51 protein-coding genes and 1 tRNA gene (2 of these 52 running past the window's edge) are annotated in these 57,671 nt (G+C 56.3%); 24 read left to right on the top strand and 28 right to left on the bottom strand.

Going from position 1 to position 57,671, the window contains the following annotated elements; genetic code table 11:
* A protein-coding gene (locus tag NC979_RS06965) for a response regulator (protein ID WP_190518792.1) crosses the window boundary here: on the bottom strand, positions 1–592 show its 5' portion. 194 nt of this gene lie to the left of the window's left edge; the window shows 592 of its 786 coding nt (coding positions 1–592); its start codon is at positions 590–592; its stop codon lies off the left edge, out of view.
* Between the two features lie 280 nt (positions 593–872).
* Here NC979_RS06965 and NC979_RS06960 point away from each other — a divergent pair, with 280 nt between their 5' ends.
* Entirely contained in the window at positions 873–2,150 is a 1,278-nt protein-coding gene (locus tag NC979_RS06960; RefSeq protein WP_242023990.1) for a PAS domain-containing sensor histidine kinase, read from the top strand.
* Positions 2,151–2,368: 218 nt separating this feature from the next.
* A complete protein-coding gene (locus NC979_RS06955) occupies positions 2,369–4,588 on the top strand; it encodes a family 10 glycosylhydrolase (RefSeq protein ID WP_347403930.1) in 2,220 nt (739 codons plus the stop codon).
* Between the two features lie 753 nt (positions 4,589–5,341).
* On the opposite strand, the gene NC979_RS06950 is transcribed toward NC979_RS06955, so the two are convergent.
* Positions 5,342–5,845 carry a helix-turn-helix domain-containing protein gene (locus NC979_RS06950; protein WP_190518790.1) on the bottom strand — a complete coding sequence of 168 codons (504 nt, stop codon included), beginning with the start codon at positions 5,843–5,845 and terminating at the stop codon, positions 5,342–5,344.
* A gap of 286 nt (positions 5,846–6,131) precedes the next feature.
* On the opposite strand from NC979_RS06950, the gene NC979_RS06945 reads away from it, so the two are divergent.
* From NC979_RS06945 to NC979_RS06935, 3 genes are all read left to right on the top strand, one after another.
* Complete coding sequence (locus NC979_RS06945; RefSeq protein ID WP_190518788.1) at positions 6,132–6,383, top strand: TIGR03643 family protein; 252 nt, start codon at positions 6,132–6,134, stop codon at positions 6,381–6,383.
* 4 nt (positions 6,384–6,387) lie between these two features.
* Complete coding sequence (locus NC979_RS06940; RefSeq protein ID WP_190519047.1) at positions 6,388–6,576, top strand: DUF8622 domain-containing protein; 189 nt, start codon at positions 6,388–6,390, stop codon at positions 6,574–6,576.
* Positions 6,577–6,755: 179 nt separating this feature from the next.
* Positions 6,756–7,547 (top strand): hypothetical protein, encoded by a 792-nt coding sequence (locus tag NC979_RS06935; RefSeq protein WP_242023989.1) that lies wholly within the window; start codon positions 6,756–6,758, stop codon positions 7,545–7,547.
* Positions 7,548–7,580: 33 nt separating this feature from the next.
* Here NC979_RS06935 and NC979_RS06930 read toward each other — a convergent pair whose 3' ends face one another.
* Positions 7,581–8,840: a glycosyltransferase family protein gene (locus tag NC979_RS06930; RefSeq protein WP_190518785.1), complete on the bottom strand. Its 1,260-nt coding sequence runs from the start codon at positions 8,838–8,840 to the stop codon at positions 7,581–7,583.
* 102 nt (positions 8,841–8,942) lie between these two features.
* The gene (locus NC979_RS06925) at positions 8,943–10,436 is read right to left on the bottom strand and encodes a glycosyl hydrolase family 57 (protein ID WP_190518783.1); all 1,494 of its coding nucleotides are present in this window, start codon (positions 10,434–10,436) and stop codon (positions 8,943–8,945) included.
* Positions 10,437–10,805: 369 nt separating this feature from the next.
* Here NC979_RS06925 and NC979_RS06920 point away from each other — a divergent pair, with 369 nt between their 5' ends.
* From NC979_RS06920 to NC979_RS06905, 4 genes are all read left to right on the top strand, one after another.
* Positions 10,806–11,474, top strand: coding sequence for a hypothetical protein (locus NC979_RS06920; RefSeq protein WP_190518781.1), 669 nt, complete (start codon positions 10,806–10,808; stop codon positions 11,472–11,474).
* Positions 11,475–11,826: 352 nt separating this feature from the next.
* Positions 11,827–13,248, top strand: coding sequence for an ammonium transporter (locus NC979_RS06915; protein ID WP_347403929.1), 1,422 nt, complete (start codon positions 11,827–11,829; stop codon positions 13,246–13,248).
* Positions 13,249–13,354: 106 nt separating this feature from the next.
* Complete coding sequence (locus NC979_RS06910; protein ID WP_190518772.1) at positions 13,355–14,461, top strand: sensor histidine kinase; 1,107 nt, start codon at positions 13,355–13,357, stop codon at positions 14,459–14,461.
* 21 nt (positions 14,462–14,482) lie between these two features.
* Positions 14,483–15,166: a response regulator transcription factor gene (locus tag NC979_RS06905; RefSeq protein ID WP_190518770.1), complete on the top strand. Its 684-nt coding sequence runs from the start codon at positions 14,483–14,485 to the stop codon at positions 15,164–15,166.
* Positions 15,167–15,284: 118 nt separating this feature from the next.
* Here NC979_RS06905 and NC979_RS25305 read toward each other — a convergent pair whose 3' ends face one another.
* The 4 genes from NC979_RS25305 to NC979_RS06890 form a co-directional block, all read right to left on the bottom strand.
* On the bottom strand, positions 15,285–15,443 hold the full coding sequence (locus NC979_RS25305; protein WP_242023988.1) for a hypothetical protein: 159 nt from the start codon (positions 15,441–15,443) through the stop codon (positions 15,285–15,287).
* 30 nt (positions 15,444–15,473) lie between these two features.
* Positions 15,474–16,493, bottom strand: a complete 1,020-nt coding sequence (locus NC979_RS06900) for an SLC13 family permease (RefSeq protein WP_242023987.1) — start codon at positions 16,491–16,493, stop codon at positions 15,474–15,476.
* A gap of 219 nt (positions 16,494–16,712) precedes the next feature.
* Positions 16,713–17,729, bottom strand: coding sequence for an endonuclease/exonuclease/phosphatase family protein (locus NC979_RS06895; protein ID WP_190518761.1), 1,017 nt, complete (start codon positions 17,727–17,729; stop codon positions 16,713–16,715).
* Between the two features lie 65 nt (positions 17,730–17,794).
* The gene (locus NC979_RS06890; protein ID WP_242023986.1) at positions 17,795–19,174 is read right to left on the bottom strand and encodes a mechanosensitive ion channel family protein; all 1,380 of its coding nucleotides are present in this window, start codon (positions 19,172–19,174) and stop codon (positions 17,795–17,797) included.
* A gap of 10 nt (positions 19,175–19,184) precedes the next feature.
* Between NC979_RS06890 and NC979_RS06885 the strand changes: the two genes are divergently transcribed.
* From NC979_RS06885 to NC979_RS06870, 4 genes are all read left to right on the top strand, one after another.
* Positions 19,185–20,105 (top strand): SDR family oxidoreductase, encoded by a 921-nt coding sequence (locus NC979_RS06885; protein ID WP_190518760.1) that lies wholly within the window; start codon positions 19,185–19,187, stop codon positions 20,103–20,105.
* Positions 20,106–20,147: 42 nt separating this feature from the next.
* Complete coding sequence (locus NC979_RS06880; protein ID WP_190518759.1) at positions 20,148–20,918, top strand: lysozyme; 771 nt, start codon at positions 20,148–20,150, stop codon at positions 20,916–20,918.
* 147 nt (positions 20,919–21,065) lie between these two features.
* On the top strand, positions 21,066–22,337 hold the full coding sequence (locus tag NC979_RS06875) for an efflux RND transporter periplasmic adaptor subunit (protein WP_190518758.1): 1,272 nt from the start codon (positions 21,066–21,068) through the stop codon (positions 22,335–22,337).
* A gap of 90 nt (positions 22,338–22,427) precedes the next feature.
* Positions 22,428–25,658: an efflux RND transporter permease subunit gene (locus tag NC979_RS06870; RefSeq protein WP_190518756.1), complete on the top strand. Its 3,231-nt coding sequence runs from the start codon at positions 22,428–22,430 to the stop codon at positions 25,656–25,658.
* A gap of 109 nt (positions 25,659–25,767) precedes the next feature.
* Here the strand turns inward: NC979_RS06870 and NC979_RS06865 are convergent, their stop codons facing one another.
* Positions 25,768–26,973 (bottom strand): DHH family phosphoesterase, encoded by a 1,206-nt coding sequence (locus NC979_RS06865; RefSeq protein WP_313887122.1) that lies wholly within the window; start codon positions 26,971–26,973, stop codon positions 25,768–25,770.
* A gap of 344 nt (positions 26,974–27,317) precedes the next feature.
* Positions 27,318–27,818: an HNH endonuclease gene (locus NC979_RS06860; protein WP_190518755.1), complete on the bottom strand. Its 501-nt coding sequence runs from the start codon at positions 27,816–27,818 to the stop codon at positions 27,318–27,320.
* Between the two features lie 182 nt (positions 27,819–28,000).
* Between NC979_RS06860 and alr the strand changes: the two genes are divergently transcribed.
* A complete protein-coding gene (gene alr / locus NC979_RS06855; RefSeq protein WP_190518754.1) occupies positions 28,001–29,200 on the top strand; it encodes an alanine racemase in 1,200 nt (399 codons plus the stop codon).
* Here alr and NC979_RS06850 read toward each other — a convergent pair.
* The 7 genes from NC979_RS06850 to rnhA form a co-directional block, all read right to left on the bottom strand.
* Positions 29,197–29,733: a peroxiredoxin family protein gene (locus NC979_RS06850; protein WP_190518753.1), complete on the bottom strand. Its 537-nt coding sequence runs from the start codon at positions 29,731–29,733 to the stop codon at positions 29,197–29,199. The two genes, alr and NC979_RS06850, sit on opposite strands and share 4 nt — an antisense overlap.
* A gap of 105 nt (positions 29,734–29,838) precedes the next feature.
* Complete coding sequence (locus NC979_RS06845) at positions 29,839–30,444, bottom strand: peroxiredoxin (protein WP_190519007.1); 606 nt, start codon at positions 30,442–30,444, stop codon at positions 29,839–29,841.
* A gap of 205 nt (positions 30,445–30,649) precedes the next feature.
* Positions 30,650–30,721 (bottom strand) — tRNA-Met (locus NC979_RS06840).
* Between the two features lie 179 nt (positions 30,722–30,900).
* A complete protein-coding gene (locus NC979_RS06835; protein WP_190518752.1) occupies positions 30,901–33,084 on the bottom strand; it encodes a peptidoglycan DD-metalloendopeptidase family protein in 2,184 nt (727 codons plus the stop codon).
* A gap of 792 nt (positions 33,085–33,876) precedes the next feature.
* A complete protein-coding gene (locus tag NC979_RS06830; RefSeq protein ID WP_190518747.1) occupies positions 33,877–34,380 on the bottom strand; it encodes a tRNA (cytidine(34)-2'-O)-methyltransferase in 504 nt (167 codons plus the stop codon).
* A gap of 239 nt (positions 34,381–34,619) precedes the next feature.
* Positions 34,620–35,771, bottom strand: coding sequence for a glutamate--cysteine ligase (gene gshA, locus NC979_RS06825; RefSeq protein ID WP_190518745.1), 1,152 nt, complete (start codon positions 35,769–35,771; stop codon positions 34,620–34,622).
* Positions 35,772–35,896: 125 nt separating this feature from the next.
* On the bottom strand, positions 35,897–36,391 hold the full coding sequence (gene rnhA, locus NC979_RS06820) for a ribonuclease HI (RefSeq protein WP_190518742.1): 495 nt from the start codon (positions 36,389–36,391) through the stop codon (positions 35,897–35,899).
* A 169-nt stretch (positions 36,392–36,560) separates the two neighbouring features.
* Here rnhA and NC979_RS06815 point away from each other — a divergent pair, with 169 nt between their 5' ends.
* Both NC979_RS06815 and NC979_RS06810 read left to right on the top strand, forming a co-directional pair.
* Positions 36,561–36,992 (top strand): hypothetical protein, encoded by a 432-nt coding sequence (locus tag NC979_RS06815; protein ID WP_190518740.1) that lies wholly within the window; start codon positions 36,561–36,563, stop codon positions 36,990–36,992.
* An 80-nt stretch (positions 36,993–37,072) separates the two neighbouring features.
* Entirely contained in the window at positions 37,073–39,034 is a 1,962-nt protein-coding gene (locus tag NC979_RS06810; RefSeq protein ID WP_190518738.1) for a DNA polymerase III subunit gamma/tau, read from the top strand.
* A gap of 68 nt (positions 39,035–39,102) precedes the next feature.
* Here NC979_RS06810 and NC979_RS06805 read toward each other — a convergent pair whose 3' ends face one another.
* The 6 genes from NC979_RS06805 to NC979_RS06780 form a co-directional block, all read right to left on the bottom strand.
* Positions 39,103–39,456 carry a phenylpyruvate tautomerase MIF-related protein gene (locus NC979_RS06805; protein WP_190518737.1) on the bottom strand — a complete coding sequence of 118 codons (354 nt, stop codon included), beginning with the start codon at positions 39,454–39,456 and terminating at the stop codon, positions 39,103–39,105.
* 141 nt (positions 39,457–39,597) lie between these two features.
* Entirely contained in the window at positions 39,598–40,080 is a 483-nt protein-coding gene (locus NC979_RS06800) for a flavin reductase (RefSeq protein WP_190518736.1), read from the bottom strand.
* Between the two features lie 122 nt (positions 40,081–40,202).
* A complete protein-coding gene (locus tag NC979_RS06795; RefSeq protein ID WP_190518735.1) occupies positions 40,203–40,838 on the bottom strand; it encodes a peroxiredoxin in 636 nt (211 codons plus the stop codon).
* A 265-nt stretch (positions 40,839–41,103) separates the two neighbouring features.
* Positions 41,104–41,421 carry a DUF6464 family protein gene (locus tag NC979_RS06790; protein WP_190518734.1) on the bottom strand — a complete coding sequence of 106 codons (318 nt, stop codon included), beginning with the start codon at positions 41,419–41,421 and terminating at the stop codon, positions 41,104–41,106.
* Between the two features lie 796 nt (positions 41,422–42,217).
* Positions 42,218–42,751: a DUF3122 domain-containing protein gene (locus NC979_RS06785; RefSeq protein WP_190518733.1), complete on the bottom strand. Its 534-nt coding sequence runs from the start codon at positions 42,749–42,751 to the stop codon at positions 42,218–42,220.
* A gap of 83 nt (positions 42,752–42,834) precedes the next feature.
* A complete protein-coding gene (locus NC979_RS06780) occupies positions 42,835–44,322 on the bottom strand; it encodes a tetratricopeptide repeat protein (protein WP_190518732.1) in 1,488 nt (495 codons plus the stop codon).
* Between the two features lie 212 nt (positions 44,323–44,534).
* Here NC979_RS06780 and NC979_RS06775 point away from each other — a divergent pair, with 212 nt between their 5' ends.
* From NC979_RS06775 to NC979_RS06755, 5 genes are all read left to right on the top strand, one after another.
* A complete protein-coding gene (locus tag NC979_RS06775; protein ID WP_190518730.1) occupies positions 44,535–44,873 on the top strand; it encodes a hypothetical protein in 339 nt (112 codons plus the stop codon).
* Positions 44,874–45,169: 296 nt separating this feature from the next.
* Entirely contained in the window at positions 45,170–45,400 is a 231-nt protein-coding gene (locus NC979_RS06770) for a DUF8624 family small hydrophobic protein (RefSeq protein WP_190518728.1), read from the top strand.
* A 713-nt stretch (positions 45,401–46,113) separates the two neighbouring features.
* Positions 46,114–46,701: a 3-isopropylmalate dehydratase small subunit gene (leuD, locus tag NC979_RS06765; RefSeq protein ID WP_190518725.1), complete on the top strand. Its 588-nt coding sequence runs from the start codon at positions 46,114–46,116 to the stop codon at positions 46,699–46,701.
* A gap of 109 nt (positions 46,702–46,810) precedes the next feature.
* Positions 46,811–48,439, top strand: coding sequence for a hypothetical protein (locus NC979_RS06760; RefSeq protein WP_190518722.1), 1,629 nt, complete (start codon positions 46,811–46,813; stop codon positions 48,437–48,439).
* A gap of 141 nt (positions 48,440–48,580) precedes the next feature.
* Positions 48,581–49,288: a GvpL/GvpF family gas vesicle protein gene (locus tag NC979_RS06755; protein ID WP_190518720.1), complete on the top strand. Its 708-nt coding sequence runs from the start codon at positions 48,581–48,583 to the stop codon at positions 49,286–49,288.
* Between the two features lie 39 nt (positions 49,289–49,327).
* Here the strand turns inward: NC979_RS06755 and NC979_RS06750 are convergent, their stop codons facing one another.
* From NC979_RS06750 to aspS, 3 genes are all read right to left on the bottom strand, one after another.
* Positions 49,328–50,749 carry an ammonium transporter gene (locus NC979_RS06750; RefSeq protein ID WP_431191028.1) on the bottom strand — a complete coding sequence of 474 codons (1,422 nt, stop codon included), beginning with the start codon at positions 50,747–50,749 and terminating at the stop codon, positions 49,328–49,330.
* A 357-nt stretch (positions 50,750–51,106) separates the two neighbouring features.
* The gene (locus NC979_RS06745) at positions 51,107–51,670 is read right to left on the bottom strand and encodes a Uma2 family endonuclease (RefSeq protein WP_190518716.1); all 564 of its coding nucleotides are present in this window, start codon (positions 51,668–51,670) and stop codon (positions 51,107–51,109) included.
* Between the two features lie 79 nt (positions 51,671–51,749).
* Positions 51,750–53,543, bottom strand: a complete 1,794-nt coding sequence (aspS, locus tag NC979_RS06740; RefSeq protein WP_190518714.1) for an aspartate--tRNA ligase — start codon at positions 53,541–53,543, stop codon at positions 51,750–51,752.
* A gap of 182 nt (positions 53,544–53,725) precedes the next feature.
* Here aspS and NC979_RS06735 point away from each other — a divergent pair, with 182 nt between their 5' ends.
* Both NC979_RS06735 and NC979_RS06730 read left to right on the top strand, forming a co-directional pair.
* The gene (locus NC979_RS06735; protein ID WP_190518712.1) at positions 53,726–54,499 is read left to right on the top strand and encodes an HAD family hydrolase; all 774 of its coding nucleotides are present in this window, start codon (positions 53,726–53,728) and stop codon (positions 54,497–54,499) included.
* A gap of 35 nt (positions 54,500–54,534) precedes the next feature.
* Complete coding sequence (locus NC979_RS06730) at positions 54,535–55,110, top strand: DUF1802 family protein (protein WP_190518709.1); 576 nt, start codon at positions 54,535–54,537, stop codon at positions 55,108–55,110.
* On the opposite strand, the gene NC979_RS06725 is transcribed toward NC979_RS06730, so the two are convergent.
* On the bottom strand, positions 55,064–56,506 hold the full coding sequence (locus NC979_RS06725; RefSeq protein WP_347403928.1) for a 1-acyl-sn-glycerol-3-phosphate acyltransferase: 1,443 nt from the start codon (positions 56,504–56,506) through the stop codon (positions 55,064–55,066). The two genes, NC979_RS06730 and NC979_RS06725, sit on opposite strands and share 47 nt — an antisense overlap.
* Before the next feature lie 410 nt (positions 56,507–56,916).
* Between NC979_RS06725 and NC979_RS06720 the strand changes: the two genes are divergently transcribed.
* Entirely contained in the window at positions 56,917–57,498 is a 582-nt protein-coding gene (locus tag NC979_RS06720) for an FHA domain-containing protein (protein WP_190518705.1), read from the top strand.
* Here NC979_RS06720 and dprA read toward each other — a convergent pair.
* On the bottom strand, positions 57,495–57,671 hold the end of the coding sequence (gene dprA / locus NC979_RS06715) for a DNA-processing protein DprA (protein ID WP_190518702.1). Its footprint extends 966 nt past the window's final position; only the last 177 of its 1,143 coding nucleotides appear in the window; its start codon lies off the right edge, out of view; it ends in the stop codon at positions 57,495–57,497. The genes NC979_RS06720 and dprA overlap by 4 nt on opposite strands.

Raw genomic sequence — 57,671 nt, 5'->3', positions numbered from 1 at the left:
CCGTGCGCCCAGTGTGTGACTGCACCAAATTGGTTAAATAGGCTGGGGAATAGCCTACATTCTGGGCCACATCGTTGAGGCTAATTGGTTTTTGGTAGTGGGCTTCAATAAAGCAAAAGACGTTGGCTAGCTTGGGTTCGACGGGAAAAATGTTGGTTGATAAGGAAACCTGAGATGGTTCTTGGGGATGGCTTCCTTCGTCGGCGTAAAGCTTTGAGAGTTGTTCCTGACGCTGTAGGCGGCTGTTGATGGCGGCCAAAAATTGCTCAACGGTGCAGGGTTTGGTTAAGTAGTCGTCAGCCCCTAGCTCCATACCTCGGCGCAGGTCGGCCATGGTCACTTTAGCAGTGAGAAAGATGAGGGGAATTAGCGCCGTCTGCCTTGTTTTACGCAGAGCAGAGAGCACTGAATAGCCATCCACATCAGGCATCATGATGTCGCACACGACCAGATCGGGGGTATGCTGCTGAGCCATCGCCACCCCAGTGGTGCCGTCGCTAGCCCCTACGGCACGGAACCCCTCAAACTCTAGGCATTTGAGAAAAAGATGGCGAGTTTGGGTTTCGTCTTCAATGATGAGAATAGTCTTCACAGTAATTCTCGTTTTGGGGTCGGTGGCGTTGCTATGGCGGTTCAAGTACTAAGTTTTTTCAGATTAATCAGATTAAATTGACTATTAAATTTGATGATCTAATCAATATAAAGACAGCCCAAACAGAACTCAGAAGCTGAGCTGTTATTCGGAAAATTCTAAATTTGTATCACGACGCTTGCCGCTACTATTGAGGGTAGTTAATTGCGCCATGTTTCTGTAGTAAACCTTAGGGGAACGTGCTGTTGTATAGGGTGATACTTTCTCCCTAGTCAGCGCGATGGCTTGGGTTTACTTGCCCCTAGAGTCGGCAAAATGTTTTGTTGCGATCGCTACCCAGATGACTCAAACCTACTGGTTACCCCCTAGAGAGACTGCTGCGCCCACCGCACCCCTGGGGCAGCTAGAGCACCTGCGCCGCCAGCACCAGCTAATTCTTAATGCTGTGGGCGAGGGCATCTACGGGCTGGATATGGCGGGCAACGTCACCTTTGTAAATCCTGCCGCTGCTGCCATGATTGGCTGGTCAACCGACGAGCTGATCGGCCAGTCAATGCATGCAGTGATGCACCATTCCCTGGCCGATGGTCGCCCCTACCAACGGGAGGCCTGCCCAATCTATGCGGCCTTTCAGGATGGCAGCGTGCGGCGGGTGACCAACGAGGTGTTTTGGCGCAAAGATGGCAGCAGCTTTCCGGTCGAATATATCAGCACCCCCATGCGTGATGAGGAGGGGCAGCTAATTGGCACGGTGGTGACCTTTCGTGACATTACTCAGCGGCGCTGGGCTGAGCAGATCTTGCAGCGGGCTAATGAGGAGCTAGAGCAAAAAGTGCAGGAGCGCACCGCTGAGCTGCAGAATGCCAACCAGCAGCTGCGGCAGCTGAGCGACATGCGATCGCGCTTTGTCTCCATGGTCTGCCACGAGTTTCGCAACCCGCTCAACAACATTGCGCTGACGGTATCATCGCTCAACCGCTACGACACCCAGCTGCGCCCCGACGAAAAAACCGACTACCTGCTCACCATCAACGCCAACGTTGAACGCATGACCCAGATGATCGACGACATTCTGGTGATCGGCAAGATCGAGGCCAAAGTGCTAGAGGTCAACCCCAAACCATTAGACCTGGTGGCTTTTTGTCAGGAGCTGCTGGCCGAGGGTGACTACCGACGGCCTCAGTGCCCGATTCAGTTTGGCTGCCGCAGTCGCCAGGTGTTTGCCTGTTTGGATGAGCGGCTGCTGCGATCGATCCTCAGCAATCTGCTGTCGAACGCGATTCGCTATACCCCAGGCGATCGCCACATTAAACTGAAGCTGGCCAAACAGCGGGGCCAGGTTATCCTCAAGGTGCAAGACGAGGGCATTGGCATTTCTGCGGGCGATCGCAGGCAGCTGTTTGAGCCCTTTCACCGGGGCCAAAACGTCAGCAACATTCCCGGTACGGGGCTGGGCCTGAGCATTGTGAAGCAGTTTGTGCAGCTCCAACAGGGCTCAATAAAGGTCACCAGCCGGGTGGGAGTGGGAACTACTTTCACAGTTAGCCTGCCAGCGTAGTGGGCTTACTTAAGAGGTGGCAGGAAGCCTGCGGCTGAGCGATCCGCGAAGCGTAAAGCCTACGGCATCCTAGAAACAGGAAGCGACTCGGAACGAGGATCGTTCCAGAGTCGCGTCTGGATCCGCTCTGCATGTGCTTTAGGGCGATCGCCCCTAGTGCAGCATCGAATCAGCTAGCCTGTGCCACAATTATCGCCGTGTGATGGAGAGCTGACATTGTGACACAGCAGTCAGGCAAGGGCCTTTTACTAGGCGCGGTGACCCGTTGGACGCGGTCTTTGACCATTGCAGGGTTAGTCGGGGTGGGCCTGCCCATGCTGCCGGTCTTGGCCGAGGCCCAGATTCCATCTGGGCAAAACCAGCCTGCTGGCACTGCTGCTCTCCCCGACAACCTAGAGCTATACCTCGAACTCACCGACGATTCCGAGGCAGAGAGCTTTCCCCTAGTTCCCACCGCCGAGCCAGCGCCCGCTCCCCGCCCTGGACGGCGTCCCACTCATGTGCCGTCGGCGCCGCCGCTGCCCCCCTCCCAGCGTCCTAGGGTGCTTCAGCCCGTTAATTCAGACAATGCCACAGTAGACTCGCCCAGCCCCACCTCGGGAGACCCCGCCGAACAGATTGCTCCGGCGGTGATTGAGCTGTCGCCCACCGGACGGCCCCCCAGCCCGGTAGTGTTCCTGGCCATGCAGCAGGAACTCAAGAATCTGATTGGCCGCTTTGAGAGCGCTCTGATTATGGCGAACTCGCTGGATGCGCCCACGGCGCTAACCCTACCCGATCGCTCACCCGTGCTCACCGCTGCCGCTGACCCAGTGAATGTGGCTGGGGGAAGCGGGGCCTATCTGCACCCTACCCTAGGCGAGGCCCAGCAGCTTTTAAACGATTGGGATGGACTGATGGCGGCGGGTAAACACAGCGAGGTGCGCGATCGCTGGCTGGCTACCCGCACTGCCTTGTGGGAGAACTTTCCCACCGAGCGCCCCATTAACCAGGGGGAGATTCGCGCCATGTGGCTCGATCGCGGCACCATTGTGCGGGCCAGATCGCCCCAGGGGCTCAGCGAAATCTTCGACAAACTGGCTGCTGCCGGCATCAACACCGTTTTCTTTGAAACCGTGAATGCGGGCTATACCATCTACCCCAGCCAAGTGGCCCCCGAGCAAAACCCCCTTACCCAAGGCTGGGATCCCCTCGCTGCCGCCGTGGATCTGGCCCACCAGCGGGGCATGACCCTACACGCCTGGGTATGGGTGTTTGCGGCGGGCAACCAGCGCCACAACCGCCTGCTCAACCAGCCCGCCGACTACCCCGGCCCGATCATCTCACGGCACCCCAACTGGGCCGCCTACGACAACAGCGGCAGCCTCATCCCCGGTGGGCAAGACAAGCCTTTCTTAGACCCCGCCAACCCCGAGGTGCGCAGCTACCTCACCCGGCTGATGACCGAAATCGTCACCAACTACGAGGTCGATGGCCTGCACCTCGACTACATTCGCTACCCCTTTCAAGATCCTGGGGCCAACCGCACCTACGGCTATGGCGAAGTCGCCCGCTGGCGCTTTCAGAGCATGACCGGCGTTGACCCCACCACTATCAATCCCCGACCCGACGATACCCTAGAACGCAACCAGCAGATTCAGCAGCAGGTGCTTTGGGAGCGCTGGAACGAGTTTCGCGTGCAGCAGGTGACCTCGTTTGTGCAATCCATCTCCAGCACCCTGCGGCGGCAGCACCCTGAGCTGGTCATGTCGGCGGCGGTGTTTGCTAACCCCGAGCACGAGCGGTTGCAGCGTATTCAGCAAGACTGGGGAGCTTGGGCCAGAGCCGATTACCTCGACTGGGTAGTGCTGATGAGCTACGCGGGCGACACCAGCCGCTTTGAGCGCATTGTCTCCCCCTGGTTGGTGAATGAATCCTTTGGCTCAGCCTTGGTGATTCCGGCGATTCGGCTGCTGAACCTGTCAAATGCCGCCACCCTCGACCAAATGCAGGCTAGCCGCGACCTACCCACCCCCGGCTATGCCCTATTTGCCGCCGCCGATCTAAATACTGAATTAAACGCTGTGCTGGCCCAAACCCAGAGCGGCAGCCCGCCTGGCCCCACCACTCCCTACGCCATGGCAGCTAGCCGTTATGCCGCCCTCCAGCGCGAGTGGAGTTGGCTGCTGGCCCACCAGCGCCTCTGGATGGATCGCAATGCTCTAGAACCTTGGATTAGCCAGGTCAACAATCTAGGCAGCGAGTTTGACGTCCTGGCCCAAGAGCCATCGCGGCGCAACCTAGAAACCGTGAAAGCCGAACTGGCTAGGGTGCGCGCCTCGGTGAACCAGGGGATGTCGGTGGATACAGCGAACGGTAGCTATAGGTTGCGATCGTGGCAGCATCGGCTGGCTGCGATCGAGCAGTTGCTAGAGCATGGAGAGAAAACTCAGCCATAGCAGTGAAATGCATTGGGTAAGCGCCATAGCTGGAGGGCTAGGTCATGGATATCAAACTTTGGCAGGAGAAGATCCTAGAAGTCTTAGAGGATGTATCTAACGAATAACGAAAAATTTTTAGAGGGAGTCTTGGTTGGGACAAAAAGTGTCTTCTCCACAAGAATTGTACTGTAATCTTCCTGACGACTTCATGATTCAAGATTTTTATTAAAGAAAAATGGTTTGCTGTCCGAGACTCAGGTGTTTTTAGAAAGAGAACTTATAAATAAGATACAAGCTTTTAAGAATAAAATATTTTTCTACCCTGGTTCTCAAAACATTTTAGACAATCAACAGTGGAAAGCAAATTCTCGACTTGCAATCTATCTCAATGAAGCTTTTCATAAGTGAGGGTAAGCTAGTACTTGCTTCCATCTGCTAGTTTTAAGATAATTCTAGACTGGCTCAGAAATTGGCTGATAGCGGTCCATCGCCAAACCATTTAGTGGCAATGTATGATTCGCCCACGTTGGAGGTGGATATAGTCCCGACCATCAGTCACCTCAGCAAGGCTCAAACTTTGCTGAATAACGACGTAGTTATTGACCACGTTGAGAGAATCAATAGCCATGATGCAGAAAACATTGGCCTCATCAGGCTATGACATTCAGATCAGCGGATGCACAAGCACCATACTGAAACTCCTAGTTCAGAACAATTAATCAGCTGCTAACTGCAACCCAATACTTGTCATAAACGGCAGGCAGCCAGTGATTAAAGACTTTGGGGATCTTCGGGTAGGGGTACGGTAAAATTGGCCTGTTTAGCTATCAACTCTAAAAACTTAGCAGTGCTGCGATCAGGGTCGTAGACCCCGTTTTCCCATTCGCTGACGGTTTGACGGCGTACACCCATCTGCTCAGCAAACTCCATCTGGGTAAGGCTCATATGCTTGCGCAGGGCACGAATAGCATCTTGCTGCCAAACGATTTTGCCGTCTTTTTGCTCAATGTTGTACTGGGACTCAAACTTGCGAAAGGTAACTGTTTTACTATCCACATCAATGGCGTAGACGTGGTAGCCCGCTCCTACCCAGGCTCCAGCTTGGAGAGCGGCGGGGGTATCGCGGTTACTCCACCAGTTTTTGCGCTCAACGGCTGAGTGGGGTAGCGGATTCCCAAGTAAGTCCTCAATGTCGGTAAAGGTCAGCAAAACTTCGGCCTTGCCAGAGGTCTTTAGGTGATTAAACAGAGGATAGTACTTGCTGCCGGGTTTCATAGGCGGGCGCGATCGCGACTCAATCTCAGCGGTTAACCATATGACTCTCTATAATGACGCAAAAACCTGACTTAATGACCGCAAGATTGGCAAGACATTAAGAACTTCTGATCTGGACGATTCACCGCATCCTTTGGAGTTAACCGTCTTTAAGGGGAAGAGCGATCGCTGTTTATGGTGACATCGTGGATGCTGTCCCTGTGCCAAACATTTTCTCTGTTGCGCTGACATCCATAGATTCGTTACGGTAACAAAGCTGACTCTGCTCGATATCGCCTCATCGCCTATGGCCCATCCTGAACTCAACCCATACACCATTGACCGCGTCATCGAAATGGCCTGGGAAGATCGCACACCCTTTGAGGCAATTAAGACTCAGTTTGGGCTAGCAGAAAAACAGGTGATTGCTATCATGCGTAGCCACATGCAGCCCTCTAGTTTTCGTCTGTGGCGGAAGCGGGTGACAGGGCGCAATACCAAGCATCAGCACAAGCGAGACTTTGCCCTAGGCCGGTTTAAGTCGGCTAACCAAAAATAGAGGCGTGGCATCTCATCTGCAGGCCAAGCTCTGCGACTTGTGCCAGGCCCCAGCAACAGTGCGGTACCGCATTCAATGTGCCCCTGGGGCAGTCTGGGTGTTAGCCTGCCCCCACTGCCAAAAAACTCAACGCGAGCAGAACCCCAATTATCGCTATGGCGGCACCTGGAAAGCTCGCCTCAAAAAGGGCTAACCCCTACTCGTTTCTATTGCCATAGTTGCTTTTCTCTAAACCCAAAAAGACTCTGTAAAATCACGTAGGCTTGTTTCAAGCTTATTAGAAATCTGGGCGATTCTTCACAGACCAAGATTAAACCAGGTTATGTTGAGGGAACTATAGGTGTAACCGTTAATTGCCTGATGCACATAGCCATGAAAACTTCCACAGTTCTGGTGCATTCAACCCTTGCCCAAGCCCCCGCCGCCAGTCGGCCCCAGCTTGATAACCCTTGGATGCTCTCGTCTGGAGGGTTACTAGTGCTATTGCTAGGGTTGGGTATTTATTCTCACCTTCAAACTCTCCGCCTGATGAAGCAGCTCAAATTTGAAACCTACAAAAATCAAGAGCTGCAAAAAAAGGTCAAACTAGCGCTCAAAACCATCAGCAAGATGGAGCAAAACCCTGACCTAATTCACTCGCGCGAATTTAACCTCGACTACCTGCGCATGCGCATGGACGAAGAGCATTTCCATACGTCAATTGTGAACCAGCTCAAGGTCAAAGTTAAGCAAAAAATTAGTGTCGCTCTGCGTCCTCGTCAAGCTGAAGAAGGGCTGATTGGTGTTGCCAGCAAGCCCCGCGTGGTGGATGAGATATTTGATGTCGAGTATGCCCCTCAAGACAACCCCACTGCGAGAAAGCGAGTGCTGTTTCGCATTCAAATTCGGTTGGCCAAGCTGCCGACCCAGGCCACCTCTTCGACCATCGGTCAGCTGGTTGAATGTATCGAAAACTTTATGAGCCCCGATGCCGAAGAGACCCACTGGCAGCCCACTATTCAGGGCCGCATTGCCAATATGCATTGGGATCAAAAAGCCAAGCCCACTCCTCTGCTAGTGATTGAACAATCTAGTGAAGGGGCCAATGTGACCTTGCGCAGCCGCAATGAGCTGCCGGCCAGCATGAGCAGCACCAGCAGCATGCCCAAAAAGAAACCGGCCTAAGCGCGCTGCGCCCGGTTGACTACAGTCAATTGATCAATAGACAGCGGATGCCATTGCGGTGACATCCGCCACTGGTGCTGGGGCCGATCGCGCCTCAGCCATATCTGAGAGAATGGCGTCGAGCAGCTGCTCGCGCAGATCGGGGATGACGGCTAGGGCCCGAGTCCAGTCGGGAATTTGAGTGCCGGTCGGGTCGTCGAGGTACTGGTTGCCGGCTTCAAGAATCACCTGTTCAAAGGTTTCGATCGTGATTTCTTCTTGATGGCGATCGTACTCTAGACCGTTGAAGCGAGCATCGACGAAATACTGACGGGCGAGGTTTTGGGCCTCGCGGCGGTACTTAATCCGCAGGGCGCGAATGTGATCTTGGCCAATCACCACCTGCTCGGTTTCGGTCAGGGTTCTAAACACCGATTGCAGAATATCGCGGCACATTTTTTGCAGCCCCGAGTTGGTTGAGCTGCCTAGGGTTTGGTGCTTGTGTTCAAAGACGCCCAGGTCGATTTGGGCAATGCGCTTGAGGGACACATTGCGGTAGACCTCGGCCAGCAGACCCACTTCTAACCCCCAGTTGCCAGGGATGCGGGTGGTCAGCGCCAGGTCGGCGGAGAGGGCAAACTCGCCCGAGAGGGGGTAGCGGTAGGCGTCGAGGTAGCGCAGGTAGTCGCGGTAGCCAAACAGCTCCATCAGTGAGGTGATCAGCGGGGTCACAAAAAGCCGGGTGACCCGACCGTGCATGCTGCGGGGATCGCCGCCTACGCGAGCGTAATAGGCTTTGCTGAAAGCGATGCCAAAGTCTTGCTCCAGCAGGGGATAGAGCAGCTTGAGGGGGTAGGCGCGATCGTAGGTGACAATGTCGGCATCGTGCAGGGCGATCGCCGCCGCGTGTAGAGAAGCCACCCCCAACCCCAGCCACACAGCCCGGCCTTTACCCTTAAACCGCAGCAGGTCTAGCCCCTTGTCTTGGAGGGTTTGCAGAATGTCGGTAATGCGCGGCCCATTTTCCCACAGGACAAAGGTGGGCTGGGGCAGCGGCTCGAAGAACTGCACCGCATGATGATACTGCTCAAAGGTATCGGCGTAGAGGCAGACAATGACATTGTTGACAAAGGGAGAGTGGCTGAGGTGGTCACGTATGGTGGCCAGGGCGGGGCGCTCTAGCTCTTCATAGAGCGACGGAATCAGCACGGCGGTAGGGTTGGTTTGGCTAAGTTCGGTGAGGCGCTGCTCTAAACGCTCGAAATCGTACCCCAGGTCGTGGATGGTGGTGATTAGCTCTTGCTTATAGTCCATGCCCTGATATCCCTAAAATGCTAGGTTTCATCATAGGGATAAGTGGCGATCGCAAGATGTCTGAATCACTACCCGACGGCTGGCACGGTGGTAAATCGCACCCTAGGCAAAGTCGTGGGCCAAAATGGCCTGACCGCGACGGTAGAGTTCCTCGGCGTAGCCCGTCCAGGTGCCCTGTCCCCAGTAGCGAAAGCAGCTAGTCTGCAGCAGCAGATTGTGAATCAGGGCGTTGCGGTAGCGGTGCTGGCGCTCTAGATCATCGCCCCGCTCGGGTTGACGAGCTATAGTTTGGTGAAACTGAGCAGACAGGCGCTGCATGGGGTCGAGCACGTTGTCATAGCCCTGCACCCAACTGCGATCGCCCGTCCAAGAGCCGCCTTCCATGGAAAAATTGCTGTCTTCGGTGCGGAGGGTGGCGATCGCCTCCGCCACGGCATCGGGGCCGCTGGCGTCACCCATAGCTTGCCAAAGCCGTGATTGCCCCACCGCCTGACAGATCGGGAAGGTCTCTGGTCCAGCCCCCGCCGCTGCCAACAGCTCTAGGTATTCGGTGCCGTTAAAGCCCACCACACCCCGTTGACCGCCCCCCTGCTCGCGCATTTCGTACCACGATCGCATAAAGGCGCTGGGGAACTCATTCATCATCACGCCGCCGTTTTCGCCGTCGCTGATTTGGCTGACCAACTGCGGCACCGTGGCGTTGCCGAGGGCAACCTGGCTCAGGTTCTTGGCTTCCCAGTAGGGCTGCATCTGACCCACCAGCTTAGTGTCAGACCCTTGGGTTTTGATCAGCACCACAATTTCTTCGACCTCGCCCTGGGCGTTGCGAGCGATCAAGCGGTGGGGTAGGTGGGGCTGCGATAGGCCATGTCCCTCTACCGATTCCACCGTGTGCTCTTGCACCAACATCCAGCGGTAGCCGCAGTCTTTGAGAGTTTTGACAAAAGCGTAGAGCACATCGGGATGGTTAGGCAGGTGCATCTCCGGCGGCGAAAAACCTCGTACCCGAGCCAGGGCTTCGGCCCCAAACAGAGCGGCAAAGTGATGCTGCCAAGCGCGAATATGCAGCTTGAGGTCGGGCACGGGGGTCGAGGGCACCACCGCGTGGCCCCAGCAGGTGCCCAGCCATTCGACGTAGGGTTGATAGGTAGGGTCGCAGGCCAGCCGACGCAGCTTAGCCAGAATATCTTGCCGGTCCATCTGCTGTAGGCCCCACAGCAGGGTGCCTGAGTAGTCGAGCATGACGCGGGGGTTGCAGCCCTGGTTCACCAGCTCTGGAATGAAGTCGCCTAGGCGGGCGTAGCAGTAGGCGAAAGTGCCGGCGTTGTGGTTGTCCCCGTCGTAGGGGTGCTCAAACATGTATTGGAGGTGGTTGATGAGCTCACCCGTGGCCCCAGCAGGAATAGTGGGCTGGTGCATGTGCAGGGCGATCGCAAACCCCGCCGAAATATCCGCAAGGTTCAGGTTGGTGCGGGGCAAAAACACCGGCTCCGGGTTGGCCATAACGCCGGCGATATCGGCCTCTCGACCCGACAGCGGGGGCAGCCCGTCTTCAAGGGCGGGCCAGTCTATAGGGGAGAGCATAGCGCTGGTCATCCAGAAACCTCCGGGAATTGGCCTCCCGTACTTCGGGCGAGCCTATGGTCACTATTTAGTGTTACACCGGTTGAAGCACTTACACCACCGCCAGTAACATTTCGTGGCGGTGGGAATCGCCTATCAGCAAAAGAAGCCGAAAACAGGTCTTTGTCTCTATCGAAAGAGGTATTGCAGGGTCGGTCACGCGATCGCAGAGCATGCAGCAGGGTCGGCTCTATTGCCCTAGCTGAGCCGATCGCCATGGCGACGATAAAAAACGCTAAGTCCCTTTGATACAAAGAGACAGAATCGGTATGCTAACCCTCATCTCGGCTGGGCATCAGGGCAGATTTGTGCCGGGCTGCAAGCAAATCTCAACCCCACAAAATGCCTGAACCACTGACACGACAGCTCATTCCCCTAGCAGAAGATTTCTTTTGCGACGGTCACTACTACCTGCTCACCTCTACGAGCCTAGGGGGCAGCGGGCTCACAGCCGAGGAGTTATCCAATGTCTTGGGTCAAGCAGATGAGCAAGCCATCAACAATCTGCTGATGCGCGGCATTTGCATACCTCTATTTTTTGATGGCGATTGTGCACTGGATGGCCATACAGCGATTGTCTTGGGCAACCTGACCGAGCCGGAAGAGCATAATTGGATTGCAAAGCTGGCTTGGAAACTAACGATTCCCTGCGGCAAATTTGTCATTCACTGTGGAGGGGGTGATGCAGACGAGTTAGCCTATGCGATCGCAGGAAATCCACCTGAGCCAAACTACCGGATTTTTCAAGTTATTGACGTTCCTCCAGGCGAATACTTAGTACAAATCTACGCTTATCTCTCCAGCATGACTGTGCAGCTATCGCTTGAGGAATACGATAAACACGGGAACTTAAAAGAGAATACTGACTTAAAAGAATGGTACCAACGCCATCGTCCTGGCGTGGGCTACATTATCCAATTAACTTCCCTCAAAACTGAGCCTCCCTTGCCCAAGCTCGTACCTGAAATTGGCTGGTGTGGAACATTTAAGTTTCGCTCAGTCGAGTTTTGATAAATGTTGCTCAATTCAGTTGTAAATAGATTTAAGCAACCTAAAAAATAAATGGATTCAGCCAATGCAGTTAGGCCGAATCCACCAGGATGTCTAAGTGTGTTGAGCTAGCAACTGAGTTTTAGATTTCAATTGACAGCATTTTTAGAGTTACCTATTTAAGGTAGCTAAAATCATAGCAGGCTACGCCCAAGAAGACCTATTCCATAAGCGTTTAGTCGAATCTATAACAAACGTTTGAATAGCCTAAACTGCAAAAATTGCTACATTTTTGGGTTCTTCTCATGAGTAGGTTGAGTGGGTTATGAGTATGATTTTCTACAGTGTTTTGAGTTCCGGAGAGTAATCAGACGTGGGTATTCGGATTCTGGCAACGTTGGCGATTGCCCTTTGCTTAACCCTAGGGCTATTTCCAGGAGAGGCATGGGCACAGGCCCCTGACCCGCTTGAAGCAGCAGCGGCAGCCCAAACTGCGGCAGATACAACATTCATGTTGTTCTGTACAGCTTTAGTACTTTTAATGACGCCGGGCTTAGCATTTTTCTATGGCGGTTTTGTACGCTCTCTCAACGTTCTTAATACGTTGATGATGAGTTTTGTACTCATGCTGCTCGTTGGCGTCACCTGGATTTTGTGGGGATACAGCCTGGCGTTTGCTCCTGGAACGCCCTTCATCGGCGGATTGCAGTGGCTCTTTCTAAATGGGGTTGGGCTAGAGACTACTGACTACTTGCTTGGGTCTGAGCCAGAGGCCGTCGTATCTTATGCTGCGACGGTTCCCCACCAAGCATTCATGATGTTTCAGGGCATGTTTGCCATCATTACGCCTGCCCTAATTTCGGGAGCTTTGGTAGGGCGACTAAAGTTTAAAACCTATTTTTGGTTTGTTTTACTGTGGTCCATATTCATCTACTGCCCTTTAGCTCACATGGTATGGGCCAAAGGCGGATTTATGGGTCTATACGGTGGCTTTGGTGCCCTTGATTTTGCTGGCGGCACCGTTGTCCACATTAGTTCTGGAGTTTCTGCCTTGGTGGCGGCCTTAGTTTTAGGCAATCGCAGAAGCTACCCCACCGGGCTTACAGCGCCCCACAATGTACCTTTCATTATGTTGGGGGCTGGCCTGCTTTGGTTTGGCTGGTTTGGGTTTAACGCAGGCAGCGCTTTAGCTTCGGGAGGGTTAGCAACTGTTGCCTTTGTTGCTACCAACTGTGGTGCTGCGGCAGCAGGTCTAGTCTGGATTTTGATGGAGTGGGTGTTGACAGGTAAGCCGACGGCGGTGGGTCTGGCCACGGGTCTGGTTGCCGGTCTAGTAGGCGTTACCCCTGCGGCTGGTTTTGTGACTCCGGTGGCGGCCTTATTGATTGGGGGCATTACCGCGTTTTGCTGCTACTACGCCATTCGCATCAAAAACAAAATGGGTATTGATGATGCCCTAGATACCTTCCCAGTGCACGGAGTTGGCGGGACGGTAGGGGCAATTCTGACCGGAGTTTTTGCCAGTACCGATGTGAATGAGTTTGGCGCCAATGGCCTGCTCTACGGAAATCCGGGACAACTGGTGAAGCAGATAGTAGCAGTCGCGATCGCCTATGTGATTGCTGGCGTGGGCACCTTTGTCCTGCTCAAAATTCTGCATGCAATTATGGGGCTACGGGTTTCCCCTGAGGTGGAAACCCAAGGTTTAGACCCCGCAGAGCATAGCGAGGTTGGGTACGGTGAGCAGCTAACTTCTGATTTCACTGCGACGACCACCGGTCACCCCAGTCATTAGCTGACACTGTAAACGGTGCCTTTTCAAACAGCAGGAGCTAGAGTACTAGAAGGCTGAGTATTCTGGCTCCTGTCGTTTTTGGGGGCAAGCTACCCTGCGCATTGCCATGGTTGACCGCCCGATTTATCCAAGCCCCCATCAACTGCGCCAAGTTCCTCAATTAAGCATTCTTTGGATAACGGGTGGCTTATTTACAGGCATTATATTGCTGGAGCTAATCTCATCAGCAGATTATGTCTTTAGCTATCTGTACATTGGCCCTATTCTGCTCGCCACCCTGCGATTAAGCTCACGTTTTGCATTTCGTTTGACGCTGCTGGCGTCGTTTTTAACCCTCTTTAATTTGTGGATTCCTGGTAGCCACATCATTACCCCCTACACGATCGGCAATCGAATTATTGCGGTTGCTGCGATAGTGGTGGCGGGGGTGCTAAGCCACCGCAATCGCTCCTATGAGGAAGCTATTGCCCAACAGCAAACAAAGCTACAGCTACAAGAACAACTGGCCACCTTTCGGGAAAATTTTGTCTCCACCTTGACCCATGACCTTAAAACGCCTTTGTTGGGAGCGATAGAAACGCTAGAAGCCTTTCAGCAGGAGCGTTTTGGCCGCGTCACGGAGGCTCAACAACAGGTGTTGGCGACCATGATGCGCAGCCAAAAAACTAGCCTGCAACTAGTTGAAACTGTACTAGACATCTACCGTAATGATGCAGAAGGAGTTCAGCTCAGAAGATCGCCCGTCAATTTAGTTGAATTGATAGAACAAGTTGTTCATACCTTAAATGATCTGGCATCGAGCTACCGGGTTTCAATTAGCTTCAGCCCAACAGCTATAGCGGCAGAGGCCTGCTGGGTTGATGGAGATTGTTTGCAGCTTCACCGAGTAGTATCAAATTTGTTAATTAATGCTATCTATCACTCACCTATAGATGGCAGAGTTGATGTCGTTTTAGAATCTTGGCAGGATTCTGAACCTAATCAGCAGGTGGTGAAAGTATTAGATGAAGGGTTAGGGATTCGTCCAGAAGAGCTGCCCCAGCTGTTTGAGCGATTCTATCAAGGGTGCAGCGATCGCCAAGCGAAGGGCTCGGGTTTGGGTCTATACTTATCTCGACAGATTATTGAGGCCCACGGTGGCACAATTTGGGCCGAGAACCGTGTTCCTTGCGGAGCGGTGTTTGGCTTCAGTCTGCCGGCATCATATAGCTAACTCCCCTTACGAATATTGACCATGGCTGCTCCACGGCTGCGAGTTCTCTTGGTGGAAGACGATGAACTATTTCGCCTAGGGTTGCGAATGAAATTGCAGCAGGAAGCCGATATCGACAGTGTGACAGAGGCTGGAGATGGCGAAACGGCGATCAACCTGGTGGAGCAGCATGAGTTTGATGTAGTTTTGCTCGATATTGGACTGCCTAGAATCGGCGGAGTTGAGGTCTGCCGGCAGCTCAAACAACAATATCCCCAGTTGCCAATCTTGGTGCTTACATCCCGGACTGATAGCGTCCTAATTAATCAGTTAATTGCGACGGGAGTGCGGGGATATTTTTTGAAAGGTGGTGCTCCAGAAACCCTAGTGTTGGCCTTGCGCTCGGTGATTGCTGGGGCCTCTTGGTGGGACCACACGGCAACTCTTGAAATTCAGGATATTGCCCAATCAAAAAGAGCCCCTGAGTTTCTGTTGACGCCGCGAGAAAAACAAATTTTGCAGCTCATTACGGTAGGCAAGACAACCCAAGAAATTGCCGAAGCTTTCTACATTACCCCAGGCACAGTCAGAGTTCATATTCACGCCATTCTGCAAAAGCTGGATGTGCGCGATCGCACCCAGGCCGCCCTCCTTGCGCTGCAAAAAGGCCTGATTACCTCGCCCTCTAATGCCTCAGTTCTGCTTGGCCAAGGGCTTGAGTCATAGCAACACGCGAACAGCCCGCCACTCTAGTCCGGCGAAGGTCGTAACGCTAGACCAGCGCAGCAATTGCTAAACCGCCCCGATGGTGCTCCACCGCTCGATAGGAAACTGTTTCACAGCTCTAAACTAGCCAAATGTAGGCCAGTGCCAGGGTCAGCAGGGTGAGCGGCAAACCAAAGCGCAGGTGCTGCCAGAAAGTGACGGCATAGCCCTCCCCAGCGGCAGCTTCCACAACGATCAGGTTGGCCACCGAGCCAAATAGGGCGAGATTGCCCGCCAAGGTAGAGCCTGCCGCCAGCAGCAGCCAGCTTTAGGTGTCTTCTGGGGCAATCAGCCCTTGAATCAGCAGGACCGCAGGCACGTTGGAGATCAGGTTAGAAAGCCCTGCTGTTGTTACTAGCAGGCCGGCGGGGTGAGTGACCAACGGAGCGACGGCATCGAGCACCTGAAGCGATCGCACCGCCTCAGTGAGAATAAACAACCCCGAAAACATAACCAGCAGCGACCAATCGACCGCCCCCAGCACCCGCTGGGGTTTAATGCGGCGGGTAATCAGCAGGGCGGCGGCGGCTAAAAAGGCCGACTCGGCCAGGGGAAGACCCACAACAAACGCGGTTAGCATCAGAGCAGATACCACCGTGGTTTTGATCAGCAGTGGCCGGTGCAGGCGCAGGCGGGGCAACACTGGCGATGGGCAGGGAGTCAGCGATCGCACCTCCGGATAAATCAACCACAGCAAACCGACTTGCAAAGCCAGCCCCACCCCTGCGATCGGCAGCAGCGCCTGAGCAAAAGCCAAGTAGCTAATGTCTGAAAACGAGCCCACCAGAATGTTTTGCGGATTGCCGCTGAGGGTGGCAAGGGAGCCGGTATTGGTCGCCCCAGCGATCGCCAGCAGGTAGGGTACCGGGTTGAGCTTGAGCGCCCGGGTGAGCTGTAGGGTCAGCGGTGTGCTCACCAGGGCCAAGGTGTCGTTGAGAAACACCGCCGACAGCGCCCCCGTGCCCAGGGTTAACAGCACCAGCAGGCCCAGGGGACTGCTGGTCAAGCGCAGCAGTTGCACCAGGGCCAGATTAAAAAAACCGGCGTAGGAGAGGTAGGCGTTGACCACCATCATGCTGAGCAAAAACACGATGGTGTTGGCATCAATGGCGGCCCAGGCGGCTTCTAAAGACAGGGTGCCCAGGGCCACCAGAACCGCCGCGCTGACCAGGGCGATGGTGGCCCGGTTCATGCGCAGGCCCGGCACGTAGCCCAGCGCTAGCCCCAGGTAGCTGAGTGCCAGCACCAACCCCTGCCCCAGAGTTAGCCAGTTTGAGGTTAATGTCATGCCGAAGGCCAGAGATATAGTAAAAGAACGAAAATACCCGCCTGGCTCGAATCTGACCTTTTGGGATGTCCTGACCTGTATTTCACCTGCTATGGCGACTCAATGACAGCAGCCGTTGGAAATCCCGACTTTACCCTGAATTCTTTCTGACCCCGACTTCACTCAATCCTCAGTTCGCTCAACCGACCCGTAGGCGATTTCCCGCCTCTGCCGACTGCGCTAGACCACTAGCTGGGGGTGAGCCGACTGGGGCGGGTTGAGCTCAATGGTGGCCACTACCTGCCCATGATCGGACTGCCAGGGTTCAATCGTTTCATCTAGCAAGGTTTGGTCAAACAGATGGTCGTTAAACACCGACACATAGGTGACGCGGCCGATGCGATCGCGGTTTTGGGCCGAAAACTCTTCGCTCACCATGATGTGGTCAAGGCTGTCGTAGTGGCCGTTATGAATGTAGGTGTAATAGTGGTCGCCGTAGCCTAGCCGGGCCTGAATGTCTTTGACCTGATAGAGCAGCACGTCCCACACGGGGGCTTTTTTGCGGTAGGGCCAGGATTCCCAGGGGGGGTGCCCAGTCACGATTTGGGTGGTGACGGCAGTATGGTTGTCGTTGACGTCGCCCATGACAATGACCGGGTAGCGGCGATCGCGCAGCCCCTCCATTAGCAAAAACCGCAGGGCAGCGGCCTCAGCGGTGCGGCGAATTAGCGAGCGGGCGTGGCCTTTGGCAATTTCGACCGGATCGCTGCGATCGACACCGTTGGTCATCATTGGCCGCTTTGACTTCAGGTGCACCACAAACACGGTGCAATGAATCGTCTCTGTCAGGGCCAAATCGACCGCTAATACCGGGTGCGAAAACCGCCGAATTGGGATCTCAGCCCCCTCTAGATCCAGCACGCTTTCGGGCGGAAAGTTGTCGTACATGCGCTGCCCCAGCACTGGAAACCGAGTCGCCAGCGCCACCCCAGGCCCCCGCCCAAACCCCTCGGCCATGACAATTTCGTGCTGCTGGTGGTATTCACTGCGGTGCAAAGCTTCTTTCAGCGCCCCTCGATGAAACACCTCTTGAAAGCCGCAGATATCGACCTTCATGCGATCGAGCTGAGCCCCAATCCAGGTGAGCTTTTTCAGGTAGTTGACCTGGGAATGGACTTCGCCAGGGTAAAACTCGCGATCGGGCAGCATCAGGTTGTTGAGGTTAAAGGTGCCGACACGAAACTGATTGCGTTCCATAGCTGCCGCTAAGTGGGGGTGCGTTTAAGAATAGCGCCGTTGCCGCCAGTGGCTATAGATGCCGTTCAAGGGATAGGAGGATTGGGCAAGGGTTCATTAGAGAGGGGCTCGATCGCCATGTCTTCGGGGGCGTTGGTTTCGGCAAACTGGGCATCTTGCAGCGTTAGTTTGATGGCGGCTAACACCTGAGAGGTGACCTGCAAGAATGACTGTTTTCGGGAGTTCACCCAAAACTGCGCCTCAAGGTTTACGGTGCTGGGGGTCAGTTCTCGCACCAGCACAATGGGTTCGGGGTCAAGCTCAACCCCCTCAACTTGCTTCATCTGCTGCTGAATGCGATTAAACAGGTCGGGCAGATCGGCGTTGTGGTCAATGCCCACGGTGACGCTGCTGAGGCGCACGGGCGAGGCGGTGTTGTTGGTAATGCTGCTCTGAAATACTTCTTGGTTAGGGATGTAGACCAGGCGGCCGTCATAGGTTTGCACCGTGGTGGCCCGTAGCTGAATTTGAGTAACCGTGCCCTCGAAATTGTTGATGACGATCTGGTCGCCAATGCGAAAGGGCCGGGTGGCCAGCAAAATTACCCCAGAGATGTAGTTGCTCAGTACATCGCGTAGGCTGAAGCCGATGGCGACACTGGTCAGGCCCAAAGTGCCAAGCAGAGCGGCAAAGTTGAGCCCCATTACACCCAGGGCCACCACGGATCCTAGGGTCCACACGCCGCCGTAGCAGAGGCGGCTGATCAGCTCTTCGGTGGTGCGATCGCCCTCGGTTTTTGAGGCCCACACCAGCACGGCGTGGCGCACCACCGCCGCCAGCAGCCAGGTCAGCACTAGCACCACCAGCGCCCCCAGCAGTGCGGGCAAATTATCCAGGGTGTTTCTCACCATCTGCTGAGAGGTGCCGCGAATGCGGTATGACACCGCCGCCGCTAGATTGGTACGGGCCATCGCCTGGTTGAGCAGGTCGGCCCAGCGCTGGGCCAGGGTGGCCATATCAGTGTCAAAGTCCAGCGCGTCTTGCTCGGTCACAGTCATGATCACCCGCTGGTTGACTTGCAGGGTGGCCAGGTCGCGATCACGATCAACATTGACGGTGATGGGGTCTGGGTTATCGGTCTGGTTGAGCAGAGCAGCAATGCGCCGGTTGATTTGCCCCGCCCGCTCAACCGCGCTAACATCGGGCAAACCTCCCACTTGCAACACGGGCTGCCCCTGCACCAGCACGTCGGCAAAAAATTGCTCCGCTGGCTCTACCGCTGTTTGAGCAAAGGCGGGCAGTCCAGCGTGGGGCACCGACCAGCTGAGGATCAAGGCCAGTCCTAGACCGAGCGCTAGCAGCCAGAGCCGCCGATGGTTCTGTCTTCCCAAAGCCATACTGTTGTCTAACTCCGCTAGGCCCATTACCCGGCAGTTCTTGCCCGGCAATCCTTCATTCAACCCCATCTCGGGCGCTATGGCACACCCCACCTTGGCCTCAACCCACCGCCGACTGTTGATTACCGGTGCTAGCGGCTTTTTGGGCTGGCATTTGGCTCGCGCGGCTCAGCCAACTTGGCAGGTTGAGGGCACCTACCACCGCCACGTTCCGCCGCTGCCAGGGGTGAAGCTGCACTGTATTGATCTGACTGATGCGATCGCCCTCAACGAATGGCTCGCGCAGGTCGTCCCCGACGCTGTGATCCACACCGCTGCCCTGTCGCAGCCCAACCGTTGTGAGCAGGAGCCCAACCTCTCCTATGCCATGAATGTCGAAGCGACGCGGGTGCTGGCTCAGTTTTGCGGCAGCCACCAAATTCCCTTGGCCTTTACCTCTACCGACCAAGTGTTTGACGGCCTGGCAGCTCCCTACGACGAAACCTCGCCCCCTAATCCCATCAGCGTTTATGGTCGCCACAAGGTCGAAGCTGAGACCATCATTCAGGCCTTACACCCCGCCGCTGTGATCTGCCGCATGCCGCTGCTGTACGGTCCGCCCAGCCCGACGGCAGAGTGCTTTTTGCAGGGCTTCTTGCGCACGCTAGAAGCAGGGCAGCCCCTACACCTGTTTACCGACGAGTTTCGCACCCCGACCTACGTCGAAGATGCCGCCCTTGGCCTGCTGCTGGCTCTAGAGAATGCCTCTGGCCTGCTGCACCTTGGTGGCCCCGATCGCATCAGCCGCTACGACTTTGGCCTGCGGATGGCCGAGGTCTTTGGCCTCGATAAAGACCTCATTCTGGCCAGCAAACAGGCCGATGTGACCCTGCCTGCCCCCCGCCCGCCCGATGTGTCGTCTGCCAGCCAAAAGGCGTTTGAGCTAGGTTATCGCCCGCGCGGCACCATGGCGGGGTTGACAGCTGTGAAAGAATGGTCGCTAAGCTCTCGCACTCAATAACCTTTGCGGCTTGGAGCCTGTGCATTCTCACCCCCTGCTGCTATGGATGACGACAAGCTGCCCCCGGTTTGGCAAAAGATTCTGATGCTCAGTGGTCTAGCGGCGAGTATTTTAGTGCCCCTGAGTATCGGCATGGTGGGGCACAGCAATCGATCGATTCAGGCTAATAACATGGGCTTGCGCTCCGTTGATGTGCTTGGAGAACCGCCCCGCTCTGAAGCAGAAAGCCTAGGCAAGTGGGCGGTTAGTCTGATCAACGGACATTCTCACGCGCCGCTGCCCGAGGTCGCCCAGCAGGAGAAGCTTCAACCAGAGACGCCGGGAGTTGAGTTGGTGGCAACCTTCGAAGGTGCCGGCTTGGCTGAGGACGGAAAGATTTATCCCTACGATGATGGCTTGGGCAACCAGATCATCGGTTATGGGCACCTGATTCAACCCCAAGAGCACCAGTCGGGGACTATTAACATCGACGGCGAATTGGTACCCTTTGCTAGGGGTATTAGCCAAGCCCAGGCTAAAACCCTGCTCGATCAAGACTTGAAGCCAATTCGCCAAAAAATCGACGATCTTGTTACCGTTGAGCTTGTCAACAACCAGCGCGACGCCTTAGCTTCATTCGTCTATAACATTGGGCTACAGGCTTTTGAAGAAAGCACGCTGCTGAAAAAGCTCAATGCTGGCGAGTACGATGCTGTGCCCGCAGAACTGATGAAATTTACTAAGGCTGGCGGTGAGGAGTTTCCTGGCTTAGTTAACCGACGCAAAGCCGAAGTTGAGCTGTGGAACACACCCGATGCCTCTGCCCAAGAGTAGAGTCCTGCGTTGTGCTGTTAATCACCAAAAGTTGTTCTATGCACTGGTTTGGCAGAATCTGCACGGCTTGACATCTATTGAGAGATAGACGCCAGGATTAAAAACTGTAAAGTAAATTAAAACCCAGCAGCTTAGGGAATTCAAGGCATGGTTGTTCAACGGTTTCGATCGGCCAAGGGTCTCCTTGGCCGATCATCAGGGCTTTTAATCATGGCGGGTATTGCGATCGCAACGGTAGCCTGTGGCAAACCTGTAGAGCCCGCCGCCCAGGCCCAGTCCGAGCAGCAAGAGGGCCCTGCCGTAGTAGATACAGCCGTAGCTGCCGCTGGCGAAGATTCGAGCCGCATCTACACTGGCACCACCAGCCCGGCGCGGGAGGTCTCGCTGCGATCGCAGGCCGAGGGGCGGCTGCTTTCCCTGGCTCGTGACGTCGGTGATACGGTGCAGCAGGGCCAGGTGATTGCCACCATCGACAATGTGCTGCTGCAAACCGCCGTGGGCGAGGCCCAGGCCGAACTCGCTGCCCGCCAGTTTGAGGTCGCCCAGGCCGAAGCCGAACTGGCCGACATTCGCACCTCCATTGAAGACGCGCGGGTGCGGCTCCAGCAGGCCAGCAATGATGCTCAGCGCCTAGTGACCCTCGCATCCCAAGGAGCGATCTCGGCCCAAGCTGCCGAGCAGGCTCAAACCACTCTGCGAACCTCTGAACAAGCCCTGGCCTCTTCCCAAGAGCAGGTGCGTACCCGACAACAGGCTGTCGCGGCCGCCCAGCAGCGCGTCGAAGCCCAACGATCGATTTTGCGCGAGGCCCAGCAGCGCCTCTCCTTCGCCAACCTAACGGCCTCGCTGTCAGGGGTCGTGCTCGAACGCGTCGCCGAACCCGGCGATTTAATCCTCCCTGGCGAAGCCGTCTTAACCCTGGGCGATCTGTCAGAAGTGCTGGTGGTGATTGAAGTGGCCGACAGCAACCTCAGCGAATTTAGCGTTGGGCAGTCGGTTGAGATCGCCATCGATGCTTTCCCCGACGAAACTTTCACCGGTCAAGTGACGCGCATCTCGCCGGTCGCCGACAGCACCTCGCGCCTGCTGCCGATTGAGATTACCGTGGCCAATCCCGGTAGCCGCATCGGTAGTGGTCTGCTGGCCCGAGTGACCAGCACCGGCAATCAATCCGAGACCGTTGTCGTGCCCGAAAGCGCCTTGGAGACCGCGGAAAATAGCGAGAACCAGATCTTTGTGGTCGCTGAGGCTGATGGCGACCCGGTGGTTGAGTCGCGATCGGTGCAGGTGGGCGATCGCGCTGATGGCCAAGTCACCATTCTCTCTGGCCTCGCCCTCGGCGAACAGTATGTTGTGCGCAGCAGCCAGCCCCTAGAAGCAGGGCAAGCCGTAAAGCTCAGTTTGACCTCCGAAGGCTGAGGAAAGTTTTGAATTTTGAATTAAGCGCTTCCTAAAGAACTCAAAACTACCGCCACCATCTCACCGCTCCGCTCCTCCACCCCTCCACCCATGACTACCCCCTCCTCCTTTCCCAAGAGCAGCTTTAGCATTAGCGGGTTGGCGATTCGCCAACACATTGGCACCCTCATGCTGACGCTGACCGTCTTCGTGATGGGCTTTTTTATTACTACGCAGCTGCCGGTAGACCTGCTGCCCGCCATTACCTATCCGCGCATTGGCCTCCGTGGCGATGCGCCAGGACTGTCCCCAGAGGTGGCAGTGGATGAGATTACTCGGCCCCTAGAGGAAGCCCTGGCAACCACCGAAGGCGTGGTGCAGGTGTTTTCTCAAACCCGAGAAGGTCAGGTCAGCATCGATTTGTATTTTGAACCCGGCGGCAATATCGATCAGGCTCTTAACGATGCCACGGCTACTCTCAACCGCGCCCGCGGCACTCTGCCCGAAACCTTTGAAACACCGCGACTGTTTAAGGTTGATCCCTCCCAGCTACCGGTGTACGAAATGGCGCTCACCTCCGATAGCCTGAGTGCCCAAGAGCTGCGCATCTTTGCTGAAGAAGAGTTATCCCGAGAGATTCAGCAGGTATCCGGTGTTGCTAGCGCCGATGTATCGGGTGGAGTAAACGAGCAGGTGCAGGTGAATGTGGATTTGCGCCGCTTGCAGGCGGTGGGCATTGGGGTAACCGACATCATTGATGCACTCAGCGATCGCAACCAGGATATCTCCGGTGGTCGCCTGCGCGGTGGTGACGAGGAAACCCTCACCCGCCTAGTGGGCCGCTTTGAATCAGCAGAGGAGTTGCAGAACCTGCCCATTACCGTACCTGGCACCGATCCTCCCCAGCAGGTGCTCCTGCAGGATGTGGCTACCGTCATCGATGGCACCGAAGAGCAGCGGGTTTTTGTCTTCCTGAACGGCGAGCCCGCGGTCAAAGTCAGCATTCAAAAGCAACCAGCGGCTAACACGATTGATGTGGTAGACGGAGTTAAGTCTAAGCTCGACCAGATGCGTCAGGCAGGTCAAATTCCTGAGGGGATGGAGACCGTTGCTACCCTAGACGAGTCGCGGTTTATCCGCAGCTCCATCAATAACGTGACAGGCTCAGGTCTGTCTGGAGCCGCGCTGGCTGGCCTGGCCGTGCTGCTATTTCTAGGGTCTCTACGGCAGACATTTATTATTTTGCTGGCCATTCCCCTGGCTAGCCTAGTCGCCCTGGTTCTCATGGGGTTGTTTGGTCTGTCCCTCAATGTATTTAGCCTGGGCGGGCTGGCCCTAGGTGTGGGCATTGTGGTTGACAACTCCATTGTGATGCTCGAGAACATGGCCAACCGGGCCGAAGAAATGGAGCGATCGCGCCAGACCGGCGGGGTTTACAGCCGCAGCGAAGCCATCTTTCAGGCCGAAGCCAGCAGTCAGGAGCTAGAAGGAACCCTGGTAGCCGCTACCACCACCAACTTGGTGTCGGTGCTGCCCTTTCTGCTGATTGGCGGCTTTATCTCACTGATCTTCAACGAACTGATTTTGACCGTTACCTTTTCTGTAGCGGCCTCCCTCGTGGTGGCCTTGACGGTAGTGCCTGCCCTAGCCGCACGGATGGTGATGGGGCGCAGCACCCAATCGCTCCAGAGCTGGGGGCCATTTCGCTGGTTCAACACCCGTCTCGAAGGCGTTACCTTGGCCTACGGGCGTTGGCTCAGCCGTGCCCTGCGGCATCGCATCATAATTATTGCTCTAGCGCTACTGGTGTTTGGCGGCAGCAGCATTTTTATGCTGGGCCAAATTCCCCAAGAAATTTTGCCTCGCATTAGCACTGGGCAGGCCCGCGTTTCCGTCCGTTTTCCACCCGGTACAACGGCGGCAGCTAACCAGCAAGTCATGCAGGCGGTAGAAGAATTCCTGCTGACTCAGCCCGAAACCGATTACGTGTTTACTACCGCTGGCGGCTCTCTCTTTGGCACTAGCACCAGCGAAAACACCCTGCGCGGCAGCAGCACAATTACGCTAAAGCCTGGTACCAACACGGTGAGCTACGTCGATCGCGTCAATGCTGAACTCAGCAAGTTGCCCGTAGTAGACACCCGCATTAACGTCACTCCCGAGTCGGTGCGAGGGCTGTTTTTGAGTAATTCTCCGGTGCGCGCCGATCTGGACGTAGGCCTGCAAAGCGAAGATACCGAAGTCTTGCTACAGGCTGGCCAGCAGGTTGTTGAAGCCTTGGGCCAACAGGCTACCCTAGCCCGCTATCGACCCGATGGGGAAGAACCTCAGGCAGAGGTGCAGATTCGCCCTGACTGGGCCAGAGCTGAAGACTTGAGCCTCACGGCGGCCGACATTGGTACCACCATTCAGACGGCGCTGACGGGGTCAATTCCGACCCAGCTGCAGCGGGGCAACCGCCTAGTAGACATCAAAGTGCAGCTTGAACCCGGCACTGTGCAGCGTTCCTCTCAACTGCTGGATATTCCGCTATTCACCGACGATGGCCAGTTGGTGCAGCTGGGCGATGTTGCCCAGGTTGGTTTAGGAGAAGCCCCCGGCCAAATTCAGCGCATCAACCGTCGACAGGTGTTCTTGATCTCTGGTGACTTGGCGGAGGGGGCCAGCCTGAGCGAAGCCCTAAGCGAAGCCCAAGACGTAATCGCTGGGCTTGAACTCCCTGAAGGAGTGACTGTGCTTCCCAGTTCGGCGGCGGCCACCAATGCTGAGCTACAGGACGCCTTGGTCATGCTGGGGGCGCTATCTGCCTTTCTAGTCTTTACGGTCATGGCAGTGCAGTACAACTCGCTGATCGACCCGCTGGTGATTATGCTGACAGTGCCCCTGGCGCTGGCGGGCGGCATCTTGGGTCTATATGTAACTCAAACCGCGATCGGCGCAACGGTGGTTGTCGGGGCTGTGCTGCTGGTGGGCATTGTGGTCAACAACGCCATCATTATGGTGGAGTTGGCCAACCAGATCTATAAAGCTACCGGCTGCTCTCGCCAGGAAGCCATTCTGCGCGCTGCCCCCCGTCGCCTACGCCCCATTTTGATGACGACCATCACTGCGGTGCTGGGCCTGTTTCCCCTAGCCCTGGGCATTGGTGAAGGGTCTGAATTCTTACAACCTCTGGGCATCGTGGTGTTTTTTGGGCAATCTCTGGCTACGGTGCTGACGCTGTTTATCATTCCCTGTTTCTATACCCTGCTCCATGGCGGGTTTGGTTCGGGCGGCAAAGGGGCGATCGCCGAAGACGACTCGATTGAGCCGGTAGATTCGTCTGAAGTTTTTCAATCTTAGAGGACGAAATTCTCAGCCGTTAACTACAAAATCCCACCTAGTGAATCTAGGTGGGATTTTGTGATTAGCCGCTTGCTTGCGTCAAAATGCTGCCGCTGAGCAGAGAGTTCTAGTCGGTATTGATCATGCCCTCTTCAGGGTTAATGAGCCGCCAAAGCTTCTGCTTGATCTGGGTGTCAAAGACTTCCCACTTGAGCCGGTTGAACTCCGAGTTTTCATAAAAGCCCGACAAAAAGCCCACCGGAATTTCGAAGCCGCCGGCCATCGATCGCCCGCCGCCAAAGAAGCGACCCTCGCTGTCTTGGCCGAAGGCTTCTTTGATAAATTCGTCGGGGTCGAGGGTGATTTTGCTCGTGCGCAGAGAGCCAATCACCACCTCGCGCTCTTCATCCTCGTCGTGAACGATGCCGTAGACCACGGCGGTGTGCACGTTTTCTTCGGTCACCAAAAAGTCTGCTGCCTGGGGAATGGCGTCGCGGTCGTCGTAGCGCAGGTAGCCGACCCCAGCAATAGAGACGTTGTTTTGCACCTTACGGTTGCGCAGCGATCGCTCAATCACATCCATCACTCGCTTTGAGCGCGAGGCTTGCAGTACCGCACTCAGCAGCTGCCCGTCGTAAAACTGGCTCAGGTAGGCCGCCGCCATAAAGTCGCTGGGCCCAGCGTGCATCAGCTGGTTGGTGTCGGCCCGCAACCCGTGCATGAGGGCGGTGGCACACTTGGTGTGCTTGCTGTTGTTGCGATCGAGGTTCAGCAGCCCCTGCTGCAAATACTGGGTCAAGATGGTGGCCGTAGCCCGAATGTGGGGGCGCAGATCGATGTATTCTGCGTCTAGCTTAGATTGGGGGGCATGGTGATCGATCACCAGCACCAGAGGCAGCCCCCCCTCCCGCAGGTGTTCGTAGAGTTGGCTCGTCGTGCCTTGGTTATCGACCAGCACCAGCCCTTGGTAGTTAGCCAGGCTAGCACTATCGGCGGCGGTCAGCCAGCGGCGGGCGGGCAAGCCTGTGAGCCGGACGAGGGCAATGTTTTCCTGGTGACTGAGGGTGCCTGCGTAGACAATGTCGCACTCGATTTTGTAGTTGCTGGCAATCAGCTTGTAGGCCCAGGCCGACGACAGCGCATCAGGGTCAGGAAAGTCTTGCAGCAGCACCAGGTGGCGATCGCCGCGGTGCCCCTCCAGCAGCCGACGCACCGCCTGTACCGGATCTTCAGAGTCACTGTCATTCTCGGGGCGGGGCACAAGAGAAGTCATCCCGCTGCCGTTAGAAAAGGTGGCTTCAGCGGTCTCAGAGTCTAAATTGAATGTCATCATGGGCAATTCCTTGTGCGACAGCGCGCTCGATGGTAGGTAGACATAGCCCCTTAGTGCAAAGACAAGGGATAGACCTCAACGGCGTTAGAGGTGCTAACGTCAACCCGCTTGGCTCACCATCGTCTTGATTCAAAAGCGCTGTCAATAGCGCCGCGGCCCTACTTAATTATCGCAAATTGCAGCGGAACTGTTAGAGTCACTCGATAGAGTCTGGTGCAAACGGTTATCAGGCTATAGGATTTCAAGCCCCATGGCCTAAGGCAGCACTCTAAGAATGAATCCGCCGGTAGTCAAGCAGCGATGATGCCGTCGAATACTCTTGAAGCAATCATGCACTAGAACAGTTACGAAATCCCAATGACGTACTTCTTCCACTCCTGGTGTACGCCGCTGTGAATTTGCCGCGTCACCTCAAAGTAGAGACTGCTGTGGGGCTTACGGGGTTGACTAAAGAGCGGCATGTTGGCCTCCCGCGGGGTGCGGTTGCCCTTTTTCACGTTACAGCGCACGCAGGCGGCCACCATGTTTTCCCAGGTGTCGCTGCCACCGCGCGATCGGGGGATCACGTGGTCGAGGGTGAGACCGTCGCCGCTGTAGGCGCAGTATTGGCAGGTGTGGTTGTCGCGCTGGAGCAGGTTGCGCCGGGTGAGTGGTATATCTTTGTAGGGCACCCGCACGTAGTGGCGCAGCCGTATTACCGTCGGCAGCGGAAAATCGGCGTAGACAAACTTGCCGTTATGCTCAACCCGCTCCGCCTTACCCTTAATAATCAGGACGACAGCCCGACGCCAGCTCGTAATGTTGAGCGGTTCATAGGAGGCGTTGAGCACCAGAACCTTACCCATTCGAATGCGTGGATAATTGGCTAAAGAATATTTGGATTGATGTTAGCACAGAAGCTAAATTGAGGTTTTTGACCTCTGGTAGACTGTCCTGAAGCCGGTACCTTGGGATAGTGTTGGCACATCTGGTGGCCAGTTCTGGCGCTATGATGAGGCGCTAGCCTCGGTGGTGAAGGAGGAACACAATGCTGAATTGGGATCACACTCCAAGCCTGGAGCCTATGCGCTGCTGCCGTGCCTGGGTTGAAATTAATCTGGCGGCGCTGCAGCACAACGTGCGCCAGTTTAGAGGGTTGCTGCCCGCCACCACTCAGCTGATGGCGGTGGTTAAGGCCGATGCCTATGGCCATGGGGCCGTCACCGTTGCCCAAACGGCGCTGCAAGCTGGGGCCACCTGGCTCGGCGTAGCCACCGTTCCCGAAGGAATTGAGCTGCGGGCCGCGGGCATTCAGGCGCCAATTTTAGTGATGGGGGCGGTCAACAGCCCTGAAGAAATGCAGGCGATCGCCCACTGGCGGCTTCAGCCCACCCTGGTCAACCCCAAACAGGCCCTGGTCTTTTCCGACACGCTTTCTGGGCTAGCCGCTTCCCGTCCGGTTGGGGTGCACCTTAAGATCGACACCGGTATGACCCGCCTAGGGTTTCCCTGGGCCGAGGCCGTCGACTTTACCCGGTTTGTGCGGCAGTTGCCCCACCTCAAAATCGACAGCCTTTACTCTCACCTGGCTACCGCCGACAGCCCCGACCCCACCATCATGCAGCAGCAGCAGCAGCGGTTTAAGACGGCGCTAGGGCACCTCCAACAGCAGCAGTTGCTCCCTCCCCGGCTACACTTGGCTAACACCGCCGCCACCCTGGCTGACCCTGCTCTCCACTACGACCTGGTGCGAGTTGGTCTAGGGCTCTATGGCCTCTACCCGGCCCCCCATTTGCAATCGCGGCTCGACCTACAGCCTGTCATGCAGGTCAAAGCCCGCATCACTCATCTCAAGGATGTGCCTGCGGGCACCGGCATTAGTTATGGCCATCAATACGTGTGCGATCGCCCCCTCCGCCTAGCAGTGGTCGGCATTGGCTACGCCGATGGGGTGCCGCGGGTGCTCTCCAACCGGCTCCAGGTCATGGTCAAAGGCCGCCTAGCCCAGCAAATCGGTGCTATCACCATGGATCAGCTGATGCTGGATGTCAGCCATATCCCCAGCCTGCAAGAGGGTGATGTCGTCACCCTGCTGGGCCGCGACGGACACCACATCATTGGCCCAGACGATTGGGCTGCTATGGCCAACACCATCAGCTGGGAAATTCTCTGTGGCTTTAAGCACCGTCTGCCCCGCATTGCAGTGGAGCAGCCCTTAGCAGCCTCTACCGCCATCCAGAGTAACTAAAGCCTACTCAGGGCAGCTAGCAGCGTTTCCGGCGATGTGGTTGGGTGCAGCAGTGAAAACAGGTGACAGTAGCGCAATCGCCCCTGCGCATCTAGCACAAACTGCGCCGGCAGGGGTGCCCCCAGCGCTTGCCCAGTGTGGTAAGCGCGAAAGCTCGCTCCCGCGGGGTCGCATAGCAGCGGCAATCTTAAGCTCAGATCTTCTACCGCCGCCTGAGCTTGACGCTGGGGCTGATTGCCGATCGCTAACACTTCAACCCCAGCGTTGCGAAACTGGTCATAGGCCTGATTGAATGCGACCAGCGAAGGGTGCCGCCCAGGGCTGTAGGCCATCTCTGCTAGGAGGCGGCAAAAGAGCAAGACCACCGGCTGCTTACCTCGCCAGTTAGCCAAGCGCACCGTGCGCTGGTAGGTGACATCCCACAGGGCAAAGTCGGGGCATATCTGGCCGAGGGGCAGACCTAAGCGAGGGGGCAACGGCAGCCAATAGCGCCAGGGATTAGCCTGGTCTGGTAGTGGCGCGATCGGGGTCATCAGACCAAAAAATGACGATACAACAGCGGCAGGGCAGGGGCGATTCGCGGAGCGTTCGGGAACCGGCTCGGAACGAGTATCCGTGCCGGAATCGCGACGGTGTCGCTAGACCTCAGCAAAAAATTCTCTTGCCTTCACCGGGTCGGGGTTCATGGTTTTATCTCCGGGTTGCCAGTCAACCGGGCAAACCTCATCGGGGTTGGCTTGCACATGCTGGATGGCCTGTAAAACCCGCAGGGTTTCATCGACCTTACGGCCAAAGGCTAGGTTGTTGATCGTGGCATGCTGAAGCACCCCGTCCCGGTCGATGACGAACAAGCCCCGTAGCGCTACCCCACTGTCGGGGTCGAGGACGTTGTAGGCAGCGCTAATGTCTTTTTTGATGTCAGACACCAGGGGATAGTTCAAATCGCCCACCCCGCCTAGCTTACGCTCAGTTTGGATCCAGGCTAGGTGAGCAAACTCGCTGTCTACAGAGATGCCTAAAATCTCGGTGTTGAGCGCCTTAAACTCACTGTAGCGATCGCTAAAGGCCGCAATCTCTGTAGGGCAGACGAAGGTAAAGTCGAGGGGATAAAAAAATAGGACCACATATCGGCCCCGGTAGTCGGATAGCTTAACAATCTTGAAGTTTTGGTCAACTACGGCGGTGGCACTGAAGTCGGGTGCCATTTGGCCAACCCGCAAACAGTTATCTCTTATCTCAGGCATGGACTCATCCCTCAAGGTCTTACCGCCGTTGCGCAGTACCATCATAGTACTTTGGCCAGAGAAAACTCTCCCTGGTGTCCTCGTCCGCTCTCGGCTTTACCATACATACAGAGTGATAAAGCTTTTTAATGCGTCACCCCAACGAACTCCAGCCAGAGAAAGGCTAGACCAACGCTCGCTGGACGGACTATTGAACCGTTAAGAATGGCTCAGGCGGGATTTGAACCTGCGACCAAGGGCTTATGAGTCCCCTGCTCTACCACTGAGCTACTGAGCCGTAGCATTGATTTTTTCTAACTAGGGCGTACCCCCATTAGTCAACCCACAGTTAATGAATCTATCACAGAATTAGTCAACACACCAAGCTATGTCCAGCATTTCTTTGATGGAAAATATTTTACAAAAAGCGGGCTAACAGCAATGTCAGCCCGCGCTACTAAACTATGGCTAAACCATCTAGCGATCGGGTAAGTAGGCCATGGGATTAACGGTACCGCTGCTGGGTAAGTGCACCTCGAAGTGGAGGTGAGGGCCAGTGCTATAGCCTGTGCTACCCATCTCAGCGATCTGCTGCCCCTGGCTCACTTGCTGACCTTCGCGTACCAGCAAACGGCTGTTGTGAGCATAGCGGGTCAAGCTGCCGTCGGAGTGACGGATATCTACCAAGTTGCCATAGCCACCGGAATTCCAACCAGAGCGCGCGACAACCCCTGGCGCTGCCGCCACGATCGGCGTTCCAACTGGGCCAGCAATGTCAACACCGCGGTGCATGCGGCCCCAACGCCAGCCGTAGCCAGAAGTCAGGGTGCCACGGGTAGGCCAAATGTAGCCGTTGGAAAGACGAGGTGCCTCGGGTAGAAACTCGTTGGCACCCGGCATCATCGGCATGTTGGGAGACACGGTCTGCCCCACTGGCATGCTCGGCGCAGTCCGATAGGCATCAGCACTTAGGGGAGCAGCCGCTAGCAGCTGACTAGGAGGAGTCGCGGCATCTACCTGCTCAGACTCATCAACCACGGCCTCATCGGCTGGGCTCAGAGCAGCGATCGGCTGAACCTGATCTTTGGCGGCATCGGTAACTGTCCACTCCGAATCAGCAGCAGGCGATGCAAGGGTTTGGGCACCCTCTCTAGCGGTTAGGGCTGTCGAGCTGGCCGGTTCGGGGCCACCTACTGCGTTAGAAGCCACAGCAGCCACAGCTTCCGGCTCAGGGCTGTGATACTCCAGCGCGGCAGTCTCTGGGGTCGCACTGGTGACACGGCTGCGATCAAGCTCTTGACGAGCTTCACGAATTCGCGCGTTGAGTTCGTCGCGGTTAACCTGGTTGCTATTTGACTCACGAATGCGGGCCAAGTGATCGCGAATAGCCTGCTCACGGGTTCTAGGAGCAGCCGCCAAACCGCTGGAAGGTGAGCTAACCGCTTCTTCCGTAGCTGAGGCTAGGGGAATGCTTAGGCTGTCGCCGACTGATAAAGCTTCAGGCTGGTTAACAGCGTTGTTGTGGCTGAGAAGCTCATCTATGGTGAGGCCGTTGCGAGAAGCAATCGACCACAGAGTGTCACCCGGCTTGACCTGATAAGACCGTACGGTACCAACCTCAGCGGTTGAAGTCGCCGCCGCCGTTCTTGGAGGTAGTGCCGCTACGGTGAAATCTTTCTTGGCCTCTGGGACCGAAGTGTTGGTAGTTGCTGCAGGAACTGGGGTGCTGGTAGCTGCAACGGGTTGCGGCGACTGGGCAGCAGCAACAGGACGCTCGACCTCTTCCTGGTGGAGCGGCAGGCTAGCAAAAGACTCAACTGGCTCAACCGTTTCGCTGGCTGCTTGACTAGCTGCCTCGTCAACCTTCGCCATTTGCTGGACAGCGGCAGCTGGCTCAACGTCAGCGGTCAGATCTGCCGCAGGCTCCTGGATAGCCTCTGGTTCAAGAGTGGGGATCGCAGCTAAGGGGAGTGAGTCAGAGACGAGGCCGTCAGCGTCAACTTCAAGTTCTTCTGAGGAGAGCTTGTCTAGGTTAGCCGCAGCGAGATCTTCTTCAGACAGCCCATCTTCACCTTTGAGAGCCAGAGCATCCTCTAGCTGCCAAGCTTTCTCCAACTCGTCTACTGTGGGTACGTCGCTGGTTGGCAACAAGCTGCTAGCAGTCGCTAAATCACCACCGACGCCCCCAGCAGCATTGGCCTTGAGAGCCAAACGAGAGACATCAGCGCTAGCAGTCAAACTGGCCATTCCTACGGCAGGAACCCGAATAACCTGCCCAACCCGTAGTACGTCGTCACCAGCAATGCCGTTGGCCATCTTGATGGCTTTGACATCGGCCTCGTGCTGGGCAGCAATTTGCCAAAGGCTTTCCCCTGCTTCAACGGTGTGATAGGACGAGGTTGTTTCGGCAGACACTAACTTGGGCATCTCGGGTTGATCCCGATTGGCCGCAGGTAACACCGTCAGGTTAGTGCCTTCGGCAGCGAGAGCCAATTCTGGCTCAGTGAAAAACGGAGCGGACGCTCCGAACGATAAGGCTAGGCCCAGCATGGCTGCCGAGGTTTGCACTCGACGATAACCTCCTGAAGGCTCAGATTGAGCGCTGCTCAAGCTAGAGGGCAGGCAATCAGCTTCAGACTCTTGGGGAACTACGCGTTTCAAGGAACGACCTCCTGTAAACCAGCGCTTAACAACCTATGAAAGCCACACTACCTATCCGATGGAGGTACCGCCAGTTGGCAGAAACTCTTTCGTTAGAGATAGCGACAAGGCAAGGTGTTAGCAGAAGAACAACAACGGATCGACAGATTAACGCCTCGGCTAGGTAACATTACCCTGCTTTCGGCAACCTAGGCAAGTTTACATGACTTAACACGAAAATCAATACCCAGGGTCTCTCTGTCATTTCCCTGAACACTAAGCTCGTGACCGGGAACTTGATGAGCACAACATAAACGTTTAACCCCAAAAAAAAGTATTTGGCAAGCGTATTGTTTGGGCTTGACTGAGCCGACTAACTGTAACGCCAGCCTGGTTTCTGGGGCTATAAACCACTGTGGTTGAGACCGTAAACCCTTTGCCCACAGGGCTGATCACCCACAGGGCAAAACGCACAATTAGACCTCTATAACCAATGGCAGATGTCGAGACAGAAACCATCCAAGTAGGTTATATAAATTTCTTATCTCGACTACCCCAATTTTGTATCCTTGGAAACCGCTTATTTTGATTGCTAGCTTTTCAACGCAATTTCGCCCCGAAAAACGCTCGCATTGGGGGTTTCACCCCTTTTGGCCTACGGAGCAGATCGCGCCACAAGCTTCACAACTCAGCTCAGTGGTCTATGGATATGACATTACTCGATAGCTATTAACCATTTCCCGTTCTGTTTTAAGGCTCTAAATGTAGCCTTCATCAAACTCTGGTTGGCTAGGGCAACTCTATTGCTCAAAGCTAAGCTGGGTCTTGGTTACTAGCAATATCTAGTGTGGATTGTGGGTGGAAGAGGTGAAGCTGGCGCAGGGTCTCGTAAAGGGCTATGGCGGCGCTAACGGAGAGGTTGAGACTGCGCACCACGGTGCGATCCATAGGAATGTAGGCAGTTTCGTCACAGGTGGCCAGGACTGACTTGGGGAGGCCTTCGGTTTCGCTACCAAATAGCAGCCAGTCATCGGCGCGGTAGGTCAATTCTGTATAGCTACATCGCCCAGAGGTACTAAAGCCGATGGTTCGTCCTCCCTGCTGGCGCTGCTGGGTGTAGAAAGTATCCCAGTCGGTGTGCAGAGTTAGGTTGACTTGAGGCCAGTAGTCGAGCCCGGCTCGCTTGAGGGCGCGATCGCTGAGGTCAAACCCTAGGGGGCCAACGAGGTGTAGAGGAGTGGTCGTGGCGGCGCAGGTGCGGGCGATATTCCCTGTATTTGGGGGGATCTGGGGCGTGACTAAAACAATGGTGGGCATAGACAGGAGAATCAAAATACGGAATGGATCAGCGGATGAGGCACGAATTTAGGGCAGCGGTGGAAATGTCTAGGGGATATAGATTTTATTAATACTTCCCTCAGTGGTTTTACCCTGTGCGGTAACTGATCGAAAAAAGGGGGATCGGGTTCTACTGAAGAAAGCTTTCCTTATTGCACCTATAAGTAAATTTTTACTTAGGAGGCCGCGATCGCGGCGCTAACCCTAAGGAACTTCCCCTAAGCAGCACAGGGTTCGCACAGATCGCGAGCTAATATTCCCTCGCTGTCAGCTACTTCAGCGATCGCATTTTGGATCACCTGCTGCACCGACTGCCCGGCTTCGTGCTGCCGCAGCCACCGCTGGGCTTCGTTGCCTTCCCGCAGAATTTTTTTCACCGGGCTGAGGAAGCAGCTGAGACCATTGGCTTTGGCGATCGGCCACACCTCATCATAGAGTTGTTGGATCCAATCTCGAGCAAGAATTGGGCGACCGTCCTGCCAGTGGCGTAGTTCGGCCTCGAGGCTTTGACTGGCGACGGCCATTTCGTTGGCATCAGTAAGGGCCACTAGGTCATCGTTGCGGCTGACCTGAGGTAGCTCACTCAGAATCAGCGGATCCAATTCTGGATTTTGGATTAGCTGGATCAGGCGCGCTTCGAGCAGGGCCGCCACCGCCAGCAGCGCCACCGGGTCGCTGATCAGGTCACAAATGCGCAGCTCTAAACGGTTGAGGTTGTAGGGGCGGCGATCGCCGTTGGGCCGCACCGATGACCACAGATGGCGCACGTTTTGCATAGTGCCTGCCGCCAGCTGGGCTTCCATCCACTGAATGTGGTGGACGTGGCTAGTGAACAGAGGCACGTGGGCTGGGGTTTTGGGAAATACCTGCCAGCGGCTAGAGTGAGAGCCCGTAGCTTTCCCACCCAGAAACGGCGATGAGGCGGTGAGAGCCAGGTACAAGGGCGCTTCGACCCGCACCAAGCGACAGGCCCGCATCAGAATTTCTGGATCCGAGATGCCAATGTTGATGTGGACGCTGGCGGTAACCACGGTGGTGCCGTAGGTCTGCTCGATGTAGGCGTGGTAAGGATTGCTGGGGTCAGAGCGGTAGAAGCGATCGGTATTGCCGAGGGCGAGGGTGCTGCCAGGTACGAGGGTATAGTTGCCTAACCCCTTGAGGTAATGGCGCAGCTCGTGGCGGGGGCGCACCAGCTCACATAGCAGTTTCTCGTATTGGCACAGGGGCGGGGTGGTGTACTCGACATTGCGGCTGTCGGGCTCGCGCACGAAACCATTGAGGTCCGCCACAATCCGATCGGAGAGACCGACCACATCCCCGCTGGGGGTGCCGGTATATATCTCAATTTCAAACCCTTTGGACAGCAGCACGGCATTCCTCGCTGGAGACGGCACTCTATATATATTCAGTCAATGTGATCGCTGTTCTCATACTATCGGCAACCCGGTCCCCCGTTCAGGCGCCGGGGGAGGAGGGTTCTAGACCAGGAGGGTCGCTAGGAAAGGGCTGCTGTCGTCAGGGCGATCGCGCGTTTAGCGGCATAGGCGCGAGCAATGGTGTCGCAGCGCTCGTTGCCGGGGTCACCGGAGTGGCCGCGCACGTAGATCCACTGCAAGGGGCGATCGAGGGTCTGGTTCACCTCGGTGGTGACGCTGTCTAGGGCTTCCCACAGATCGCGGTTGAGCACGGGCTTTTTGGCTGAGTTCACCCAGCCGCGCCGCTTCCAGCCAGCGATCCACTGGGTGATGCCCTTGAGCACGTATTCGCTGTCGGTGTGGATGGTGACGGTCTCGGTTTGGCCGCTATCGCGCAGCAGGGTCAGCCCAGCGATCGCCGCCTGCATTTCCATGCGGTTGTTGGTGGTGGGAGATTCGCCGCCGCCGATCTCGTGAACACCGCCATCGACCAGATACAGCACCGTACCCCAGCCGCCGGGGCCAGGATTACCGGAGCAGGCACCGTCGGTGTAAATTCGCTGAATGATTGCCATTGTTTCGATCTCGTCCTTAAAAAATCGTTAATTCAGCCGTGGGGGCTTTGCGGTACTAGGGGGCATTCTAGAGCTAAGACCGGATGTCCTCCCCGGACAACCTCCATTCAGGTCATGGGCAGGGTGCACCTATTATCGTCACGGTTATCCCAACGGTGAAGTTAAACCCATGATGCTACGAGAACTAAAAGCTTTTGAGGCTTGCTGGCTAGATCTTAAGGATGTTTATCCCACCAACGGCCAAGACAACATGCTGATTGCCCACGCTATGGGTCAGCTAGTGGATTGCCTCGCTAAACCAGCCCAGGTGGAACAAGATCTGCCGAGCCATTTACAGGGGCTGTTTCGGCGGCTGGCGCTGGCTTATTTTCAAGGCTACTCTCCCGCCGAAGGGCCGTTTGAGGCCGCCGTAGTCGCTTTGCCCATTCCCCAGTCCTGTCCCCGCAGCGATCGCCAGCGGCGGCAAGATATCTCAGCGGCGGTCGAACGCGTCAAAGCTCTGGCCCAACAGACCCAGTCCCGCATGTGTACCTCGCGAGGGCAGGCCGCTCAGTGTGCGACCTCGGAGATGGAAACCCTAATTATTGAGTTTCCAGACTGACTAAACCAGCCTAGCCCCAGCCTGATAGAAGAGTCAGGTTAACCCTCCAGAGATAGGGGCGGGCGCGGTATCTTAGTGCTATGGCCTATGAACCGCTGCACCATAAGTATCGCCCCCAGACCTTTGGCGCTCTGGTGGGGCAAGATGCGATCGCGACTACCCTCACCAGTGCCCTCAACCAGCGGCGCATCGCCCCTGCCTACCTGTTTTGCGGCCCCCGCGGCACGGGCAAAACCTCCAGTGCCCGCATTTTGGCGAAATCGCTCAACTGCATTGCCCAAGATCATCCCACTCCTAATCCCTGCGGTATCTGCGAAACCTGTCGCTCGATTACTAACGGCTCGGCCCTCGACTTCATTGAAATCGACGCTGCCAGCAACACCGGGGTCGACAACATCCGCGAGCTGATCGAGCGCGCTCAGTTTGCCCCAGTGCAGTGTCGGTACAAAGTCTACGTTGTGGACGAGTGCCACATGCTCAGCACGGCGGCGTTCAATGCCTTGCTCAAAACCTTGGAAGAGCCGCCCAGCAATGTGGTGTTTATCCTGGCAACAACCGACCCCCAGCGAGTGTTGCCAACGATCATTTCTCGCTGCCAGCGGTTTGACTACCGGCGCATTCCCCTAGAGCCGATGATCGCTCACCTGCGGAAGATTGCCGAGCAGGAAAACATCGTTATCAATGACGAAGCCCTGCGGCTGGTGGCTCAGGTTTCCCAGGGAGGGCTGCGCGATGCCCAGAGTCTGCTCGACCAGCTCAGTCTGCTAGCGCCTCCTGTGGAAGCCGATGCGGTGTGGGATCTGGTGGGAGCGGTACCCGAGCGCGATCTGCTGGCCCTGGTGCAGGCTATCCTCAGCGACGACAGCACCACCGTGCTCGACGGTGCCCGCAAGCTGATGGATCGGGGTCGGGAGCCGCTGATTGTGCTGCAAAACTTGGCTGGGTTCTACCGTGATCTGCTGATTGCGAAGACGGCGGGCGATCGCCACGACCTAGTCGCCATCACTCCCCCCACCTGGGCCGACATGCAAACCCTGGTGCAACCGCTCGATCCAACGGTGCTGCTGCTGGGGCAACAGCACCTGCGCAGCGCCGAGGGACAGGTCAAAAACACCACCCAGCCTCGGCTGTGGCTAGAGGTGACGCTGCTGGGGCTGCTACCCTCGACGCTGGCTGGTCAGGCGGATCGGTCGGTCGGAGCGATCGCACCTCTTCCAGCACCCAGACCTACACCCCAACCTGCACCACCTATTAGCCCCCTATCACCAGCACCAGCACCGCCGCCTGAGCCTTCAAACTTGGCCATACCGCCGGAGCCTGCCAATGGAGCATCGCCAAAAGACGAAGCCGCCCCCGTACCGGCTGCTGCCTCCGAGCCGCCCTCCGACAATAGCCAAGACACACTACCCACAGACGATGCCACCCCAGCTCCTAACTTAGGGCAGCTGTGGCTTCAGGTGATAGCCGTACTAGAGCCCCTAGGCACCCGCGCCCTAATGCAGCAGCAGGGTAGCCTGCTATTTTTCGACGGCGTAGTGGCCCGAGTGGGCATCAGCTCTAGGCCACTGTTTAAGATGGCCCAGGGCCGAGTCGAGAATGTGGAAGCGGCCTTTCAGCAGGTGCTCAACCACAAAGTGCAGGTTTCTCTAGAGGTGCTGCCTGACCCAAAGCCTGAGGCCCCAGCCCCCAACATTTCCCAGGCGCCGGGGCAGAAAAATATCACCCCACCGGCTCCAGTTGTTCTCAGTCCCCCGCCCCCGCCCGTCGTCTCAACGCCCTCGGCAGAAGCGTCAGTAGAATTGGCTGCAACTCCTGAACCTGCTCTCGCAGCAGACACTAGTCCCGCTGCTCCTGCGCCATCATCTCTGCCTGCCATTGCCAGCGATTTTGACCGAGCCGTGAAGAACTTTGCCCATTTCTTTAATGGGCAGGTGGTCGATTTGGACGAAGATCTGAGCCCTGGACTCGATACAACGCTGCTGAAGCCCTCTGAGGCGGCGGCTAAGCAGCCCTCCCATGCCGACAAAGACGTGCCGTTTTGAGGCGATCGATTGCTACATCTAAAATTTCAACTCGGAGTTAAACAGGATCCGGTATCAGCCGGTTCTGTTTAGCCAAAGGTGCCCCCGTTCCAGCCCCACATGGCACCAGGGGCATCAGCGAACTCGATATAGGTACGATTTTTGGGCACTCCCAGGGCAGTCTCAAGCTGGGTGCAAAACTCCTGGCTCATAGCGTGGGTTTTGGCACCGCCCATGGTGCCCACGCTTTTGATCTCGACGTAGCATACGGGGTCTGTAGTGCCACCAAAGGTCATGGGTATGTCGGCTTCAAAAGCTGTCATCACGTAAGATTCCGGCTTGCCCAAGTGGCTGGCCAAACTGGCGGAAAGCTCCTTCAGTAGCCCTTCAACCTCGGCTCGGTCGGGAGAGGAGACGGATGTCTGGACTTTGATTAGAGGCATGGGTGTGGTGTGGGGAGTGAGGGCGATGGGGATGGTGGTTGGATGGGGAGTGAGAAGAGTTCTTAATTTTGAGTGTTGAGTTGTACCAGTAAGGCCCAAACTCAACACTCAAAACTGAGAACTTAAAACTCATCTATTCATCTACCCACCGTAGTTCCAGCCGGTGCTTTCGAGCAGGAGGGGGTCACCTTCGCGGTGAATTGCGGCACCGACTACTTCGCCCACAAACACTGTGTGGTCGCCGTGCTCTACAGCGCCCACCACCCGACATTCCACATAGCCCAAGGTGTCTTTGATGATGGGACAGCCGGTTTCAGGACCAGGGTAAAACTCGACATCTTCAAACTTGTTGCCCACCCGGCGTAGGGGCTTAAAGAAGTTTTGGGCCAGCTCTTTCTGCCCGGCTTCTAAAAAGCTGAGGGCAAATACGCCGCTGGATTTCACCATGGCGTGGGAGGTGGAGTCGTTTTTGACGCAATTTACTACCAGGGGGGGCTGAAAGGAGGCCTGCATCACCCAGCTCGCCGTGAAGCCGTTGAGGTCATCTCCATCTTTAACGCCACAGATGTAGAGCCCATGGGGAATCTTGCGCAAAATGGTTTTCTTAGCTTGCTCGTCTAGCACAGGACACCTACAGAATGCAGCTTTAGGGGCAGTGTAATACAGCTTTTGCCCCCGGCTCTACCCAATTGGTCATAAAAAAGGCGCACCGCAGTGCGCCTAGTGTGGTGTGTGATGCTCTAACCCTATTTGTTGGGTTGGGGAGTCATGCGCAAGTAGGGCTTGATTTCGGTTACGCCCTTGGGGAAGCGCTGCTTAGCTTCTTCGGTGGGAATGGTGGGAGATACCACTACGTCGTCGCCATCTTTCCAGTCGACCGGGGTAGCCACGCTGTAGTTGTCGGTAAGCTGTAGCGAGTCAATCACCCGCAAAATCTCAGCAAAGTTGCGTCCGGTGCTCGGCGGATAGGTAATGGTCAGCCGCAGCTTTTTGCTGGGGTCAATGACAAACACGCTGCGCACGGTCACCTTGGCGTTGGCGTTGGGGTGGATCATGCCGTAAAGGTCGGAGACCTTTTTGTCGTCGTCGGCAATGATGGGGTAGTTGACATTTACGCCCTGGGTTTCGTTAATGTCGCCAATCCAGCCTTGGTGGGAATCAGCGCTGTCTACGCTGAGGGCAATGACTTTGGCGTTGCGCTTGTCAAACTCGGGCTTGAGCCTAGCCACGCTGCCCAACTCAGTGGTGCAAACGGGGGTGTAGTCAGCGGGGTGCGAAAATAGCACTACCCAGCTATCACCAGCCCAGCTATAAAAGTCAATCTCACCCTCGCTGGTCTGCTGGGTGAAGTTAGGTACCTGATCGCCAAGTTGAAGCGCCATCTCAAATCTCCGTTTAATCTCGACAGGGTGCAAATAAAGTTGCTCAGCGTTCACGTTCGCTATTCTCCCACAAACCCCGGTATTCCGGTCGGGGTTTAGAGGATTATCTTAAGGATTGTAGCGTAGGCGCTTGTGCTAGGTGCGATCGCCCGATTACCTCCTGAGCGCCCACAACAGAAACACCTAGGGACATGCCCCAGGTGCCTCAAAATCGTTGCTCGACCCCATAGTGGGGAAATTCTAGTGGAACTCTCACTGATTGCGCTTAGAACTGGCGATCAAAGACCTTGGGCGCATAGGCACTGCACCCGTCGCAGGGACCCATAGGATTCATGGCGCATCGCAGGTAGGGCGATCGCGCATTTAGGTCGCAAGTGATGTCGCCAATCATATAGCCCAGGCCATCGACATAGTGCATATCGGTGTTGCCATCGAGCAGCTTGAGCATGCTCTGGCCCAAGGCCGTCGGCATAGCTGAAGTGTTGCTGCCGCACTTTTCATCTCGGTCAGCCCGCACACTTAAGTAAGCTGACACCAGGGCTGGGGTAAGACCGATAACGAAAATCAAAATGATGACGAGCATGAACCTATCGTCCGAAACTAGCAAAGTCATCCTAACGCGATGAATTGGCAGACCAGCCCAATGCCGGTAGGGATTGGTACGTACCGTTGCGTTACTTAGTCTTTCGCAACATAGACCAACAAAGGCCACCCCTCTCTCCTACGCTAAATCAGAGGTTAAATCGCTACCAGTCGTGGCTACATGTATGTATAGCGAGTGACGACGCCTTTGCGCCCAGAAAGTTCCCGACTATAGATATCGTTTTAGTAAATTTATAGTTAGACTTTAGATAGGAACGCTTTTTGACCCAGTTCTCTCTCAAAATCACCCTGTTTTCCTATCACCTGAACAAGATCCTGAACTTTCCAGAACTTTCATGTATTGGCGGATCTTGATATATAGCCGATTATAAAAACATCCTGTAGACTCGCGTGTGCTCCAAAGCTAAGACCGGGTAGGGCCACAGGACATTGTGGAGGTTCGCTCCTCAGTGATAGCGCCTTACCCGGCTTTTTACTTTTAAAACCCAAATATTGGAATCTCAGTTCCGCTAAACTGCCCTCTGGTGCTCACCTCCCCTCAGATGGCCTAGCCCTGAGGAGCTGAAGACGATAGCTCCCATCTACAAGCCTGTAGACGTGGCAGAGGTAGTAGCTATAGCGGGTAAGGTCTAGGTTAGAACAGCTCGAAAGGTAAGGATTAAAGCCAGACGGGTGTTCTTTTCGTTCTTTTGCTATAGCCGATAGGCGCGGCGATCGCAGCGGTTTTGCCCAACCCCTTCACCAACCTATTCAATCCCATAACTCACTATTTTCGGTTAATCTGTCGTGCTGGTAGCTTCAGCCATGGCATAGAGTTGCAGCCATTCTTCCACCACATAGGGAGCCGCAACTAGTCGGGCAGTGCCTCCACCCCGCAGTGGCACCCGCAGCGTTAACGGAATCGGGCGCTGAAGGTCGGCCAACACGGCATCTATGCTGTATTGAGCAACGCTGTCGGGCAGCGCTTGGGTTTGAGGGTCGAGCTGGTGCGGCGCTTGCCACTGGGCGCTAGTGCCGGTTTCAATGGCCAGGTCACGGTTGTGATCTGTGACTCCCCGTCCCGGAAATCCCACCAAACGTAGGTAGGTACCTTGAAGAGTACCTTCGGTGTAACGCTTGAACACCGTAGCCTGCCAAGCTAGGCCGCTCTGGTCACGCAAGCTCTGGCGCGAACGGTAAGTCGTTTGCCCAGGCTGCTCGTGATAGGTGTGAATAGAGGCTAGGGCTGGCTCAGCCAACGCCAGCAGCAGCAAACAGCCTAGCAGGAGGGCCAGAACTGTCAGCCGCAGGGCACGCCAAAGGTGGTGCATGGAGAAATGAGATAAATAGAGATGGAGAAGGGCCGCCACGTTTTCAGCGGCTGTGCCTATTATCTCCCCCATCTCCTGACCTTCTACAACTGGCTCATCTGGTTGAGCGTTTGTCGATAGCCTGCAGCTTCTCCCTGCTGTAAAAAGAGCTGGGCGGCTTGCTCAAAGTCGCGGCGCGCACCGGCATCATCCCCCAAGCGGGCGCGTACCACCCCTCGGTTGTAAAAGAGCCTTGGGTCGGCGCTGTTGGAGGCGCTCACAATGGCCTGAGTGAGATCTTGATAGGCATCCTGGGGCTGGTTCACCTGGAGGTAAGCCGAGCCGCGAGCCGAGTAGGCCTCTAGGTAGCTGGGTTGCGCTGCAAGGGCCTGACTATAGTCGTCGATCGCACCAAAGACATCCCCCGTAGACAGGCGAGCGTCGCCTCGAGCCTTAAAAGCTTCTGCGTAGGCGGGATCGAGGAACAGCGCTTCGGTGTAGTCTGCGATCGCGGCGGTTGCATCCCCCGCTTGTAGTAGCGCATCGCCCTTTTGTTTGTAGGCCATGGCCGAGTCAGGATTGAGCTGTAGCACCTGCGCAAAGTCTTGCTGTGCTCCGCCCAGGTCGCCCTGGCTGGCTCGGACAGTGCCCCGGCTCATGTAGGCTTCGGTCAGCTCGGGGTTGAGCTCAAGGGCGCGATCTAAATCCTGTAAAGCCCGCCCAGGTCGACCCTGGCGGAAATAGACATGGCCACGGTTGAGGTAAGCCCGGGCCAGTTCGGGATCCCGGTTGACGGCCTCGTTGAGGTCGCTCAAGGCCGCGTCAAACAATCCTAGGTGGTAATAGGACACACCGCGCCCCATGTAGGCTCGCGGCAGATCGCCATTCAGCTCAATAGCCTTACTAAAGTCAGCAACGGCTGCGGTGTAGTTGTTTTCCTGCTCTAGGGCAAAGCCCCGCAGTACGTAGGCTGTTGGATTGTCGGGAGTCAGCTCAATGGCGGTGGAAAAATCTTCGATGGCAAGATCGTAGCGACCTTGTTCGCTGTCGATGAGACCGCGATAGAGATAAGCTTCTACAGAATCTGGGTTGAGCTCTAGAGCGGTGTTGAAATCAGCCTGAGCTTGGCTAGACTCTCCTTGGCGATAGTAAACGCTGCCTCGGGCAAAGAGGGCGTTAGCGTTGCTAGGGTCAAGGTCGAGGGCCTGGTTGAGATCGATGAGGGCGCGATCGTAGTCGCCCTGCTCAGAGTAGATTAGGCCTCGGTAGAGGTAGGCGTTGGCCAGACTAGGATCCTTTTCGATCGCCAGGTCAAAGGATTCGATGGCGGCGTCATAGTCACCGCTGTTGTAGCGTTCCACCCCCTGGTTGTAGGCACCAATAGCCGATAGACCGGGCTCAGCTGCCTCCGGTTCGGGCGTTTCAGGCTCAGCTGGGGTAGGCTCAAGACCTTCGAGGTCCATCTCCTCGGGGCCAGCCGCCTCGGGCTCCATGACTTCAGGTTCAGCGGGAGCTTGGGCATAGCCCCTCCCAGGGGTGGCCCCAATCATTAGGCCCAGACCCAATAGCAAAATGGCGTAATGCAGTTTCATGGCTTCCCCTCAACCGACGGTTTTTGCAGATTCAGTAGGCTGGTGCTGCCCCTAAGCAGACTGTTTTGTCAGCATACCCACCCACGCCCCTGGCGCTAATGATAGGTCAGCTTATTTGGTTGAGAGACGGGTTTAAAGAGTTTTTTCTAGAATTGTAAGTACCCGCTGTCAGCTTTCTGCCTTCATAGCAGCGGCGGTGGCAAGGAGATAACATGGCGATCGCACGTTGGTCCATTGGTCTGCTGCTGGGTGTCTTGCTCTGGCTGGGGCTAGGGCACTGTGCCAAGGCCCAGAGCGAAGCCCGCATAGACATGCGATTAAGTAGTCTGGAGTCTGAACTCGGTCGACTGAGATCCCAGGTCAGGCAGATAGAATCTCAGCTTTCCATTCCCAACCGTCCGGCCCCCAGCCTGCCCACAATTACTTCACCCGGGGTCGAGCCTTCCCTTGACGAGCAGTTCGACAACCTAGCCACGTTAGCGATCGAACTCAAGCAGCAGGTCAGGCAGCTCGAAACCCGGGTCACACAGCTTGAAAGAGCTGGCTCTTAGGCACAAATCCTACTCCTTTATTGAGCTGTGATGGCAGCCGGCTTGGTTCTTTAGTTCCAAGGCCTTTGTTGCTTTCGCCAGGCCTCAAGTGGGATGTGAAATTTTTTGTGGCGAGGCGATCGCTCTGCTGTACCTTGCGAGCCTTTGTGTCCTAAATGGTGGATCTTACTGACGGTTAAATTCCTTCTTTTTATCCACTCGGTTGCCCTTATATCCTCCTTCTTCCTTATCCCCTCTATCCCGCCTTCCGTGTAAGATGAGAACATGAGTTACATCCCTTTACACGCGTCGGCCCTATGTCGTTTTTTCGGTCTTACATTGCGCCTCTGCTGATTGTGCTGATTTTTGCGGTGGCAATGCTGGCAGTGAGCGCCCGCATCTTTTTGCCCAGCGATATGATGGCCCCTGCCCCGATTGAAGAGCCGATATCGGCAATGGGGCTGATGCCTACGGCCCAGGCCGATCTAATGATGCCTGAACTGTCGGAACTCATCCACGGGCCTCAGAGCATGCGGGTTGAGGGATAAGCTCGACTTCCAACTATTCACCTAAAGCAAATTACTAATAATGGAAACCCCCGACAGATAGTCTGCCGGGGGTTTCTAAATTTAAACCCTATAGCCTGTAACTAGACACAATGGACTGGATTATTTTCCTCCAGACAGGATGTCGTTTAAGCAATTCGGAGACAGCAGCACTTAGACTGATTAACTTGAGAGTTTTCCTCAAGAAAGTTCCGATTAAATAGAGATGTTTAAATGCCGTCGTAAAGAAACCATCGCGTGGGGTTCATCGCGTCTCTAGGCATTTCTTGCAGAGCTCTCATCAGTTACAGCGAGGAAATATCAACAACCGAGTAAAGTGCTGCTGGTATTTGACGAGATAGATTCAGACGTTAAATCGATAACGTACCTCCTATTTAACAGGACTGAACTATTCGATCTGTCGGGGAAGAAATCGTTTTTTTGAGTTAGGTGATTTGCTTCCTTATTCACTAAGATACTCTCCTCATTTGCCCATGGCTAGGGATGATACCAAAGTTTATGGTTGGGTTAACAGCCGCTATCATTCTGTTGAAAAGCTCAGATTTTAACCCAGGTTTAGAGCGGCAGAAGCGCCCTTGAGCTGGGATGTCGGAGCTATGGTGGGGGCATCCAGAGGCTACTATTAGTAGGCGGTTGTCTCTATAGAGGTAACCCACTGATTTCAGCCAGAGGCGCGAGGGCAAGGAGCGATCGCAGTGACGCAGATAGAACAAATTACGGGTACCGGCATTCCCCTTACAGGCAACGACATCGACACCGATCGCATCATTCCGGCTCGGTTTCTCAAGTGCGTGACCTTTGACGGGCTGGGCGAGCAGGTGTTTGCCGACGATCGCGCTGCCCTGGAGGGTCGTCATCCCTTTGACCAGCCCCAGTACCAGGGGGCCACAATTTTGGTGGTCAACCGCAATTTCGGCTGTGGCTCATCGCGAGAGCACGCTCCCCAGGCGATCGCCCGCTGGGGCATTAAAGCTGTGCTGGGCGAGAGCTTTGCAGAAATTTTCTTTGGTAACTGCGTCGCGATCGGCATCCCTTGCCTAACGGCCAGCGCTGAGGTGGTAGGCCAGGTGCAGGCCGCACTAGACGCTGACCCTACGACGGTGGTGACGCTCGACCTAGCAACTCAAACCGTGACCGTTGGGGCCGAGGCCGGAGCTGTGTCTATGCCCGAGGGCGTGCGCCAAGCGTTCTTGGCGGGCACCTGGGATGCCTGTGGCCAGCTCGTTGCTAACGCCGAGGCCATTCGCACCACGGCGGCAACGCTGCCCTACGTGGCCTGGTAGGCTCACAGTCTCCGTGTCTCCACCCATAGATTTGCAACGCCCTGTGGATTTTGCCGCAGAAATAGGCACTCTCTAGGGAGATCCCTCAACCCCCCATGCGGGCTTTGCTATGGTTTCTTCTGCTGTGCGATCGCTGACCCCCTGGCTGCAAGCCGATTTGGCCCTGCCGGGTGCTACAGCTGCAACCCTGGGCAATACGGTGTGCCGCATGGCTCCCTTGGCCATCGAGCGCCCCACCTTGGGGCGCGTGCCGGCGATCGCGGCAGCGGTGAAGCAGTTGGTAGCCCAGAGCATGAGACTGCGATCGCCCATGGGCGGCTGGCCCGCCGACCTGCCCCAAACCCCCGACAACCTGGCCCCCTACCTAAGCGAAGAAACTGGAGAGTTGTTGGACCTGTTAACGGCGTCAACCCTACCAGTGCCCTCCGCCAGCGTCCTGGTGCCGGTGCCCCACCTGGTGCCCCACCTGCTGTGGATGCTTGCCAGCAGTGGCTACGAAGTGATGCGCCTCATCGAGGGTGTGCAGGCCCGCATCTTTAGTCCTCAGGCGCAGGGGGCAATCCGCATTGTGCGCCTAGTGCCGGTGCTTACCCTCACCTCGGAAAAGACTGGCTACGCCCTCGATCTGGTAACTCAAACAGATCCAGTGTCGTCGCTATATTTGGCTGAAAATATCGAAATTCAACTGTTGGAGAACGACCTCGACGGCCAGCTCCTGTCCTGTGGTGACCTGTTGGCTCAGGTGGCTCAGCAAGTAGTGGGCTGCACCCAGCCTGGCTTGGGTGCTTTACTCGTTGACGGCTGCGAAGTTGATGCCCTCCGTCCCTTTCACCCTTGGCAGAACGGTATTTTGCACCTCCGCCTGCACCTGGCTGAAATGGAGACCCAAGGCCCATCTCAGCCCTATAGTAGCCATGGCGAGGTGATGCCCGACGCGTTGTATCTACCGCCGGAGGGTAAGCAGAGCGCTGGGACAACCGTGTCGAGCTTTACCCTAGATGACTTTGCCAGCACCCTGGTTGATGGTCCAGACGATGCTACCGCTGGCGTGCTGGGCGACTGGCTCACCTTTACCGATGAACGCTGGATTCAAACTTTTCTGAGTGCCTACGCCGAGCAGGTTGTGGCGCAGCATCTACCCCAAATGCTGCTGGGCTCAGAGGGCGATACTCCTTCGGAGCGGCTTCGCCAACGGGAAGATCTTTGCAACCGCGTCACCTATGCCGCTACCGATCTGGTGCAGGGAGCCAGCGGCCTATTTAAGCACACCTTTGTCCATGAGCCGGTGTTGGTGGCAGACCTGTGGCCCCGGCTGCGTTGGCACCTAGCTCAAAGCTCAGAACGGGTGATGCAGCTGATGGGGGGCGTATCGGCCCAGGTGCTGCCTCCAGGACTGAGCTGGCAGCAGGGCAGCCTCTACCTGCGCCCGCTGATGCAGCTTACTACCTCTAACCGCAGCTGGATTGTGGACTTAGGCCGAGGCCGACTCTTGCCTACTGCGCCCCAGGCGCTACCCGCTGAGGCCGCCGTCGATGTGGCCGATGACCCGTGGGGACCGCCGCTCACGGTGGCCGATTTAACCGCACTTGTGGATCACGATCTGAGCGCACATACGCCTGCGATCGCGGCTCTGCGCCAGGGCACCCCAATTCATCTGCACCGGCTCGATGGCGAGGCCGGCTGCCAGGCAGGACAGCTCACCCTCGACTGGTGCTTTACCCTACAAACTACGCTGTAGCAACAGATTCTCAAGGCGGTTTGTTCTCCGTCCCAACGATGGCAAAAGCCGTAAATGTTTGTGCCAGAGACATCCCGAGCCAGGGGGCAAATCGCCTAGAGTGAGATCGAACTGTGGCGCATCCCAAAGGCTTTAGATATCGTGTCTCCAGAGCTAACTCCAGGGCTAATCCAAGAGCCCATCTACCTCTACAGCATTTGCCCTCGCCCCTTGCAGCCTCTGCCCTTACCCCTGGGGCTGGCTGCACCCACCCGGCTGATTGCCGTAGACAACGTTGCCGCCATAGTTGAAACCGGCGTCGATTTAGAGACCCTGCAAACCGACGAACCGCGGCTGCTAAACGCGGTGCTCAGCCACGATCGCGTCATTTGCGAGCTGTTTCAGCACACGCCCCTGCTGCCCCTGCGGTTTGGCACTCAGATTGCTTCCATTGAGCATCTCAAGGTTCACCTGGCCAGCCAGGGAGCCGACTATGCCGCCAAGCTCGCCATCCTAGGTCACCAAGTTGAATACCAGCTCAAGCTGATTGCCCAACCAACTGAGCTGCCGCCCCTAGCTGAAGGGCTCACCGGGCGCGACTACTTTTTGGCGAAAAAGCAGCGCCTCCAGGATCAAACCGCTGCCCAGGAGCAGCAGCACTATGAGCTTGACCAGGTGCTCAACGACCTTCATGCCACCTACGACAACTACATTGAGGCCGAAAGCCCCGCCGGAGAAGCGCGAGTGTATTTGCTGATCGATCGCGCCGCTGCCGAGAGCCTAGAGCAGCGGGTAGAGGAGTGGCGATCGCAGACCAACCACTGGATCCTCATGCTCAGCGACCCCCTACCCCCCTACCACTTTGTCTAAGAAATCTCCTTAACTCGTCCTACCCATTCACTCCATCCCCTACGGCCCAACCTGAAACTCTGGATAGGCTTCCATCGCGTGCTCGCCCAGATCAAGGCCTTGAATTTCCTCGGCCTCAGATACGCGAATGCCCACAGTAGCCCGCAACGTCAGCCAACACAGGAGGCTAAACGTGACGGTAAACGCCCCCACCGCCGCAATCCCTAGCAGCTGCACCAGCAGTTGCTGAATGCCACCTCCCATAAACAAGCCGGCTAGGGGCCCATCACCTTCGCCATACCAAGAGTAGCTGCCAGGGCCAACGCTAAACAGCCCCAGCGCAACGGTACCCCACGTGCCACAGACCAGGTGCACCGACACAGCGCCTACTGGGTCATCAATTTTCAAGCTGTCCAGCAATGTCACCGAAAAGACAACAATCACCCCTCCCACTAGACCAATGAGTGCTGCACTGCCCAGGTTAACGTAGGCGCAGGAGGCAGTAATAGACACCAGCCCTGCCAGTACCCCATTGATGATCATCGATAGGTCGGGCTTGCTGAGGTAAATCCACGAGGTGACGGTAGCGGCTAAGCCCCCTAGGGCACCAGCGATATTAGTGGTCACGACAATATGGCTGATGGGTAAGGGGTCAGCAGCCATGGTGGAGCCGGGATTGAAGCCAAACCAACCCAGCCACAAAATCAGGCAACCCAGAGCAGAAATGCTCAGATTGTGCCCCGGCATGGCAACCGGACGAGCCTGAAAGCGCCCCAGACGTGGCCCCAGCAAAATAGCCCCAATCAGCGCGGCCCAGCCACCGACTGTGTGCACCACGGTAGAGCCGGCAAAATCGTAAAAGCCCAAATTAGCCAGCATGCCGTCGCCCCACACCCAGTGGCCGGTGATTGGGTACAACAACCCCACCAGCAGCAGGCTAAAGATAAAAAAGGCTAAGAACTTGATGCGCTCCGCCACGGCCCCAGACACAATAGTGGCCGCCGTACCCGCAAAGGCTAGCTGAAAGAAAAATTTGGCATTTAGCGGTACCCCAGCCCAAGCCAATGCACTATAGGTGCCTCGGTAGGCATCGCCAACGGCGGGGCTGTTATCGGCTCCTTGTAGCAAGAAACCAGACGTGCCGAATAAAGGGTTGCCGTCACCAAACATGAGGCCAAAGCCGACCACCCAAAAGGCCAGGGTCGAGAGACCGAACACAATCAGATTTTTGGCCAACAGGTTGACGGCGTTTTTGCTGCGGCAAAAGCCGGTTTCGAGCATGCAAAACCCGGCATTCATAAAGAAGATCAAAAAGCTGGTCAACAGCACCCAGGCTGTGTCTAGCGCCACCTTGAGGTCGGCCGTAGTGGAGCTTTGGGCAAAAGCAGCCGGACAGAAAATCAGCAAGCTCCCTAGAGCAACCCAGGGTATATAGCGCCACCGTCCCCCTGGCCTGCCCAGCGGGTGCAAAGGTTGCTTCAAGGCTCGTTGTGGTTGCTGCAACATAACGATCACGTGTCTCCCAATCGGCTCTCTGCTAATAAGCCCATAGGTTGCCACGAATTACAGTTCATGGTGCAAGTTTTTATACTTCCTGAGGGCAAGCCATGGGGCGATCGCCTTTATCTATGGCGAGTCTTAATCGATATGTAGTGTTACATACCCTCTTCGCATAGTTTCAGTGAAATCCCGTAGAAGCCCTAGTTTTTGGGTGGAGTTAGGCAAGCGCAGAAGAGAGGAGCTAGCTGAGGCTTCTGAAAAAGCCTAATTGGTAGAACACTATTGCAGTAAGTCTAAAAACCTGACTGCTGCTTGGTTAGCTCACAAGCAGGTGCTATATCAGCCTGTGGGCGATAGCACCCTAGCCACGGCTAAACTCAGCTTTGGAAACTGGGGTGACTGTAAAATGGCCTCTCCCTGGAGCGCCTGAGCCTCATACAGCCCGTCTACCAAAGTGAGTACAGTCACCTTTGCCTGCGCTGGGTCTACAATCCAATATTCTGGAATGCCTCGGGCCGCATACTCCGATCGCTTGTAGCGGTAGTCGCGGTCTTCATTGGCTTTGCCCGGCGAAACCACCTCCACCACCAGCAAAGGGGCAGGCATGTCTTCGGTGATGGTACTACGGCCCGTGTCTTCTAACAGTGCCGCTAAGTCTTCGCCCAACACCAGCAAATCCGGAATCCGCACTCGTCCAGATACCACGACTTCGGTATCCATTCGGCGCAACCAGTGGAAGGGCACGATTTGCAAAAACCGTTGCAATAAAAACAACGAGACCAGCACATTTCGCGGACTCTCTGGTGGCATCTCAATCACTTCCCCATCCACAAACTCACAGAGGGCATCTGAGTCTGTTTCTAGACTTAAGAAATTGGCCAGAGAGAGCTTAGTGGCAACCATCAATAACTCCGGGCAACCGTAGGGTGAGCATTGCCCACCAATAGAGGATTAGTTTGTGACCCATCCCCTACCTCCAATTTTACTCGTCTGCCTCTGGCTCGTAGGTGGAGGCGATCGCGAGTTCCTTGAGCTGCGATTCGTCTACACCAGAGGGAGCTTGGGTGAGCAGACAGCGGGCCTGCTGGGTCTTGGGGAAGGCGATCGCATCGCGGATTGACTCCTCGCCCGCCATCAGCATGACGATGCGATCGAGCCCGTAGGCAATGCCGCCGTGGGGCGGGGTGCCATACTCAAAGGCTTCGAGCAAAAAGCCAAACTTGTCGCGGGCTTCTTGCTCAGATAGGCCAATGGTTTCAAACACTTGGCTCTGCACCTCGGGCTGGTAGATGCGCAGGCTGCCGCCGCCAATTTCATAGCCGTTAAGCACCATGTCGTAGGCCACGGCGCGAGCAGATTTGAGGTCACCCACGTCGTCGGGGTGGGGGGCGGTGAAGGGGTGGTGCAGAGCTTCGAGCCGCTGCTGGTCAGCGTTCCACTCAAACATAGGAAAGTCGGTAACCCACAGCAGGTTGAGGCTGTGGGTAGGAATTAGATCCATCTCGCGGGCGATCGCCTGGCGCAATCGATCCAGAGTGGCATTCACCATTGTGGTTGGCCCCGCCCCAAACAGAAGCAGCGTGCCTTCGGTGGCTCCGGTGCGGCTGAGGAGTTCGGCCATTTGCTCAGGGCCGAGATTGTCTTTAATCGCCCCAATGGTGTCCACCGCACCGTCGGCCCGCACCCGCACGTAGGCTAGGCCCTTGGCCCCGGCATCGGCGGCGACTTTAAACAGGTCGCCACCGGGCTTGATGCGTACGTTGGAGATCTGGTCGTTGCCGTTGGGGATGGGCAGCACCTTGACGATGCCGCCATCGGCTACCGCGCCAGAAAATACCTTAAAGCCGCAGTCTTTCACCAGGTCAGACACATCCACCAGCTCCAAGCCGTAACGGGTGTCGGGCTTATCGCTGCCGTAGCGATCCATCGCCTCGGCATAAGTTAGCCGGGGGAAGGGTCGGGGAATCTCAACGCCCTTGACGGCCTTAAAGATATGGGCTACCAGAGCTTCATTCAGCGCCAGGATCTCGTCCTGGGTCATGAAGCTCATTTCCATATCAAGCTGGGTGAACTCGGGCTGGCGATCGGCGCGCAGGTCTTCGTCGCGGAAGCAGCGGGCGATCTGGTAGTAGCGATCGACCCCCGACACCATCAGCAGCTGCTTGAAGAGCTGGGGCGACTGGGGCAGGGCATAAAACTCGCCGGGGTTGACCCGCGAGGGCACCAGATAATCCCGCGCCCCTTCTGGAGTGGAGCGGGTGAGAATGGGGGTTTCAACCTCGTAAAACCCTTCCTGGTCTTCGAGGAAGCGGCGAATGGCTTTGGTGACTTCGTGGCGAATGCGCAGGTTCTGGGCCATGCGATCGCGCCGCAAATCTAAATACCGATAGCGCAGCCGCAGGTCTTCGCGCACGGTTTCCGAATCGGCGGTGGAGACCTGAAAGGGCAGCGGCTTGCGCACCGCGTTCAGGAGCTCGATGGTGTCGGCGTAGATCTCAATTTCACCCGTGGGCAGCTTGGGGTTCACAGAGCCCTCCTGGCGCTGGCTGACCCGACCCTGAATTTTGACCACATACTCGTTGCGCAGCGGGTCAGCTTGGGGATAAGAGGCCGGAGTACGCTCGGGGTCGCTGACAACTTGCACGACGCCAGTGCGATCGCGCAGATCAATAAAAATAACGCCCCCATGGTCGCGGCGGCGATCGACCCAGCCGAACAGGGTAACGGTGCTGCCAATGTCGCTGGCCCGCAGGGTGCCGCAGTAGTGGGTGCGCATAGTGAACTGCTTATATTTCAAATTTCAAAACCTTCCCATTATCTAGGATAGTGGGTGAGCTTGAAAGCTATTTTTTTCAACCAATTCCTGACAAAATTCTCATCTGCACCCCTAGCCCTATTGAGGCCGCTGCACCGACAATTTAGAGCCGGGGTTGCTGTTGTTATGAGGAGCGTAAAGCTATGGTCTGGGTGCGGTGCGGGCAGCAGAGGATTGCCGATGTGGAGGCGATTGTATTTGATAAAGATGGCACCCTGGCCGACTCCCTGAAGCTATTGCACCACACAGCCCTGGCGCGGGCAGAGGCCTGTGCCACCGCCGCAGGATTTGGAGATGCGTTAATTCCAGCTCTTTTAGACTGTTTTGGGGTGTCTGCCAGCGGCATTGACCCCGATGGGCTGATGGCGGCGGGCACACGCGAGGCCAACAAGCAGGGGGCCGTAGCTGTGCTAGCGCAGGCCGGCTATCCCTTAGAAAAGGCGACGGAGCTAGTGGCAGAGTGCTTCGCGGCGGTCAACGCCAAGCGCAACGGCAAGGCCGCCTATACCCCACCCTTTGCGGGCACCGCTGCAATGCTGGAGCGGCTGCACCACAGTCCCTTAAAAATTGGAGTGCTGTCATCCGATAGCCCAGCCTTTGTCGAAGAATTTTTGACCCATTACGAGCTGCTGCCCTGGGTAGATGCGTGGCAGGGTACGAGGCCAGAGGATCCGCCCAAGCCCGATCCAACGCTGTTGGGGGTAGTGTGCGATCGCCTTCAAGTCTCAGTCGCGCACACCCTGGTCGTTGGCGATAGCTGGGCTGATCTAGCATTGGCAGAACGAGCTCAAGCCGCAGGATTCATCTCTGTCTCAGAACCCTGGGGGCGATCGCCCGTTGTAGGGGCTAGCCTGGTATTAGCGCACTGGGATGATTTGGCCGTGCTAGCTGTTGGTTCCCCAGATTTCAAAATTTAACAATGCCTTGACCTTGCAAAATGGAGGCAAAAACGATGGTGTCGTGGGTTTTAAAGGAATGGCAAGTGGCCGTGACGGCACTGCTACAAGGCGAAACCATTCTGCTGTTGCGCAAGGGTGGCATTCGCGAGGCTAAAGGGCAGTTTTCGCTGGCGGCCCGGCAGGTGCTGCTGCTGCCCACCGTCGAGCATCAAAAAGCGGCCCTGCTGAAGGATGCCTTTTGGCCCCTGATAGAAGGAGAAATTATCCATGACGACCAGGTGCGGTTTGACGGGTGGGCGACCATTACCCACGCCCTGCCCCTCACGGCTGAAGCAGAGGCGGCGGCTCTGCTGCCCTACCTGGTGTGGAATGAGCAATTTGTGGCAGAACGGCTTAACTGGCAGTCCGATCGCCCGCTCTATGGGCTGCTGTTGAGGGCCTACCGTTTTCAACAACCTCTGATGCTACCTCGCCACAAGGGCTACAGCGGCTGCCGATCCTGGGTAGAGAGCGGCCAGGAGGTGGGAGTGGAGAATAGCACGCCAGCTCTTGCGGAGGCAGATTATCAGCAGCAGGTTGAGGCTATTTTGGCACGTCTGCCTGCGGTAACTCCGAGCCTGGCAGAATAGGCGTAATCATGGCTTCTAGCGCGCTTTGTAGGTCGGCGGTGAGCTGGGCGACGGCCTGCTTGCGATTGGTTTTGTAGTCGGGCCAGCGATCGCTCACCGAGATCGGCTCCCCCACCGTGAGCACCGCTCGCTGTGGCCCCAGCTTGGGACGTGGAAAGGAGTTTTTGCCTTGGATTAAGCACACCGTGTCGCGCAAAATCATCACCGTTTCAGCAAAGCGCTCGGCGGAGGGTCGCTGGCGCACGTATTGGCCCGTAACGGCGATAAAGCTCTCCACCAGGCGCATGTGCCACATGCGGAGGGAGGCTTCTTCGGCCTCGCGATTGGCTAGCCCCATCTCCACGGCTGAAAGTCGCGGGTTGCTCACAACGTCTTGGCGAAAGATATGCTCCCACCCGGCTTGCTCAATGCGGCGACAGCGGTCAATGGTGCTGCCTTTGGGCAGGAGCTGAAAGTAGGTTTCGGCTACCTGTAGGGCCGCATTCATTAAAGCTTCGAGGCGATTGCTCAGGGCGTTAGTTGGAGGCACGGCATCGGGGCGATCGCCGGAGTCAACTGAGGGAATCGCCACACGATACACCCGGCGGTAGTAATTTTCTAAGAGGGTGAGCAGACGCTCTCCCAGGTTAGAGAGCCGACGATAGCGCTGCTCGATGGCGGTTTTAGAGGTGTCGCCGGGTGGGTAGAGATGCTGTCGGGGAGCCAGACTAGTCTCCTGCTCTAGGCGATCGAGCCAGCGATCGAGTTCGCGCCAAGGCGGTCTGATGTAGCGGTAGGAGATGCCCAGGGGGGCGATCGCCATCTGCTCCGCTCGTCCCTGACTGTGCAGATCGTCTACACACCAAAAGGCCATCTGGGCTACCCCCGGCTCTAGAGGGCTGACAATTTCGGTGTGACCGTTGTTGCCGCCCTCGGGGGCAGCGGCAAGGGGAAACTGCCCATTGGCCAGCAGCTGGCGAGCCGATCGCAGCCCCTGGCGATCGACCTTGCCCCGCTGAATGGGGGTGCCGCCCAGTTTGGCGTAGAGCTTACCGACCCAAGCACCAGCCCAAAGGGGAATGCCGCGATCGTAGATGAAGTGCACATGAATTGGGCGCTTGAGCTTAACACCCAATTCTCGGGCTCGCTGGGGTACCGCATACCACAGCAAATGTCCTATGCAAAATGAGTCGAGCGGGCTGGGATGGCGAAAGGCCAGTAGAAACCGGGTTTCTCCGGCATCAAATGCTTTGTACAACTGCACCAGCCCCTCGGCGTTGACCACCTCTACGTGCTGAACCTGTTCTCGCCAGCGCATCCAGTAGGGCAACCCCAGGCGCACCAGGGCTAGCACCCGAGTATCCAGCGCGGGGGGAATAAAGCTCAACGGCGGCTGAGCACGAGTGGAGGGGTTCACGGGTTTAGCCCCCGGCCAGAGCATTAATGAATACCCCGATGATATAGCAGAGCAGCGCCAAACTCCGTCGGTGCTGGTAGCGGATTAAAGCTCATCAGTGGAATTGCGGAGAAACTATAAAGCTTTTATAAGCAACCCTAGCCCTGGCATTGTGCCTACCGTAGAAACCCAGTTTAATGGCAAGAGCCAAACCCGACCGGGCGAGGCGCTTGAGGAAAATCGTCACGTGTGGTTATCACAGTCCCTAAGGAGTTTCTCTACAACGCCCAACGTTACCTGTTGAACTTTGGGCCGGTGCATAAGCCAGGTACACCACAACCATGTCCCTTCCAGACAAAGCTACGGCCCAGGCTGCGGTTGGTGGATGACCTGTTCTAGAGACGTAGTTAGCGGTAAAACGACGGTTTGTTATGGTTTCCTCCCCCTTCTTTTCTGCCAACTCAGATCAGCGATCTAGCACTACACCCAAAGGTTCAAGTGGTGGCGCGATTCGCGAAGCGACCCCAACGGGAATCGCCTCACCCCCCTGGCTGCTAGATACGCTCTTTCGCAACATGAGCTATGACCTTGAGCAAGTGGCCGATATTATCGACCCCATTCTGACAGCCCAAAACCATTGCTACCGCACCGATTGGTATGTGCAGGGCATTGTGGCCGACGATCGCGCCTTTCTCAGCACCAACATCAACGCCGAGCGCGCCATTGAGGTCACCCCGTGTGGCACCCGCTGGTTGCTGGGGCAGGGCCGTTGCTGCGCCGTGGCCATGTCCCGGCCGGGAATTGCCGACTGCCATGCGGCGCTCAACTTTGACTCCCTGCGAGGCTTCTTTCTCACCGACCTGGGCAGCGATGGGGGCACCTGGGTGAATGGTCGCCGCCTGGCTCCGGCCCAGCGCCACTACCTGCAAGACGGCGACTTGGTGAAGCTGGGAAGCCTGCGGTTTGAGTTTTTGCAGCAGCGCTGCGACCAATCGGTGTGGTACGACGCTTAATAACGTTGGTAGCGCATGCCCGGCAGCTGAGTGACTAGACCCATCAGCTCTAACTGCACGAGGGTAGCCAGTACCTCCCCAGTGGGCTGAGCCAGTTGCTGCACCAGGCCGTCGAGGGAAATGGGTTCGCTGGTGATGGTGGCCAATACCTGGGCCATGGTGGGGGATAAGGG

Origin of the sequence: Leptolyngbya subtilissima AS-A7, assembly GCF_039962255.1 — a bacterium.
Lineage (GTDB): Bacteria > Cyanobacteriota > Cyanobacteriia > Phormidesmidales > Phormidesmidaceae > Nodosilinea.
This window is presented reverse-complemented; position numbering and strand designations above follow the sequence as displayed.

What these genes read in the sequence shown, in the direction of transcription:
- NC979_RS06960 (WP_242023990.1), top strand. Translation starts at nt 873, where the DNA reads ATGGCTTGGGTTTACTTGCCCCTAGAGTCGGCAAAATGTTTTGTTGCG.
- NC979_RS06950 (WP_190518790.1), bottom strand. Translation starts at nt 5,845, where the DNA reads ATGAAACCCGGCAGCAAGTACTATCCTCTGTTTAATCACCTAAAGACC.
- NC979_RS06945 (WP_190518788.1), top strand. Translation starts at nt 6,132, where the DNA reads ATGGCCCATCCTGAACTCAACCCATACACCATTGACCGCGTCATCGAA.
- NC979_RS06935 (WP_242023989.1), top strand. Translation starts at nt 6,756, where the DNA reads ATGAAAACTTCCACAGTTCTGGTGCATTCAACCCTTGCCCAAGCCCCC.
- NC979_RS06930 (WP_190518785.1), bottom strand. Translation starts at nt 8,840, where the DNA reads ATGGACTATAAGCAAGAGCTAATCACCACCATCCACGACCTGGGGTAC.
- NC979_RS06925 (WP_190518783.1), bottom strand. Translation starts at nt 10,436, where the DNA reads ATGACCAGCGCTATGCTCTCCCCTATAGACTGGCCCGCCCTTGAAGAC.
- NC979_RS06920 (WP_190518781.1), top strand. Translation starts at nt 10,806, where the DNA reads ATGCCTGAACCACTGACACGACAGCTCATTCCCCTAGCAGAAGATTTC.
- NC979_RS06910 (WP_190518772.1), top strand. Translation starts at nt 13,355, where the DNA reads ATGGTTGACCGCCCGATTTATCCAAGCCCCCATCAACTGCGCCAAGTT.
- NC979_RS06905 (WP_190518770.1), top strand. Translation starts at nt 14,483, where the DNA reads ATGGCTGCTCCACGGCTGCGAGTTCTCTTGGTGGAAGACGATGAACTA.
- NC979_RS06900 (WP_242023987.1), bottom strand. Translation starts at nt 16,493, where the DNA reads ATGACATTAACCTCAAACTGGCTAACTCTGGGGCAGGGGTTGGTGCTG.
- NC979_RS06895 (WP_190518761.1), bottom strand. Translation starts at nt 17,729, where the DNA reads ATGGAACGCAATCAGTTTCGTGTCGGCACCTTTAACCTCAACAACCTG.
- NC979_RS06890 (WP_242023986.1), bottom strand. Translation starts at nt 19,174, where the DNA reads ATGGGGTTGAATGAAGGATTGCCGGGCAAGAACTGCCGGGTAATGGGC.
- NC979_RS06885 (WP_190518760.1), top strand. Translation starts at nt 19,185, where the DNA reads ATGGCACACCCCACCTTGGCCTCAACCCACCGCCGACTGTTGATTACC.
- NC979_RS06880 (WP_190518759.1), top strand. Translation starts at nt 20,148, where the DNA reads ATGGATGACGACAAGCTGCCCCCGGTTTGGCAAAAGATTCTGATGCTC.
- NC979_RS06875 (WP_190518758.1), top strand. Translation starts at nt 21,066, where the DNA reads ATGGTTGTTCAACGGTTTCGATCGGCCAAGGGTCTCCTTGGCCGATCA.
- NC979_RS06870 (WP_190518756.1), top strand. Translation starts at nt 22,428, where the DNA reads ATGACTACCCCCTCCTCCTTTCCCAAGAGCAGCTTTAGCATTAGCGGG.
- NC979_RS06865 (WP_313887122.1), bottom strand. Translation starts at nt 26,973, where the DNA reads ATGATGACATTCAATTTAGACTCTGAGACCGCTGAAGCCACCTTTTCT.
- NC979_RS06860 (WP_190518755.1), bottom strand. Translation starts at nt 27,818, where the DNA reads ATGGGTAAGGTTCTGGTGCTCAACGCCTCCTATGAACCGCTCAACATT.
- alr (WP_190518754.1), top strand. Translation starts at nt 28,001, where the DNA reads ATGCTGAATTGGGATCACACTCCAAGCCTGGAGCCTATGCGCTGCTGC.
- NC979_RS06850 (WP_190518753.1), bottom strand. Translation starts at nt 29,733, where the DNA reads ATGACCCCGATCGCGCCACTACCAGACCAGGCTAATCCCTGGCGCTAT.
- NC979_RS06845 (WP_190519007.1), bottom strand. Translation starts at nt 30,444, where the DNA reads ATGCCTGAGATAAGAGATAACTGTTTGCGGGTTGGCCAAATGGCACCC.
- NC979_RS06830 (WP_190518747.1), bottom strand. Translation starts at nt 34,380, where the DNA reads ATGCCCACCATTGTTTTAGTCACGCCCCAGATCCCCCCAAATACAGGG.
- rnhA (WP_190518742.1), bottom strand. Translation starts at nt 36,391, where the DNA reads ATGGCAATCATTCAGCGAATTTACACCGACGGTGCCTGCTCCGGTAAT.
- NC979_RS06815 (WP_190518740.1), top strand. Translation starts at nt 36,561, where the DNA reads ATGATGCTACGAGAACTAAAAGCTTTTGAGGCTTGCTGGCTAGATCTT.
- NC979_RS06810 (WP_190518738.1), top strand. Translation starts at nt 37,073, where the DNA reads ATGGCCTATGAACCGCTGCACCATAAGTATCGCCCCCAGACCTTTGGC.
- NC979_RS06805 (WP_190518737.1), bottom strand. Translation starts at nt 39,456, where the DNA reads ATGCCTCTAATCAAAGTCCAGACATCCGTCTCCTCTCCCGACCGAGCC.
- NC979_RS06795 (WP_190518735.1), bottom strand. Translation starts at nt 40,838, where the DNA reads ATGGCGCTTCAACTTGGCGATCAGGTACCTAACTTCACCCAGCAGACC.
- NC979_RS06790 (WP_190518734.1), bottom strand. Translation starts at nt 41,421, where the DNA reads ATGCTCGTCATCATTTTGATTTTCGTTATCGGTCTTACCCCAGCCCTG.
- NC979_RS06785 (WP_190518733.1), bottom strand. Translation starts at nt 42,751, where the DNA reads ATGCACCACCTTTGGCGTGCCCTGCGGCTGACAGTTCTGGCCCTCCTG.
- NC979_RS06780 (WP_190518732.1), bottom strand. Translation starts at nt 44,322, where the DNA reads ATGAAACTGCATTACGCCATTTTGCTATTGGGTCTGGGCCTAATGATT.
- NC979_RS06775 (WP_190518730.1), top strand. Translation starts at nt 44,535, where the DNA reads ATGGCGATCGCACGTTGGTCCATTGGTCTGCTGCTGGGTGTCTTGCTC.
- NC979_RS06770 (WP_190518728.1), top strand. Translation starts at nt 45,170, where the DNA reads ATGTCGTTTTTTCGGTCTTACATTGCGCCTCTGCTGATTGTGCTGATT.
- NC979_RS06760 (WP_190518722.1), top strand. Translation starts at nt 46,811, where the DNA reads ATGGTTTCTTCTGCTGTGCGATCGCTGACCCCCTGGCTGCAAGCCGAT.
- NC979_RS06745 (WP_190518716.1), bottom strand. Translation starts at nt 51,670, where the DNA reads ATGGTTGCCACTAAGCTCTCTCTGGCCAATTTCTTAAGTCTAGAAACA.
- aspS (WP_190518714.1), bottom strand. Translation starts at nt 53,543, where the DNA reads ATGCGCACCCACTACTGCGGCACCCTGCGGGCCAGCGACATTGGCAGC.
- NC979_RS06735 (WP_190518712.1), top strand. Translation starts at nt 53,726, where the DNA reads ATGGTCTGGGTGCGGTGCGGGCAGCAGAGGATTGCCGATGTGGAGGCG.
- NC979_RS06730 (WP_190518709.1), top strand. Translation starts at nt 54,535, where the DNA reads ATGGTGTCGTGGGTTTTAAAGGAATGGCAAGTGGCCGTGACGGCACTG.
- NC979_RS06720 (WP_190518705.1), top strand. Translation starts at nt 56,917, where the DNA reads ATGGTTTCCTCCCCCTTCTTTTCTGCCAACTCAGATCAGCGATCTAGC.